Raw genomic sequence first — 57,671 nt, 5'->3', positions numbered from 1 at the left:
AAGCAGCGCGTGCACCGACCCCGGCGCGATCCGGAGCGACGCACCGTCCAGCGCGCGCACGCCAGGGAACACCTTCACCAGGTTCTCCGCGATCAACATCAGGCAGCCCCGTGGCGGCGGTGGGTCAGCACGACCGTGCCCAGCACGACCGCCCCGACCACGAAGTTGACCCAGCTGGGGTTCAGCGAGAACTGGGCGCGGGCGACGTCCACCAGCCGGACGATGAACGCGGCCAGCACTGTCCCGGATACTGAGACAGCCCCGCCGGCCAGCGCCACGCCACCGATGATCGGCGCCGCGAAGCTGGCCAGCAGCCAGTCGCCGCCAATGCTTTGGTTCACACCCGGCGCGGACATCAGCGTCACCACCGCGGCGACGCCGATCAGCAACCCGGACAGGCAGTGCGCGAGCACGATCGACCGGTCGTTGGAGATGCCGGACAGCCTGGCCGCCAAGGGATTCCCGCCACTGGCCAGCAACTGCCTGCCCCAGATCGCGCGCCGCATGAACACCGCCAGCGCGCCCGCGACCACCAAAGCGATGATGAACACCACTGGGATGTGCAGGATGCCGGCCTGACCGACCTCACGCAGGCCCGGCGAGTAGTTCGAGATCGTTGATGTACCAACGAGCTGATACTGGAGTCCGGTAAGGATGGTCATCGTCGCCAGGGTCACGATGAACCCGTTGATCCTGGTCAGCACGACCAGGAACCCATTGACCGCCCCAACGGCCGCACCCAGCACGAGCGCACCCACCACGGCCAGCCAGGCGGGAACACCGTTGTCCGCCATGACGATCGCACCCGCCACGGCCACGAACCCGCCCAGCGCGCCGACCGACAGGTTCATCTGCCCCACGGACAACGCGACCAGCTGAGCGAGTCCAATGAGGACAGGGACGGCCACATAAGCGAACAGCGTCTCGATCGCCGATCCACTGAGCAGCGACCCCTTCGAGGCGATCGCCAGCGCGATGAACCCGGCGAGCGAGAGGGCCAGCAGGGTGACCTCGGTGGTCTTGAGCGTCTTCATCGGCTCATTGCCCTCCGCTCGGTGAAGACCTGCCGGACCCGGTCCACGGACAACGCGGCGAGCAGGATCGCGCCCAGCCAGATCGACAGGCTCTGCACGCTCGCGCCGAGCATCGTCAAACCCTGCCGGACAACCTGAGTCAGCGACGTGCCAAGCAACGTTCCCAGAACCGAAACAAACCCGCCGGTCAGCAAAGTTCCGCCCAGCACGGGTCCCAGGAACGACGGCAGCATGAGCTCCCCGCCGATCCCCGCGGTGAACGACCCACCGGTGACCGCGAGCATGAACCCGGCCAGAGCCGCCAGCGCACCGGAAAGCGCATGCGCGCCAACGATCCGGCGGTTCACCGCGATCCCGGACAGTTCGGCGGCGACCGGGTTCGAGCCCACCATCAGCATTTCCCGGCCGGTCCGGGCCCGCGAGAACAGGTACCCGACCAGGATCATCGCCAGCACAGCGAAAATCGCCAGCTGCGGGATCGCCGAAGACCCGCACACCGGCCCCACACAGAGGTCCGCCAACGAGTACTGCCGGAGTTCCTGCATCCCAGGCGGTTTCGTCGTGAACGCCGCGGCCTCGGTCAGCTCCGAGTACACAAGGGACACCAACCCCAGCAACGCGAAGTCCATCGCCAGGGTCACCACGAACGAGTTCACGCCCGATGCCGTGATGATCAACCCGGTCAAGGCCCCGATCGCCGCACCCGCGACGACTCCCACGACAAGCCCGGCATACAACGGGAAATGCCAGAGGTCATAGGACATCCCGGTGAACATCGCGCCGAACGCGGCCATCCGCCCGACGGCGATGTTGAGGTGCCCGATCGACAACACCGCCAGCTGCGCGAGCCCGACCACTGTCAGCGTCGCGATATCCCGCAGCAACGGGAAGACCACGAACTGCTCGTCGAAGAACGTCGGCCGCAAAGACCCGAACACGATCACCAGAGCGACGATCAGCAGCACCAGTCCGGTCCGCTGATCGGCCAGGATGGTCGTGACCCGGCTGACGGAGCGCCGGACCGGAGCCGGCGCGGCCTCGACCTCGGGAGTCTCGGTCTTCACGCGATTCTCCGGTTGTCCAGGGCGTCCCGGTCCCAGGCGATGCCGAGGCCCGGCGTTTCCGGGGCGATGGCGCGGCCGCCGGCGATGTCCATCTCCGCGGTGGTGATCGCGCGCAGCTGCGGGATGTGTTCGACGTAGCGGCCGTTGGGAATGGCCGCGACCAGGCTGACGTGCAGCTCCATCAGGAAGTGCGGGCAAACGTCCACATTGAACGCTTCGGCCAGGTGCGCGACCTTGAGCCACGGCGTGATCCCGCCGACCCGGGCGACATCCACCTGCACCACTGAAGCCGCGCCCTGTTCCAGGTAGTTGCGGAACTGGGCGACCGAGTACATCGACTCGCCCACCGCGATCGGGATGGACGTGGCGCGGGCCAGCCGGGCGTGGCCGCGCACATCGTCCGCCGGCATCGGTTCCTCCAGCCAGAACAGCCCGATCGGAGCGTATGCCTCGACCCGGCGCAGCGCCTCGGCGAACGTCATCGACTGGTTGGCGTCCACCATCAGGTCGAAGTGCGGCCCCACCACCGAACGCACCGCGGACAACCGCTCGTAGTCCTCGTACGCCGAAGATTTCCCGACCTTGACCTTGATCCCGCCCCAGCCCGCGTCCTGGGCCGCACGCGCGCCCTTGACCAGGTCCGCTATGGACAGATGCAGCCAGCCGCCCTCGGTGTCGTACAACGGGACCGAGGGCTGGAACCCGCCGGCGACCCGCCAGAGCGGCTCACCAGCGCGCACACAACGCAGATCCCACAAGGCGGTGTCCACGGCGGCCAGCGCGAGGGACGTGATCGCGCCGACCGTGGTGGCCCGCGTCGAGGCCATCAGGTCCAGCCAGATCCCCTCGATCCGCCGCGCGTCCTGCCCGACCAGCCGGGGCAGCAGGTGATCGCGCAGCAGCGCCAGGACGGCCGAGCCGCCGGTCCCGATGGTGTACGAGTACCCGAGCCCGGTGGCCCCGTCGTCCGTGGTCACCTCCACGAACACCGTTTCCTGCGACAGGAACGCCTGGACCGCGTCCGTGCGAACCTGTTCGACGGCCAGGTTGACGACGAACGCCTCGGCCTTGCTGACCTTTACCACCCCGTGGACCCCTTCACGCGCACTGCAGGACGTTGCCGGAGAACTGCGACTTGAGCTGGTCGGTCTTGGCCTTGCGCTCGGCATCGTATGTGTCCACATTGGACTTGGTGACCGCGAACGAGCCGGAGTCGACGACCACGCCCGGGGTCCTGACCGTGCACGCGCCGGAAGCCAGCTGTGCCAAGGCCCACGATCCGATGTAGGCCTGGCCGGTCGGGTTCTGGGCGATGGTCGCGGACACCGAGCCGTCCTTGATGCCGGCCAGGATCTGCGGGTCGTCGTCGATGGCCACCACCTTGATCGGCAGCCCGGCCGACTTCACCCCGGCCGCCGCCGCGACCGCGGGGTTGTACGCGGTGGTGACGATGCCGTTGATCTCCTTGCCGTGCGAGGAAAGCAGGTCGGAGGTGGCCTTCTGCGCGGTCTGCAGGTCCTTGTCCACGTCGGTGACCGTGGTCATCAGCGTGACCTTGCCGCCGGACTCGTCGACGGCCTTCTTAACGCCTGCGATCCGCCGCTGGGTGTTGGAGTCGACGTTGTTGCCGGTCATGTGGACCAGCACGCCTTGGCCGCCCATCGCGTCAATCGTCGCCTTGGCGGCCTTGTACGCGGCCTCGTTGACGTCGGTGGACAGGCAGAAGTCGGCTTTGTCCACGTCACCGGCCGGGCAGGAGCCCAGCGAGGCCACCGCGAGCCCCTTGGACTTCAGGTCGCCGAAGGTGGTGTTGATGTCGGTCGGCGAGACCCCGAACACGCCGAACGCGGTGTACCCCTGCGAGGCCAGCGAGTTGATCACGCTGTTCTGCTTGGACTGGTCCCACTGGGCGGTCTCGTCGAACGTGGTGCCGCCCAGCCCGAAGTCCGCCTTCGCCTTGTCCAGCGCGGGTTTCCACGGCTGGAAGTACTGGTGCGGGCCGCCCGGTACGAGCGCCACCTTCACCTGGGCGGCGGTCTTCTTCTCTCCCGCGGCGCTGTTGGCGGGCGTGTTCGACCCACGGGTGCTACAGGCCGCCAGCGCGACCAGGGCCAGGGCGGCGGCACCCGCCCGAGACCACTTCAGAGCGGACTTCATCGGCCATCCTCGGATCCTATAGGATATTGGATAGCTGATTTTGTACGACACTCCAACGACTGTGTCAACAGCGCTGACACAGTCGTTATGAGCGGCCGGTGCCCCTAGCTGAGCTGCGGAAACGTCATGCCCGGCGGATCGCGCGGGTGCCAACGAGCAGGCCGACCGCGGCCACTGCGCCCGCCGAGATCAGGCCATACCCGACCACCGGCTCGACGATCTGCCCGTTGAACAGGGCTCGTTCGGCGTCCACGACGTAGGTCAGCGGGTTGAACCGCGACATGGTCAGCAGCCACGCCGGGCCGCCCTCCAGCGGCAGCATCATCCCGGCCAGCAGCAACAACGGGAAGATCAACGTCTGCTGCACACCCCAGAACATCCACTCGGAGTTCTTCGACGCCAACGCGAGCGTGTACGACAGCGACCCGAGCCCGACACAGAACACCGACAGGACCAGCAGTCCCAGCACCGCGCCGAGCGGGTTCAGGGTGAAGCCGAAGGGAATGGTCACCAGGACGAGCAGGATCGCCTGCGCCACCATGGGAACGATCTCCTTCAGCGCCCGCCCGACGATCAGCGCGGACCTGCGCAGCGGGCTGACGAGCATCCGTTCGTGCGAACCCGTCTGCATCTCGAACAACAGGTTCGAGCCGGTCGCGGACGTCCCGAACAGGCAGGACATCACCACGATCCCGGGTACGAACCACTGCAGCGACGAGTCGCCCGGCAGCAAGGGCGCGAACAGGGCGAGGAAGAACAGCGGCTGCACCATCGTGAAGATGACCGAGAACGGGTTGCGCAGCACCGGGCGCAGTTCACGGAGGAAGACCGTGATCGTGTCGCCGGCCAACGTGGTCGGCGCGGAAAGTGTTGTCATGACGGGGAAACTCCTTGGTCAGGCGGTGACGTCCTCGCGGAGGCTGCGGCCGGTGAGGGTGAGGAAGACGTCGTCGAGGGTGGGGCGGGAAACCTCCACACTGGACACGTCGATGTGCGACTCGTCCAACGCACGCAGGATCTTCGGGGCCAGGGCCGCCCCGCCGGACAGCGAGATCAGCACGCGGCCGCCGGAGACCTGGATGTCGGCGCCCGCGACGATGCCCAGGACATGGTGTGCCGCAACGGATGCGGCGAGCGAAGGGGTGTCGAAGGTGAGCACGATCCGGTCCTGGGCGTGCTCGGCCTTCAGCCGCGCCGGGGTGTCGTCGGCGATCAGCCTGCCGTGGTCGATCACGAGCACCCGCTCCGCCAGCTGGTCGGCCTCGTCGAGGTAGTGCGTGGTCAGCACGACGGTGGTGCCGTGCTGCGCGCGCAGCCTGACGATGTGCTCCCGCAGGTTCGCGCGGTTCTGCGGGTCCAGCCCGGTCGACGGCTCGTCCAGGAACAGCAGGGACGGCGCGTGGATCAGGCCCATCGCGATGTCCAGGCGCCGTCGCTGACCCCCGGACAGCGACGACACCAGCCGATCCGCGACGGCCCCGAGGTCGAGCGACTCGATCAGCTCGGCCGCGCGGGCCCGCGAGGCCGACGCGCTCAACCCGTACGCGCGGCCCTGGGCGATCAGTTCGTCCCGGCCGCGCTGGCTGTGCCCGGCGCCGTTGCCCTGGCCGATGTAACCGATCCGGCCGCGCACCTCTCGTTGCTGCGTGGTCACGTCGAAGCCCGCCACCCGCGCCGCCCCGGAGGTCGGCCGCAGCAACGTGGTGAGCATGCGCAGGGTGGTCGACTTGCCCGCGCCGTTCGGGCCGAGCAGGGCCACCATCTCGCCGTCCGAGACGTTCAGGGTCAGCCCACTGACGGCCGCTACGTCACCGAAATGCCTGGTCAGTTCGTCTGTCTGAATCATGGTGACCACGCTAGGGGCAATTCAGGACGGTTTCTGACCGCTAGGTATGCGAACCTTCTTCCATGGCGAACACGAGTGGACGGATGCTGCGGCTGCTGTCGTTGCTGCAGACTCACCGCTTCTGGCCGGGCAACGAGCTGGCCGAACGGCTCGAGGTCAGCCCGCGCACCCTGCGTCGGGACGTCGACCGCCTGCGTGACCTGGGTTATCCGGTCGACGCCAACCGTGGTGTCGCAGGCGGCTACCAGCTGCAGTCCGGGGCCGCCATGCCGCCGTTGCTGTTGGACGACGAGGAAGCTGTAGCCATAGCCGTCGGTCTGCGGACAGCCGCGGGTGGCGCCGTCGACGGCATCGAGGAAACGTCGATGCGCGCGTTGACCAAGGTGATCCAGGTGATGCCGCCCCGGCTACGGCGCCGCGTCGAGGCACTGCGGTCGTACACAGTGCCAGCACTCTGGAGTCAGCCCAACCAAACCGTCGACGCCATGGCACTCACTGTCATCGCACAGTCATGCCGTGACGACGAGCGCCTACGGTTCGAGTACACCGCCTACGACGGCGAGTCGACCAAGCGGCACGTCGAACCGCACCGCTTGGTGTCCCTTGGCAGGCGCTGGTACCTGGTCGCGTGGGATGTGGAGAAGCACGACTGGCGGACGTTCCGCGCGGACCGGATGGTCGAGCCGCGCGCCACCGGCGCCCGGTTCCGCCAACGCGACCTGCCCGGCGGCGACGCCGGCGCGTTCGTCCGGGACCGGCTGAACAACCGGCCCACCCAGCACGTCGTGGTCGTCGACATCCAGGCGCCCGCCGACCGGGTCAAGAACACGGTCGCGCACTGGGCCACGATCGAGCCGCTGACCGAGACGTCCTGCCGGATGAAGATGCCCACCGACGACTTCGACTGGCCGACGATGATCCTGTGCACGATCGGCGCGGACTTCGAGGTCGTGCAGCCGCCCCAGCTGCGGGATCACCTGCGGACCACCGGCGAACTGCTCGCCCGCAACGCATACTGATCCCGTGTCGGACTGGGTGCTGCACGTCGATCTCGACCAGTTCATCGCGGCGGTCGAGATCGCGCGGCACCCTGAGCTGAAAGGCAAGCCCGTCGTGGTCGGCGGACGCGGCGACCCGACCGAGCGCGCGGTGGTGGCCACCGCGTCCTATGAGGCCCGCGAATTCGGTGTGCACTCCGGGATGCCGTTGCGGCTGGCCGCGAAACGGTGCCCGGACGCGGTGTTCCTGCCGTCCGACCCACCGGCGTACGAGGAAGTGTCCGAACACGTGATGGCCACGCTCCGGGAGTTCCCCGTGGTGGTCGAGGTGATCGGCTGGGACGAGGCGTTCCTGGGCGCGACCACCGACGATCCCGAAGCCCTGGCCCGCGACATCCAGGACGGCGTGCTCGACAAGACCGGCCTGACCTGCGCGGTGGGCATCGGCGACAACAAGCTGCGGGCCAAGCTGGCCACCGGGTTCGGCAAGCCGGGCGGGATCTTCCGGCTGACCCGCGAGAACTGGGTGACCGTGATGGCGCACCGGCCGGTCAGCGCGCTGTGGGGAATCGGGCCGAAGACCACGAAGAAGCTCGTCGAGCTGGGCCTGGAGACCGTTGCCCAGCTCGCCCGGTCCAACCCGGACGAGCTCGCCGCGCGGTTCGGCCCGAACATGGGCCCCTGGTACCGAACCCTGGCGCTGGGCGCGGGCGACACCAACGTCGAAGCCACCCCGTATGTGGCGAAGTCCCGCAGCCGCGAGGTGACCTTCCAGGAGAACCTGACCGACCGCGCCCAGATCGATGCCGAGGTCGCCGCCCTGGCCAAACGCGTCGCCCAGGACGTCGCCGACGAGCAACGGCCCGCCGCACGAGTCGCGGTGAAGGTCCGGTTCGCCCCGTTCATCACGTTGACCCGCAGCATGACCCTGGCGGAGCCGACCAGTGACCCGGCCGAGATCGAACGAGCCGCCCTCGAAGTACTCGACAAGTTCGAGCACACCCGGCCGATCCGGCTGCTCGGCGTCCGCGCCGAGTTCTAGCCGGCGTTCGATCATCCCGGCGATCTCAGATCTTGGCCAGCACCGCGTCGATGAGCGCGCCCGCGGTGTCGCCGGCGTTGAGCACTGTCATGGTCTCCGGCATCACGACGTACCCGAACAGCACGCCGATATAGCAAACGCGCAGCAGGTGCACCTCTTCCTCAGTGGGTTCAACGCCTTCCGCGCGGTGCGCCTCCTGGACCAGCTCGAACGCGCCGCTGAAGATCCGGGTCAGCGCCTCGTGCAGTTCGGGCCGGCGGGTGCTCTCCAGCAACAACTCCAGCATCGCGCGGTAGCGATCCCGGTGTGTGGTCACGGCTTCCTGCAGCACGGAGGTGAGAATGCCCTGCAGGGTGGTGCGGTTGAGCTCGCCCTCGTGCTGGGCGCGCAGGCCGCCGATCCACGCGAAGTGCAGCTCGACGACGCGGGCGACGGTGGCTTCCAGCAGGGCGTCGCGGGAACGGAAGTAGTTCGAGGTGGTGCCGCGCGGGACTTCGGCGGTCTCGTCCACCGTGCGGTGGGACAGCCGGTGGGTGCCTTCCTGGGCGACGATCGCGATGGCCGCGTCCGCGAGCGCCGCACGGCGCTGCTGGTTCACCGGTGGCACGGACTTACCTCCCTGGATGAGAATCCGGGGGCGAGTCTACGGGTCAGTGCCCATCCGGCGTTCGCGCTTTCCGCGAGCCAGCTCGGTTCCCAGGGCATCCAGCCGCTGCGTCCAGAACTTCCGGTAGCGGTCCAGCCAGGTGTCGATCTCGCGCAGCGGGGCCGGGTCCACCGAGTACAACCTGCGCGTTCCCTCCGGTCGAACGGTGGTGAACCCGTTCTCCCGCAACACCCTCAGGTGCTGGGACACGCCTGGCTGGGAGATGCCGAACTCGCTCTGGACGACCTCGGTCAGCTCGCCCGCGGGCTTCTCGCCGTCGGCGAGCAGCTCCAGGATCCGCCGGCGGACCGGGTCACCGAGGACGTCGAAGGCATGCACGCCGCCCATTGAACAGTATTCGCTTATATAAGTCAATACTAAGCTTGACTGACCAGGGCCCGTTCGTCGGCACGCGGTTCGGGCAGGGCCAGCTCGATCGGGTCGCCCATCGAGTCGATCATCGCATGATCACCCGAACTGATCGGCACGCGCAACAGCTCCTCCGGGATCCCGAACGCGTCGACCAGCGCCGGCACGTGCGGAGTTATCCGGTCGCACAACGTGTTCAGCACGTCCGGAATGGACCGCACCTGCTCGGCGTCGACCAGCCCCTCGCACAGCAACCAGGCCGCGCTCCGCTCGATCTCCTCGACCGCGAACATCGCGCACAGCGGCGACAGCGCGGCGGCCGCGGGTTCGGGCAGGTCATGCAGGGCGTCGAGCATGCTCTCCAGGACCAGGCGGCCGCCGTACCCGGCGACGAAATCCCTGGCCTGGTGGATGTTGTCGTTCCAGGCGTCGGTCGGCGTGGCGTCCCAGTCGGTCGCGCGGCGGATCCGCATCGCCAGCTCGGTGTGCATGACCCGTTCCCGCGAGTGCAGCACGCCCAGCCACATCTTCTCGTCCAGCAGGTCCTTGCTGATCACCTCGCCGTCCGGCGGCTGGTAGGCGATCCCGCCGACCATGGCCTTGGCCGCGTCCAGGCACAGCAGCAGGTTGTCCCCGCCGGCCGCGTTCGACACGATGGCCAGTCCTTGGTACTCCAGCAACCTGTTGGCCACGAACAACCCCCGCGCCCCACAACGCTGGCGGCATTCGGCCATCATCCGTTCGGCCGTCCACACCGCGATCGCTTTGGTCAACGACAGGGTGCGGTACTGCGGGTCCAATGAGGACGGTGGCGGAGTCTGACCAGCCGCCTTGTGCTGCATGGTGGTGACGCGAGCCTGCTTGGCGCGGTTGGCGTGGCAGGTGAGCGCGTAGGCGGTGGCCAGGGCGCTGTGGAGCGCGCGTTGCTGGCTTCGGTGTCTGAGCACCATTCCCCAGGGTTCACGGCGGTCCATCGCCGCGCGCTTCTGGTTGTAGCGGATGGTGATCTGCACCGCCGCCCGGCTCACCGCCGCCAGCGCCGCGGCTTGTCCAGTTCGGACACTCTGGGCCACGGTCAACGACCGGACCAGCCGCTTCTCCGGATTGACCAGCGGGTCGTGGAAAACGCCGTCCTCGCCGAGAGCCGCGTTGTCACGCAGCAGGTTCCGCAACGGGATCCGGCAGTGGTCGAACTCGATCACCGCGTAGTCCATCGGCACCATCGACGCCTCGGGCAGCTGGTCGATCTTGACACCGTTCGTTCCCTGCAATGGCACCAGGAACAGGAACACACCCTGATCGTGGCCACCGATGTTGAGCTGTGCGGCAACGGTCGCGAGCTTGGGCACGTCCGGCAGGCCCACGTTCGGCATGAACTTGCGCGCGGCCGGATCGGGGGTGTGCAGCACGAACTCGCCGTCGTCCAAGGTCGCGCGGGTCCGAAGGTGCACATGACTGTTGCCGTAGCCGATCTCGGTGATCAGCAACACTCCCGTGGCCGTCATGGTCTGCAGATCTCGGACGAAGTCGCCCACGTCGTCCCGACCGGCGCCCAGTTCGCGGACCGCGGCGAGTGCGCCGCCGTAGTGCGTGACCATCGCGATGAACAGCGACGGGCTGATCACCGCACCCCATTCGAGCAGGGCGAACAACGTGTAAGGGTCCTCGGTCAGCTCCTCGGGACGGATCTGGCTGTTGGCCAGCTTCAGCTGGTCGTAGGTCAGCCGGACCTTCTCCTGGTAGGTCAGGCCTTCGTGGGGCGCGAACAACTCGTGCGCGAAGATCCGCTTGAGCTGGTCCCGGAATTCTCGCGGCACCGGGCCGTGCACCAGCTCCGACAGGGCTTCCACGGTCATGTCAACACCCCTTCCCTGGCCACTTCCACGCCGCTCACGTGCACCAGCACAGTGTCCGACACCATCGCGACCGCCCCGCCGCGTCCGGTGGACCACACCCGGATCCGGTCGCCGTGCTCGGCCAGCAACGCCACATCGTTGAGCCTGGTCCGCAGCTCGATCCGGCCGATCCGCACCGGAATCCCACCCGCGGCGACCTGAACCGCGGCATCCACCAGCAGCACCGGGATGCTGAACTGGCTGAACCGCGACACCCACTTCCCCAGCTCGGGCTCGAACCGCCCGTCCCGCACGGAAACGAACGGCCCGGACAGGTCGACCTCGTCCGCCATCGGCGGGACCGGTTGCTGCTCCACCACGGCGAGATCCAGGAAGGAGCCATTGTGGACGGTCATGGTCGCGTGCAGCCGGTCGCGTTTCAGGACAGTGCCGTCCGGTGCGACGACGTCGCTGAGGATCCGGATCGCGTCCTGGTCGACCGCCAGCCGATAGGGCACCGGCGAGTCCGCAAGATAGGCGACGGGCGCGTGGAACTCGATGTCCGACACGACGTTCCCGCCCAGCTGCCGGACACCCAGCTCGGCCAGCATCGCCGCGGGAACCGTTGGCAGGCCGTGGATCCGGTGTCCGGCCAGATAACCGTCCCGCTCGGGATCGGCCTGCCAGGTCACCTCCGCCCGCCGCTCGGCCGGCCCGAGATAGGTCACCTCTGGTTCGGTGCCTTCGGCGGCCAGCTCGGCGAGGAACATCGCCACGCCGTCCTCGGTGGACACACTGGTGAGAGTGCCGTTCTGCTGCAGGAGGTCGCGGACGAGGGGTTCGGCGGCGAACCCGGCCTCGGACCAGAGCGGCAGCGCGAGGGTCGTCTCGGCCACGCCCCGGGCTCGTTGCCAGCTCGCCGCGGCGAGGAGGAGGTCGTTGGCGGCACAGTAGTCGGCCTCACCGGGCCAGCCCAGCACCGAGAGCAGGGATCCGATGTTGTACCAGCGATCCGGGCGACGGCCGTCGAAAGCCTTGCAGAGGTTGAGATAGCCCAGGAGTTTGGTGTCCCGGACCTGCTGGGCGCGGTCGAGAGGCACGTTAGCGCCGCCGTTGTGCAGGCCCGCGGCATTGATCAGGAGGTCGACCCGGTCGTGCACCATGAGGATCTGGTCGACGACGTGGGTCACGTCCTGCTCGTCCGTCACGTCACAGACCAGGTGGTGCGCCCGCTCCCCCAGCCGCTCCAACGTCTTGCGAGTCCCGGCTCGGGCGAGATGCTTCTCGTACTCGGCGCTAGCCTGTGCAACTGTCCACTCAGGATGATCGCGGATGAAGTCCGGCTTGCTGGGCGGTTGATCTCCGGGTGCGTGCCTGCTCAGGATGTAGATGGTCGCCTCAGGCAGCGCGGCCAGCAGCTCCGCGGTCAGCCCGCGCGCTCCCCCAGCGGCCACGACGACCGAACCCCGGTCCGGCAGCGGCCGTGATCCGGACACCGCAGCAGGTCTGAGCGCGTAAGCCAAGCGACGGCCCGCGACATGCACGGATACCGCGAGGTCCTGGGCGCGGCCGGCCTCGGCTTCCAGGAGCTGAATGCCTCGATCCAGGTCGGGGTCGTCGGTGATCACGGCATAAGCGGCGCCATCCCGGGCGAGGCTCTTGACCAGACCGGTGAACGGGCCGGTCGCCGGGTGGACGACGCCATCCCGCACGGCATCCAGAAGCAACACCCCGAACGAGCCGGCCGTGCGGTTCCAGCGCTGAGCGGCGAGATAAGCCTTGTCGTGCAGCACTCGAAGGCGGCTCATCGGGGTCAGATCGTCCGTGCCGACCCTCGCGACGATCCGCACGTGCCGCAGTTCACCTTCGGGCAGTTCGGTGTCCGCGTCGATGACCACCATATGTCCATGCGGCATCAGGCGAGCGGGTCGGGCGGGCGCCGGGACCAGTTCGCGCACAACACGTTCCGGCAGCGCAGCGGACACGACGACCTGCGGTCCCCACTCCTCGACGCTGCCGATCCGGCCCGCGGCGCCGCTGGCGATCATGGCGACCAGCCGGACCAGCGGGTCCGCGCCGACGTAGGTCCTGTTCAGCCCGGCCAGCGGTGGCTTCTCCCGCGGCCGGTCGCCGGACGGCCCCAGCTCGGTCCGGATCCTGGCCAGGATCGGCAAACGTGCGGCCTCGGCGGTGTCCTTCCGAGTGAGCACAACGAGGAACGCGCCCTCGGCCACGGTGTCTCGTTCGCCGAGGACCTCGACGAACTCGGGCATGGTGTTGCCGCTGATCCCGGCGACCACGGCCGCGTCGAGATCTCCGTGCCGGAGATACCTGTCCGCGCACCTCAACGCGTCCAGGCTCGCGTCGAACCCGGTGTCCACTGTGGCATTGAGGCCGCGCCAGCCGGCGAGAGCGGTCAGCCGGGCCGGGATCAGGCTCGGCATGATCCCGGGAAAGGCGTCCTCGTTGCTCGGCGGGACCATCGCCTTGATCTCGTCGGCGAGCCCATCGAGCTTGACATCACTCAGGTAACAGCGCAGGGCGTACTGGATCGCGCGCCGGGTCGGACCGGTGTGGCCGACGATCACGCCGGTGGTGTCGGCCATTGTGGACAGTGCGTCCCGCAGCCGTGGGTCGAGCCTGGCTGCCACCCGCAGGATCATGATCTGGCTGCGGTCCATCGTGCGCAGGGTGGCCGGGGGCAACCGAACCTCAGGAAATCCGGGCAGCGGGTAGTCCTCGCCGAAGCCCGGGTCCGGCGCCGGTCCCGCGCCGCGCAGCCACGCCAGGGCCTGCTCGTCGTCCATGCCCGGCAGGTGCACCGCCCAGCCGGTGACCACGATCTCCGACTCATCGATCCCCCGTTCCGTCGCCCGCGGCCGGTCCCCGATCACCAGGTGCGCATTGGTCCCGCCGAACCCGAACGACGAGATACCCACCCGGCCGCGCACCGGACTCTCCACGGTCGGCGCACGGAACCTGCTGCCCTGCAACGCTTCGATGGGGGTATGGAGAAATCGTTGCGCCGGAACGGTTCCCCGCCGCAGCGCGGACAGCGCCTGCACGAGCGACACCAGTCCGGCCGCCCAGCCGGTGTGCCCGACAATGGACTTGTTGGAAGACACCAGGATCGGCGGACCATCACCAAGAGCCTGACACAGAGCGCCCACCTCGGTGCTGTCACCGGCCTGGGTCCCGGTCGCGTGGCAAACCATCCAGTCCGGCTGGTCAGTGTCCCGGTAGGCACGGCGCAGCGCGATCTCCTGACCGGTGTGGTTCGGCGCGCAGATGGCCTTTCCCGCCCCATCACAGGAAAGCCCGACACTCTCGATGATCCCCAGAACCTTGTCGCCATCCGCTCGGGCGCGATCGAGGCGCTTGAGCACCACGGCACCCGCGCCATCGGAGAACAACACCCCGTCGGCGTCCTTGTCGAACGCCCGCACCTCCCCCGACCTCGACAGCCCGGAAAACTTCGAGAACAACACAAGATTCCGCGCGCTGTACGCGAACACCCCACCGCACAACGCCATGTCCGCGCTGCCTTCACGCAACGCCTTGACTCCCAGGTCAACCGCGTACAGCGCGGACGAGCACGCGGTGTCGATCATGACGAGCTCGGTCCGGTCGGGCAGTAGGCCTTTCAACGCGTTGCGGCCGATCCGGTGCGGCAGGTACTCCACAGGTGCCGCGCGCCCGCGTCGGTAGCGCGCGGCCAGCCCTGCCTCCTCCCCAGGCACCCGGTTGCGGTATCCGGCATAGACCAGGTACTCCTCCAGTTCCTGGCTGCCGTCCGCGGTGCACCCGATCGCCGCGAACCACCGATCCTGCCGGCTACGGCCGACTCCGTCGAGCGCGGTCTGCACGCTGTGCCGCAACCATTGCGTGCCGCGTTCCCCCTCCAGACCGCCTTTGATGAAGCCCGATTTCAGGGTGTATGAACGATCCTCGGCGCCATCAGCGGAGTAGAACGAGCCGATGTCGAACCGGTCCGGTTCGGTGAACACGTTGTGCTCACCGGAAAGAACCCGCCACAGTTCGTCCGGGTCGGTCGCTCCGGGGGTCACCACACCCATGCCGACGATCGCGATCGCGTCACCCGGCTCGTCCACCGGGACCTGCTGGGGTGACAACAACATCGCGCCCAGCGACAGCCCGCCGTCGGCGACGACGGTCTGGCCGGTGATCCACGAAGCGTTGGGGCTGGCCAGGAACACGACCAGCTCGGCGAGCTCGGCCTCGGTGCCCAAGCGGTGGCCGAGCGGGGTGGCCTCCTTCACCCGCCCGGCCAACCGGTCCGCGTCCGGGAACATCCCGGCGACCGGGTTGTCCAGCAACCCGCCGGAGGCGGTGTTCACCCGGATCCCGCGCGGCGCGAACTCCACCGCGAGATACCGGGTCAGCGACTCGACCGCGGCCTTGGTCGTGCCGACGCTCGCATAGTCGCTGATCACCAGATCGCTGCCGATCGAGGACACGTTCACGATGGCGCTGCCCGGGCCCATCAGCCCGGCGGCTCGTTGCGCACACCAGAGGCTGCCGCGAACGTTGGTGTCAAAGGCCCGCTGCCAGTGCGAGTCGTCCACTTCGGACAACGGCAGCAGCGCGCCCGAGGCCGCGTTGTTCACCAGCACATCGAGCCGGCCGTGCCGCTGGGCGATCTCGTCGAACATCGCGCCGACCTGGTCGCGGTCGGCCACCGAGGCCCGGACCAGCTCGCAGTCGAGGTCGCGGGCCTCGTCGCGGGAGTGGAAGTAGTTGGCGACGACGTGGGCACCCCGAGCGGCGAACGCCTGGCAGATCGCCCGCCCCAGCCCACGAACGCCGCCGGTGACCAGCACCACCCGGCCCGCGAAACCGGTCATGGCCGGCTCGCCGCCGGTGCCCGCAGGATGTGGTCGGCCACCCGGCCCAGCGACGGGAAGTCCCATGCCCGCAACGAACTCACCTCGTCGGCCAACCCGAACTCGGCCACCACCACCTTGGCCAGCAGGGCGGTCTGCTTGAGCGAGTCGATACCCAGCTGCGCTTCCAGCAACGCGTCCTCGGCAAGTACCTCTTCCGGGTATTCCAGCGCGGTCGCGTGGAGCCCGCGCAGCCGGGCCAGGATGGACGTGCGGTCCGGTTGTTCGACCGGCGCCCGGGCCGCGGGCACCACGGCCCGGTTCAGGCCAGCTTTGATGTCATCCGTGTCGGCATATCGATGGCCTTGGACCGGCGAGAACACCGGGATGCTCAAGGGATGCTGGGCGGTCCCGGCGATCAGGTCCCGGAAGTCGAGCATTGCCCGGCGCGCTGCGGGATGGTGGGACGCGTAAGGCAGCTGCAGCTTGGCGAAGAACGAGTCCAGCGCGGCCGTGGCGTTCCCGGCGCGGTCGATCGCCTCGTGAGGGCCGGAGATCACCGTCTGCCGGGGCGCGTTCAGGCAGGCGACGAGCAGGTCCGGATCGTCCAGAGCGCCGATCAGACGGCGGGTGACGGTCTCATTCGCGCCGATCGCCGCCATCGCGCCCTTCCCATCACTTTCCTTGAGTGCCTTTGCCTTGGCGCAGACCAGGTGCACGCCGTCGTCGAGGGCTTCGACGACCACTTGGGACACCGGCGGGATGCCATGCCGTGCTGCCGCCGAGTCGATCTCCCGGAAGGTCGCGGCCACCTGGGGATGCTCCGAGGCCAGTCCCCGGAGCATCCCCGCGGAGTAAGCGCCCAGGCCGGGGAACAGCAGCGCGGTGCGCGGCGTCACGCCGGTATCCGGCCTAGCGCCAGCAGGTTGACGGTTGCCGGGCCGGTACTGCCGGCCAGGTAGATCGCCGCGCCGACCACGTCGTCGAGGTCGCCGGGCACGATGGTGTTCACCCGAACCCCGGTCGACGCCCATTCCGCGGCGAGTGACCTGGTCAGCGAGGCGCACGCAGCCTTCGCCGCCGCATACGGCGCTGGCATGCCGCCCGCGCCTAGGGTGATCACCGAACCGCGGCCCTGGCGCACCATGATCCGGCCCACGGCCTGACACAGGTAGATCGTCGAGTCGAGGTGGGTCCTGAGTGTCTCCTTCCAGTCGTCGTCGCGCAGTTCCAGGAACGGCCCGGTGTGGCCAGGTCCGCCCGCCGCGTGCACCAGCACGTCCAGCCGTCCCAGCTGGGCGACAGTGTCCGAGACCGCGGCCTTGACCCGGTCCGGGTCGCCGACGTCGCACGTGATCACCGCGGCACGGCGGCCCTTGCGCCGGACCAGGTCGGCCACCTGCTCCAGCGCCTGCGTGCCACGGGCCAGAACCGCGACGTCGGCACCCGCTTCGGCGTAGCCAAGGGCGATCGCCCTGCCGATCCCCCGGGACGCGCCGGTCACCAGAGCGCACCTGCCTTCGAGCCCCGCCATCAGATCCGGCCGAACAACTGGTTCCCCGGCGCGTCCGGATCGGTGCTGATGTAGAACTCGCACAGCGCCTCGAGGATCTCCTCCAGCGACAGGTAGCCGTCGCCGCTGGTGTCCAGCCGGACGAAGATCCGGGACGCCTCGTCCATGGTGGTGGCGTTGAACATCCGCAGCAGGCTGCCGAACTCGAGCTCGTTGAGGTTGCCGTCGCCGTCGGCGTCGCACAGTGACAGGTTCAGCCGGGCCAGCGGCTCGATGATCCGCTTGAACCCGGCGCGGTCACCGGCCATCCGGGTCATCGCGGTGATGAACTCGGTCCGGTCGATCTCGCCGTTGCCGTCGCCGTCGGCGATCCGCATCAGCTGGTCGCACAGCTCCAGGTAGCCGTTGCGGACCCGCTCGGCCTTCGGCGAGCCGGGCGTCACGCCCAGGCCGTCGATCAGGCGCTCGGCGAGCATCTCGAAGTCGGTCCGGTCGACGACTCCGCTGCCGTCCGCGTCGAGCATCTCGAATCTTTTCGCGTACTTGCGTTCGAGCAGGCTCATGGTCTCGGTCGTCATCCCGAACTCCCGGTGAGGTGTTTGTGCCGGCGAAACCCGACCGGGATCGACAGTAATCACAGGGCCGGACAAACCGGAAGTCACCCATCGGGGCACCACCACCGGGTGATTTCTCGCCATTCACCCCCTCGGGTTTCGGCTACCCCCACACTCGTGAAGTTCTCGCTACTATGTGCTGCTCCGCGGGCTACGGGACGGCGGTGAACAGCTCGTAGCTGTGCCCATCCGGGTCTTGGACATACACAGTGCGTCCCTGGCCGACGGCACCCACCTGGCGGTCCCAGCCGCCGGACAACCCCGAGCCGTAGTCGATGCCCGGATTGTCACCGAGATAGTCCAGCATCGCGTCGAACGTGTCATCGTCGACGAGAAATGCGTAATGACCGGGCCGGACGCCATTCCGGTCGTCGAAATCCATAGTCAGATCCTTATTGATTTTGACGGGAATGAACGGCCCGGCTTGTTCACCCGCGGTAAGACCGAGCAATCCGGCGAGGAATTCCGCGGAAACGGTCTTGTCGGCCGCCGGAACGATCATGTGGTTGAGCACGATGCCCATGACACCTCCAAAGCATGCGATACGCACACATACTATGTGCACATCGCACACGATGTACAGGATCGATTACAGTGACCCAGTGCTCTCCGACGGCGGCCCCGCCCTGTTCCGGCTGGTCAGGTTCTTCGCCCGGCGCTGGATAACCCAGGCGTCGGAGGCGTCCGAGGCCAACGTCCAGCATGTCCTCGTCCTGGAGGCGGTGAACGCCTCGCGCGAGGGCGAACCGACCGTCAACGCGGTCGCCCACCAGCTGGGGCTGGACCACTCGGGCGCGAGCCGCATGGTGAAACAGACCGTGGCGGCGGGCTACCTGACCCGCGCGGAGTCCGAACAGGACAGACGCCGGACCGTCATCCGCATCACGGCATCCGGCCACGACCTCCTCGACGCCGCCCACCAGTGGCAGCGCCAGAAGTTCTCCGAGCTGACCCGAACCTGGCCCGACCACGACCGCCAGCAGTTCGCGGTCTACCTCCACCGCCTCGCCAACGAAACCGCCGGCTGGTGCCCGTGAGTGGTTTCGGCCGTGAGCACGACCGAAACCACTCACGAGGTCTTCAGCTGGGGTGGACGGTGATCGACTCGCCTTGGCGGAGGCGGATGTTCTTGCGCCAGGCGCCCGCCTTCACAACGGTGCCGGTGCCGGTCTTGCTGTGGATGGTCGCGGAGGTGACCTTGCCGTTGCGCCATTCCACGTCGACGGTGAACCCGCCACGAGCGCCGACGCCAGTGATCTTGCCGGACTTCGCCCAAGCAGTGGGCAGTGCGGGCAGCAGGTCGATCACGCCGGGCCGCGAGTAGACGAGCATCTCCAACATCGCTGTGGGCGCGCCGAAGTTGGCGTCGATCTGGAAGATCGAGCGGTCGCCGAGGTCGTACATGTCGAACAGGTTCGGCGCGCTGCCGTTGGAGTGGCCGACGGACGGACGCATGACGGTCAGCACCAGTTCGTAGGCGCGCTCGGCGTCCTTGAGCCGGGCCCAGCACATCGCGCGCCACGAACACGCCCAGCCGAAGCTCTCCATGCCGCGCGCTATCAGCAGGTTGCGCACCCCGTCGACGATCTCCTTGGGGCTGCTGTCGTTCCTGATCCGGTCGCCCGGGAAGAACCCGATCAGCGGCGACAGGTGCCGGTGCGTGGTCTCGCCCAGGTTGTCCGGGCTCATCCATTCCTCGTACCAGCCCGACTTCGGGCTCACGCCGGCCATGTACAGCCGGTCCTGCAGGCCCGCGAGGGTCTGCGCGAACGGACGGTCCTTGTCCAGCACCGAACTCGCCGCGCGGAAGTGCTCGAACAGGTCCCAGACAAGCTCTTGCGCGTATGTGATGCCCAGCGCGTCCTGCGGGCCGTGTTCGGGCGACCAGTCGTGGTCTGCGACCAGCTTGCCGGTGTGCGGGTCCTCGATCAGCCGCGCCTGCCAGAACTCGCAGGCGCCCTTGAGGATCGGGTAGATCCGGGCCAGGTAGGCGCGGTCCTGGGTGTGTTCGTAGTGCTCCCACAAGGAGTTGCACAGCCAGGCGTTGCCGCCGGAGTGCCACCACCAGCCGGACCCGCCGTAGATGTTCGTGGAGAACGCGACCGCCCAGCCGGCGACCTTGCCGGAGCTGTTGCGGAAACGGTTGCGGGAGTCAAGGAACAGCCGCTGGGTCGCGTCGGTCCAGGACCCGACCTGCGCCTCGATGTACCGGGCGAGCGGCTCGAAGCACTCGCCCAGGCCCGCGCGGTCGGCGAACCAGTAGTTCATCTGGACGTTGACGTCGGTGTGGTAGTCCGCCATCCAGTCCGGCGTGTTGTTGTGCAGCCACAAGCCTTGCAGGTTCAGCGGCAGGCTGTCGCGCGAACCGGTGATCATCAGGTACCGGCCGAACTGGAGGTAGCTCGCCTCCAGCTCCGGGTCGGCCGCGGCACCCGGCGTTCCGCGGACCACCAGGCGCGACCAGGTGTCCATCTCCCGCTGACGGCGAGTCGATTGTCCTAAGTCGACAGTCATCCGGTCGTAGAGCGACCGGTAGTCGCGGACATGCGTGGCCAGCAGCGCGTCGCCGCCGACCTTCAGCGCCGCGTTCGCCTTGCTCCGCGCCAAAGCGAGCGGATCGGCACCGGCGTCCATGAAGCCGGCCTTGGCGTCCGGCACGTAGTTGGTGCCGCCGCTGATCACGATCAGCACCTCGGCGCAGTCGGTGAACGTGACCTTGTTGTCCTTGACGCCGATCCGGCCACCCTTGCCCACCGCGCCGGCGACCGCGCCGTATTTCAGGCCGTTGTCGAGTTTTCCACTGAACGAACCGTCCACAGTGGTCTCGTTGTGCGTCCCGGCGATCTCGATCGTGCCGGTGTGGTTGCCGCCGCCGCTGCGGGTCAGGCGCATGACGATCACATCGTCGGGGTGGCTGGAGTAGACCTCGCGGCGGTACTTGGTGCCCTTGTACTCGTAGGTCGAGGTGACGATGCCGTTGCTGAGGTCCAGCGTGCGGCGGTACTTGCTGATCGCGGCCTTGGTGTGCTCGGGGATCGACACGGCCGCCTGCGCCAGCACGTTGAACGTGCCGAAGTGCACGCGCTCGTAAGGGAACTGGCCGTCGTTGTCGAGGACGTCGTTCTTGTCCCCGGCCCACAGCGAGATGTCCGTGACGTAGCAGGAGTCGTGCGCGGGGTCGCCGCCGACCAGCGCGCCCAGCCTGCCGTTGCCGATCGGTAAGCCCTGCTCGATGATCTTGGCCTCGACCGCGGGCGCGAGGTGCCAGAAGGTGGTCGCCTGATCACCCGGCACCAGCTGCGCCTGCGCCGGGCGGTCGGCCGGCTCGGCATGCGCGGTGAAGACCGGCAGGCCGCCGCCGAGTGCCGCTCCGGCCCCGATCGCGCTGCCGACTTTGAGGATGTCCCGGCGGGTGTGCGACATCGAACGCCCCTTATCAGATATCAGATACGATCATCTGCCTGGCGATCATGTCAGCGTGGTAATCACGCGTCAACGGTCCGTGCCGGACATAAACCGGACAAGACCCGATCAATACCCGCTGGAAGCCCGCCTGTAGGCCCACTGACCCCTAGTGTGCCGCACATTCCTCCGATGTGTGTAGGGCGAGCCGGAGGAACGGGGACACACCCTGGAGCAAAGGGGGACATGGCACGGAGGAACGGGGGACACGCGGGTCAGTTCGGGGACCAGACGTATGGGGTTGTGGTGGTGACGGGGGTGAAGCCGAGGCGTTCGAGGATGGGGCGGCTGTCGTCCGAGGCGTCCACCTGCAGGTAACGAATGCCCAGGTCAACGGCCAGCAGGGCGCGATGGGCGACGAGCGCGCGGTAGATCCCGCGGCCCCGCCAGGCGGCCAGCGTCGACCCGCCCCACAGCCCGGCGAACTCGGTGCCGAACTTGGCCGCGAGCCACGCGGCTGACACAACCTCGCCATCGGCCTCGGCCACGAAAACGGTCGTGTAGGACCGCCGGGAGGCCAGATCGGCGGCCATCCACGACAGGTCCAGCCCCCACACCGCCGACTCCATCGCGGCGATCCGCTCGTAGTCGGCGTCCGTGTTCACCTGCCGGATGGTCACGCCGTCGATCGGCGGCGGCTCGACCGCGAGCGCCGCGGCCGTGCCGATGACGATCGTCTCCTGGTCCTCGGGCACGAACCCGGCCGCGCGCAGCCGATCCGTCAGGCCCAGCGGCCGGTCGTGGCCGCAGGTCTTCCACTCGACCGCCTCACCCCGCGCGGCGAAGAAGTCCCGCTGCCGCGCGATCAACGCGTCCAGCTCGTCGCCGTCGATGCCCAGATCCCGGGGACTGCTGATGAACCCCCGATACCGCCCGCTCATCCGGACCACGGGACCATCGCGTTCGACGGTGATCCCGGCCTCCGGGGTGGCGTACTCGGCGGGGCGCATCTGGGTGTCATACGCGGCAAGCAGTTCAGCGGCATCAGGCACGCGGCGACCCTAGCGGCAAGCCGTCCCGGACGCATTCGAGTTCCGCGCGCGCCAACACGATCGCCGGATGCCCGCTGCCGCCGGACCGCGCCGACGAGTACAGCCGCCGATGCTGCCCGGGCAACGGATGTGTTGGCACGGTTGGTGGTTGGCCGCGCCAGACCAGGTCGGGCAGGAAGCCGACCGCGTGCCCGGTCTCGATGAACCTGATGTGCGACACGATGTCGCACGAGGACACCACGACCTCCGGCTCGAACCCGGCCTCCCGGCACAGCGCCCGCGCCCACCGCCCGCTCGGTGTGTCCTCGGGTTCGAGCACCCACGGCCGGTCGGCCAGGTCGATGATGTTTCCCTTGTCCCGCAAAGTCTCTGGCACGACGAGCCGCATCGGGTCGGTGGCCAGCGGCACCCGGTCGAGCCCGGGGACGCGTGAACGTGGATGCCCCGGGAACTCCTCGATGATCACAAGATCACAGTCCCCTGTGGCCAGTGCGGACAGCGCCGGTTCGGGTTCCATCTGGCGCACCCGCACCCGGAGTTCCGGCGCGGACTCGGCAAGCCGGTCCAGGAACGGCGGGATCAAAGCGAGCATCGCGGTCTGGAACGTGGCGATCCGCAGTTCCCCGCGGACGGTCGGCATCGATGAGGCCAGGTCGGCTTCGGCCTGTTCGAGCCGGTGCAGCACCGCCGAAGCGTGCTCGACCAGGATCAACGCCTGCGGAGTCAGCCGGACCCCGCGCCCGACCCGTTCCAGCAGCGGCACCCCGGCCTCCCGCTCCAGCTGTGCGAGCTGCTGGGACACCGCCGAACCGCTGTAGCCCAGCGCGGCCGCCACGGCGGCGATGGTCTTGCGGGTGTGCAGCTCCTGCAACAGGCGCAACCGGTGAACGTCCAGCATTGCTTAAGGATATCCGCAACAAAGTCGCGCTTTTCCTTCTCGATCGGGCTGGCGAGACTTACCGGCATGGACGACGTGATTGAACTGCTCCAGCAGCTGGTGGCGATCGACTCGGTGAACTCCTCGCTGGTCAAGGGCGCCGCGGGTGAGGCCGGGATCGCTCGGTTCGTCGCCGGCTGGGCTCGTGGTGAGGGCCTGGGCGTCGAGGTTCTGGACGACAACGTGATCGTCCGGTCCGGCGGCAGTTCCAGTGACGGGCGGAAGTTGCTGCTGTGCGGGCATCTCGACACGGTCGGCACCGGCGGAATGGCCGACCCGCTCGTCCCCAGGATCGACGGCGACCGGCTCTACGGCCGGGGCGCGTACGACATGAAAGGCGGTCTCGCCGCTGCCCTGATCGCGTGCCGGGATGCGGCCCGGCGAGGCGTGAAAGGCGAGGTCATCGTGGCCGCGGTGGCCGACGAGGAGTACGGGAGCGAAGGCGTGCAGCGGATCCTGCCGCACGTCGAGGCGGATGCCGCGATCGTCAACGAACCCACCGAGCTGACCGTGGCCACCGCGCACAAGGGGTTCATCTGGACCGAGATCACGATCACCGGCAAGGCCGCGCACGGCTCCCGCCCGCACCTCGGCGTGGACGCGATCCTCAAGGCCGGCCCGGTCCTGCTCGCCCTGGACGAGCTGGACCAGCAGATGCGCACCCGCACGCACCCGCTGCTGGGGTCCGGCAACCTGCACGGCTCGTTGATCAGCGGCGGCCGCGAGGAGTCGACCATCCCGGACCGGTGCGTGATCACTGTCGAACGCCGCTACCTGCCCGGCGACACCCTGCTCGCGCTGGAACGGGCCATCGAGGACCTGCTCGCCGAGTGCCGTGACGCCGACTCGGAGCTGGAGGTCAGCGCGAAGACGACGTTCGTCCGCCGGCCGCTGGAGACCCCGCACGACACCGAGGTCCTCCCGGTGCTGATGGCGGCCGCGAAGGACGTCACCGGGGCGCGGCCGAAGATCGCGGGCGCGAGCTACTGGGCCGACTCCGCGTTCATCTCCGCGGCCGGGATCCCGACTGTTCTGTACGGGCCGGGTGGCGAGGGCGCGCATGCCGACGTGGAATGGGTCAGCATCGCCGAGACCGTCGCGTGTGCACGGACGCTGACCGAAACGGCGGTCAATTTCTGCGGATAACCCTGGTATTCCAGGGATAAGACGAGGTCAGCTGTCGTGTTAGGCTTGCTGCAATCGTTTTCCGCCCCGGAGTGCCGCCATGACCAACTCGCCCACCCTCAAAGAGGTCGCGCAGCGCGCCGGGGTTCACGTGACGACCGCGTCCCGTGCGCTCAACCCGGCGACCAGCTCGCTGGTCAACCCGGCCACCATGCGCCGGGTCCAGGCCGCCGCCCGCGAGCTGCGCTACCAGCCGAACGCCATGGCCCGCGGACTGAAGACCGCGCGGTCGATGTCGGTGGGCGTGCTCATCCCGGACCTGACCAACCCGTTGTTCCCGCCGATCGTGCGCGGCATCGAGGACGTGCTCGCCTCGGCGGGGTACACGACGCTGATCGCGAACACCGACAACGACGGCGAACGCCAGACCACGCTGTTCGACACCCTCCGGGCCCGTCAGGTCGACGGCATCATCGTGGCAACGGCGCACCGCGAGGACAGGATCTTCACCGACGCGTACGCCGAGGGCACCAAGCTCGTGCTGGTCAACCGCCGGATCGACCAGTCGGACATCCCCGCTGTGACCGGTGACGACCACGACGGCATCGCGATGGCCGTCCGGCACCTGATCGACCTGGGGCACACCAAGATCGCGCACATCGCCGGCCCGCAGAACACCACCACCGGACGGGCCCGGCTGCGGGCCTACCGCCAGTCCCTCGAGGACGCCGGGGTGCCGGCCGAGCCGTCGCTGGTGATGATGACCAACGGGTTCACCGAGGTCGAAGGCGCCCGCGCGACCCGGACCCTGCTCGACGCGGGCCGCCGTCCCACCGCCATCGTGGCCGCCAACGACATGATCGCCCTGGGCTGCCTGGACGTGTTCAGCGAGCGCCGGCTGTCCTGCCCGCAGGACATCAGCCTGGTGGGGTTCAACGACATGCCGTTCATCGACCGCCTCACCCCACCGCTGAGCACCGTGCGCGTGCCGCACTACCAGATCGGCGCCGAGGCCGCCCGCATGCTCCTCGACCGCCTCGGCAACCCCGACCTGCCGGCCAAGTCGATCACCCTCCCCGCGACCCTCGTCCTGCGCGAGTCCACCGCGCCGCCGTCCTGAGCGGGGTTCAGCGTCCGGTGAGGGCGCCGAGGTACAGCGACCCGATCCCGGGGTGGTCGAGGATCTGCTGGGCGGTGCCTTGGAGGCGGACTTTGCCGGTCTCCATGACGACGCCGTGGGTGGACAGGGACAGGCCGAGGCGGACGTTCTGTTCGACGAGCAGGATGGTCTTGCCCTGGTCGCGCATGGAGGTGATGAGCGCGGCGACGGCGGCCATGCTTCTGGGGTCCAGGCCCAGGGAGGGCTCGTCGAGGAGGATCACGGTGGGGTCGAGCATCAGGGACCGGCCGATCTCGACCATCCGCCGCTGCCCGCCGGAGAGGTTCCCGGCGGGGACGGACCCCCGTTCGGCGACGAGAGGGACCAGCTCCGCGACGGTGTCATAGCGTTGGGCGAGGAGTTTCTTCTGGCGGCGGATGAGATACCCACCCAGCAGTATGTTCTCGCGCACGCTCATGCGCGGGAACAACGCGCCGCTCTGGGGGACCTGGGCGATGCCGAGGCCGAGGATCGCGGGCGCGCTGAGCTTCTCGATTCGCTGCTCCCCCAACGAGATCACGCCCTCGCGGGGGCGCAGCAGGCCGCTGACCACGCGCAGCACGGTCGACTTTCCGGCGCCGTTGGGGCCGAGGATGCAGGTCACCGACTCGGGTTCGACGGTGAGATTCAGGCCCTGCAACACATCGCCGCCGCCGTAGCCCGCGTGAACACCTTGGAGGGTCAACATCAGGCGGTCACCTCGCCGAGGTAGGCATCGAGCACGGCCGGGTCGGCACGCACCACATCGGGGGGACCGGAAGCGATCACCGAACCAGCCGCCAGCACGATGATCGGGTCACACAGGTCGAGCACCATCGGGATGTTGTGCTCCACCACGAGGAACGTGACGCCCTGGCGGTTGGCCGCGCGGATGATCTCGGCCATCCGGCCGACCAGGCCCGGGTTGATCCCGCCCGCGGGCTCGTCGAGCAGCACCATCCGCGGCTCCAGCATCAGAACCTGGGCCAGCTCGACCAGTTTCTGTTGCCCGTACGACAAAGCGCCCGCCTGTTGAGCCGCGAACCGCTCCAGGCCAACGAACGACAACAGGTCCCGCGCCCGGTCGGCCTCATGCCCGCCGACCGCACCCGAGGCCAGCACGCCCGGCGCGAACCGTTCGAGCGGCGCGACGACGTTCTCCAGCACGGTCATGCTCTTGAACAACCGCGTCACCTGGAACGTCCGCCCCAGCCCGAGATGCGCCCGCTGCCACGGTTGCATGCCGTCGATCCTGGTGCCACCGAACGAGATGGACCCGGTGTGCGGGCCGCCGGTGCCGGTGATCAGGTTGAACAACGTCGTCTTGCCGGACCCGTTCGGCCCGATCAACGCCGTGATGGACCCCTGCGGCACAACGAGATCGACGCCGTTGACCGCCTTGAGGCCACCGAAAGCCTTGTGCACATCGTGAAGTTCCAGCATCGGCCCCTCGACCGCCTCCGCCGAGCGACTGCGCACCTCGATCTTCCGCTCCGCCATCGCCCCCACGTGATCGGTGTACTCGACCGGCGAACGTCGAGCGAAAAGCCGTTGCAACGCGGGCAAAATCCCCTGCGGCAGGAACAACACGACGATCACCAGCGCCAGCCCGAACATCAGCAACCGGCTCTGCGACTCACTGCCGAGGTTCGTCGCGGCCTCACTGGCGAACGACACGATGAACGCGCCCACGACCGGACCCCACAGCGTCCCCCGCCCGCCAACGAGAGCGCCGAGCACGACGGTCACGCTCGTGAGGATGTTGAACGCGCCCAACGGGTTCAGGAACGTCAGGAAGTACGCGTACACCGCGCCCGCGGCGCCGACGAAGAACGCGCTGGCCGCGTAGGCGAGGTTCTTGTACAGCGCTGTCGGAATGCCGATGGCCGCCGCCTTGCCCTCGTCCTCCCGGATCGCCACCAGCCCGGTGCCGAACTTGGTCCGCCGGATCCACGCGCTGAAGCCGAAAGCGAGCACCATCAGGCCCAGGAACGCGTAGTAGAACGGGATGTTCTGGATGTCCGCGTCCCAGAACGGCAGCTCCAAAGTGATCCCGTCGGATCCGTTGGTCAGGCCGTGCAGGTTGATCGCCAGCATCTGGAACACCAGCAGCAACGCGATCGTGATGATCACGAACGCCGGTCCCTTGGCCCGCAGCACAACGCTGCCGATCAGCAACGCCACGACGACCGCGACCACCCCGGCGACCGGCGCCAGCACCAAAGGATTGACGCCCCACCGCTCGGCCAGGATCGCGGCGGTGTACGCGCCGATCCCAAGGAAAACGCTGTGCCCCAACGAAACGTACCCGGCGAACCCGGAGATGATGTTCCAGCTGATGGACTGGATCGCCACCAGGAACGCGAGCAGCAACACGGTCTGCTCGTAGGTCGCGTCCGGCAGCACCAACGGAAACCCGATGAGTCCTAAGAGGATGATCAAAGCGCCAAGCTTCATACGGTGACATCCTCACGCAGCTTGGTGCCGAACAGCCCGTGCGGCCGAACCAGCAGAACCAGCAGGATCACGGCGTAGAACACCAACGTCGACCACCGGGGCGAGCCATAGGTCGCGGTCACCGTCTCGGCCAGGCCGAGAACCAGCGCACCGACCCAGGCGCCCCGCAGCGAACCCATCCCGCCGAGCACGATGATGCCGAGCAGCCGGGCGATCCAGTCGTAGTGCGAGGCCGGGAAGAACGGGTAGAGCACGGAGAGTATCGAGCCGCCCGCGCCCGCGGTGGCCGTACCCAGTGCAAACGATAGCGCCGCGATCGAGGACGCGCCGATGCCGACCAGGGCCGCGCCGGACGGGTTCTGCGCGCAGGCCCGGATCGCCCGCCCGGTCCAGGTCCGGTTCAGCACCAGGTAGAGCAGGCCCAGCACGACCAGCGCGGCCAGGCAGCCGAACACCTGGGCCTTGGGCAGGGCCACCCCGCCGAGCCGGAACGACTCGGCGAAGTAGGACGGGGTGGCCGACCGGAAGTAGTTGCCGGAGGTGATGTTGAGCAGGCCCTCGATGGTCAGCGCCAGCCCGAAGGTCAGCAGCATCGACATGGCCGGCGCGGACGAGCGCACCCGGACGATCACCAGCCGGTAGAGCACCCAGCCCAGCGCGAACATCGCCGGCGTGGTGGCCACCGCGAGCAGGATCGGGTCGATCCCGGTGAGCTGCCAGGTCTTCCAGGTCACCATGGCCACCAGCACCAGCAGCGCGCCCTGGGCCACGTTGACGATCCCCATGATCCCGAAGATCAGGGTCAGGCCGGAGGCCATCAGCGAGTACACGCCGCCGATCAGCAGCCCGAGCGCAATCGTCTGCAGGAGCTGGGTCATGGCCAGGCCGGCTTCGGGAAGACGACCTTGTCCGTGGTCGCGGCCTGTTTCGGCGAGACGACCTCGACCTTCCCGTTCTGCCACTGGGCGAGCATGAACGTGGTCTGCGGCTCGCCGTTGGCGGCCCACTTGAGCGGGCCGAGGATGGTCTCCACCTGGTTGCCGCGCAACCAGTCCGCCAGCGCGGTCTGGTCGATCTTGCCCACCGCGGCGACCGCGGCCTGCAGGACCTGGGCCGCGGCGAACCCGTCGGCGGCGTCCTCGGCGGGCGGTCCGTTGAAACGTTTGCGGTACTCGGCGGTGAACTCGGCGTTCAGCGGGGTCTTGGCGTTCTCGCTCCAGCTCGTGCAGTACATGACGCCCTCGGTCGCGCCCATGCCGATGCCGTCGCTGTACTGCTTCCCGTTGCCCGGCGCGTTGGTCTGGAACATCACCTTGGGCGAGAACCCGACCTGCTGCAGCGACCGCACCGCGCCGACGCCGTCCTCGAACTGCGCGCCCTGGGCGACCAGGTCCGGCTTGGCCCCGGCGATCGCACTGGCCAGCGGCTGGAAGTTGGTGGTGCTGGCCGGGTAGACCTGCGAGTACAGGGTCTTCACGCCCGCGCCTTCGAGCTGTTTCCGCAGCGACTCGATGGCCGGGCGGGTGAACGGGTCGTCCTGGGTGATGTACGCGGCGGTGGCCGGGCGCTGGTCCGCGGGCAGGCTCGAAATCCATTGCACCACGCCGTCGGCCTGGTGCGGGGCGGTCGCGGGCTGGGCGAAGAACAGCATCTTGAAGCCGCGGCTGAACATGTTCGGCGCGCCGCCGGCCGGCTCGACGTAGAGCATCCGGTTGCGCTCCGCCACCGCCGAGGCGGCGAAGTTGAGCAGCGAGGAGAAGCTGCCCAGCAGCAGGTCGGCCTTGTCCTCGGTGATCAGCTTGGTGTAGTCGGCGATGATCGTGTCCTGGTTGCTGGCATCGTCCATGATCTTCAGCTCGACCTGGCGGCCGAGCAGGCCGCCCTTGGCGTTGACCATGTCGCGCCAGATCTCGTAGCCGCGCTTGGCCTCGCCGCCGGGCTGCGAGAACTGGCCGGTGAGCGGCAGGGACGCGCCGATGACCAGCGGCCCGGTCGCCGAACCCGGGTTCTTGCCGCCCGAGCAGGCGCTCGCCGCTAAGGCGACGCACGCGACCAGGGCTGTTAACCACCTTCGGGTTGGTTGGCGTCCCATGCGCGTCTCCCTAGACGTCAGTGGCGGAAGGACAGCAAACGATTGCAGCCGGCACATCGTGCTGTGGGCCGCACCAGTCTGTCAACACTCGGTCATCGACGCACCTACTATGTTGATATTCGGTGAAATACGAACAAGCCGACAGTGGAATCCCCCGCCCACCAACGGGTTCAGCGAACCAACAGGACGCGAACAGGAATCCTTCAGATCAACTGCCTCGCGTTTCCGGATCAAAAGGTTCACGCTGGAGGGCATGACGATCCTGCCGAGCACGTCGCACTGGGGAGCGTTCCTGGCCGAGGTCGGGCCGGACGGGCAGCTCAAGGTCAGCCCGCACCCCGCCGACCCGGCGCCGTCCGCGTTGCTGGGCAACCTGCCCGCGACGCTCGGCCACCGCAGCCGCGTGTCCGCACCGGCGATCCGCCGCGGCTGGCTGGACAACGGCCCCGGCCCGGACTCCGGACGCGGACGCGACGAGTTCGTGGAAGTCAGCTGGGACAAGGCACTCGATCTGGTCGCGGCCGAGCTGGGCCGGGTGCGCGAGCGGCACGGCAACCAGGCGATCTACGGCGGTTCCTACGGATGGGCCAGCGCGGGCCGGTTCCACCACTCACAGAGCCAGCTGCACCGCTTCCTCAACACGATCGGCGGCTACACCTACCACAAGGGCACGTACAGCTTCGGCTGCTCGATGTTCGCGCTGCCGCACATCGTCGGCGACGCGAACGCGGTGCTGTTCGGCGGAACCGCCTGGCCGACGATTCTCCGGAACACCGAACTGCTGGTCGCCTTCGGTGGCATGCCGGTCAAGAACATGTCGGTCAGCCCGGGCGGCCTCACCGAACACACCTCGCCCGTCCACCTGGACCAGCTCGCCGAGTCCGAGGTCGAAGTGGCGCTGATCAGCCCGCTCCGCGCCGACCTTCCGTCCACAGTGGACGTGAAGTGGCACGCGCTCCGGCCCGGCACCGACACCGCGCTGATGCTCGGGCTTGCCCACACGTTGTGCACGGAAGGTTTGCACGACCGTGCTTTCCTCGACCGGTACACCACCGGGTACGACGAGTTCGAACGCTATCTCCTCGGTTCCGCCGACGGCGTGCCGAAGTCCGCCGAGTGGGCCGGCGCGATCACCGAGATCCCGGCCGCGGACCTCGTGGCACTGGCCCGCAAGATGGCCGCGTCCCGCACGATGATCACGATCACCTGGTCGCTGCAACGCATCCAGTACGGCGAACAGCCCATCTGGGCCGGGATCACGCTGGCCGCCATGCTCGGCCAGATCGGCCTGCCGGGCGGTGGCTTCGGGCACGGCTACGGATCCATGGGCGACATGGGATCGACCGGCCCCGAGGTGCGGACCCCGTTCCTGCCCCAGGGAACCAACCCGGTCGAGGAGTTCATCCCGGTCAACCGGATCGCCGACATGCTGCTCAACCCGGGGCAGCGCTACGAGTTCAACGGCGAGGTCCGGCACTACCCGGACATCCGGGTGGTGTACTGGGCCGGCGGCAACCCGTTCCACCACCACCAGGACCTGTTCCGGCTGCGCGAGGCGTTCACCAGGCCGGACACGGTGATCGTGCACGATCCATATTGGACAGCCTCGGCCCGGCACGCGGACATCGTCCTGCCGGCGACGACTTTCGTGGAACGAGAGGACTTCGGCTCCGGTCGCCGCGACTCGCGGCTGATCGCGATGCACCGGATCGCCGAACCGGCCGGTCAGGCGCGGGACGACTACGACATCTTCACCGGGATCGCCGAGCGGATGGGCGCGGCCAAGGAGTTCACCGAAGGCCGCACCTCCCGGGAATGGCTGGAGCACCTGTACTCCGAGTGGCGCACCGAACCGTCCTTCGCGGACTTCTGGGCGGCCGGCGAGCTGGAGCTGACCGGCGAGAACCCGGACTACACGCTGTTCAGCGACTTCCGCGCGGATCCGGACGCGCATCCGTTGCCCACGCCCAGCAAACGCATCGAGATCACCTCGGCGACCGTGGCCGGGTTCGGCTACGACGACTGCCCCGGGTACCCGGTGTGGCTGGAGCCGGAGGACTGGCTCGGCGGGCCGCGGGCGCAGCGGTTCCCGTTGCACCTCATCGCCAACCAGCCCAGCACCCGCCTGCACAGCCAGCTCGACGTGGGCCCGACCAGCCAGGCGGCCAAGGTGGCGGGCCGGGAGGCGATCCGGATCCACCCCGCCGACGCCGCCGCGCGCGGGATCTCCGACGGGGACATCGTGCGGGTGTTCAACGACAAGGGCGCGTGCCTCGCGGGCGCGGTGGTGTCCGAGGACGTCCGGCCGTCGGTGGTGCAACTGCCGACGGGCGCGTGGTTCGACCCGGTTGAGGATCACCCGACGGGCCCGCTTTGCGCGCACGGCAACCCGAACGTGCTCACCACCGACCGGCCCACCTCAAGGTTGACTCAGGGCTGCACCGGTCAGCACACGCTCGTGCAGATCGAGCGGTTCGACGGGGAGGCCCCGCCGGTCACTGTTGGCTAGAGCGTGTCCTGCGGATCTCGGTCGATAAGAGGCGAGATCGAGGTGGTTCCTGACGGTGCCGCAGGGCCGTCGGAATACTGGTTGTCTTTTGGCGGTCCTGCGGTGCCGTCAGGGGCCGCCTCGGCTCGGCTGTCGCGATCGAGATCCGCAGGACACGCTCTCGCCAGGAACTCCTGGGCGAGACGCTTGGGCGCGCGGAGGAGCCACGCCTCGGTGGCGAGCTCCTCCAGCTCGGGCACGCTGATCTCGTCCAGCAGCACCAGAACCGCCGGATACCCGTCGAAATGCGGGATCGTGAAGTAGACCGCCGGGTCGTCGGCGATCAGCGCCGCCTTGACGCCCTCGTCCGCGACCCGGACGCCGAGGATCGGGCGGTCCGGAGCCCGCTCGCCCAGGTCGGCCCGGTCCTTCCTGCCCAGCGGCCGTTCCCAGACGAACAGCTTGTCCTTGACACACCACTGGGCCGAGCCGCGGCTCACGCGTTCCGAGGTCTCCGGCAGGCTCAGCGCGATCCGGCGGACGTCGTCCCAGGTGCTCACGACTTGCCCAGGTGTTCGGCGAAGAACGAGTCGATCCGCTGCCAGGCATCCTTGGCCGACTCGGGTTCCGGGCCGATCCGCATGACCTTCATCAACGGCTGCAGCAGCTTCGGGCCGGCCGGGCCGTCGTTGAGGAACGAGTGGCCCGCGTTCGGATAGGTCTTCACGTCGTGTGGGATTCCCTTGCGGGTCAACGCTTCCTCCAGCTTGACCGGCATCTTGCGGAACGGGATGTCCTTGTACCCGTAGCTGGCCACGATCGGGCACGCGCCTTCCAGGGCCTTGTCCAGCTCGCGCGGCAGCACCCCGTAGTTCGGCGCGGAGGCGTCGAACCCGGCGTTCGCGGTGGCCAGCGCGAACCCGCCGCCCATGCAGAACCCGATGACGCCGATCTTCCCGGTGCAGTCCGCGGAGCCGGCCAGCCACTGCCGGGCCACGCCGATGTCCACGAACGCCCGCCCCTCCCCCTTGGCCAGCGCCCGGAACGTCGAGATCAGGCACTTGCGCACGCCGCCCGCGCTGAACAGGTCCGGCGCGAGCGCCAGGAACCCGGCCCTGGCGAGCCGGTCGGCCTGCCGTTTCATCACGTCGTCCAGCCCGAACGCCTCGTGCACGACGACCACACCGGGCCAGGGCCCATCGCCTTCCGGCTTCGCCAGATACCCCCGCAGCGGCTGCGAGCCGCCCTTCTGCCGGGCCAGGCCGGTCAGGTCGATGTCCGCCATGTCGTGCCCTTCCGTTCGGTTGATCACGACCGTAGTCCCCCGGGCAATTCCCGTCAGGGTGAATCCGGTCTACGATCGGGCCCCTGGCTGGGGGAGGTCTGTGATGGCCGTAGCTGCCGAAACGAAGTTGTTGCCGACGGTCGCGTGGCGCCAGGTCGGCGTCGTCGTCCTGGTTCTCCTCGCCGTGGCCACCGCGTTGTCCGGGCGGTACGGGTTCCACCGGGACGAGCTGTACTTCCTGGCCGCGGGCAAGCACCTGGACTGGGGATACGTCGACCAGCCGCCGTTGACACCGGTCCTGGGCTGGCTGTCGACGTCCGTCTTCGGTGACACACCTATGGGACTGCGAGTCGTGTCGACCTTGGCGGGCGCGGCGACAGTCGTGTTGATCGCTTTGGTGGCACGGGAAGTGGGCGGCGGGCGGACCGTTCAGTGGGTGTCCGCGGCGGCCACCGCGTTGTCGACGTTCGTCGTCGTGGTGACGCACATGTTGTCCACGACCACGATCGACATGCTGATCTGGGTCGCCTTGGGGCTCGCGGTGATGCGGTTGCTGCGGACCGGCGACGGGCGGTACTGGGTCGCGGTCGGGGCACTGATCGGGCTGGGCATGGCCAACAAGTGGCTCATCCTCTTGCTGGCCTCGGGTCTGGCGGTCGGCGTGCTGGTTTTCGGACCGCGCAAGGTGTTGCTGAGCGCCTGGTTGTGGGCCGGGGTCGCCGTGGCCGTGTTGGTCACGTTGCCGATCTTCCTGTGGCAGGCGGCGCACGACTTCCCGCTGCTCACCGTGGCCGGTGGGATCAGCGAGGATGACGGCCCGGACAACCGGATCCAGTTCATTCCCATGCAACTCGTGCTGCTGTCACCGATCCTGGTCCCGGTCTGGATCACCGGGATCATCCGGCTGTGGAAGGACCGTGCACTGCGGGCGTTCCCGGTCGCTTACGGTGTTGTGTGCGTGGAGCTCCTTGTGCTGGGCGGGAAGCCGTACTACTCGGTGCCATTGCTGATGTTGCTGGTTCCGGCGGGTGTTGAGCCCACGTTGAACTGGCTGCGCACGCGGGCTCGTCGTGTCCTCAGTGGGATCGCCGCCGCTGTCTGCGTTGTGGTCTCGGTTGTCGTCGGAATGCCCGTGCTGCCGCCGGCTTGGCTCGGTCCGGTGCTGGCGGTCAACAAGGAACCTGGCGAACAGGTCGGCTGGCCGGACTTCGCGGCCACGGTGAATCGCGGCTGGCAGCAGATCCCGGCGGACCAACGGGACAAGGCCGTGATCTTCACCGGTGACTACGGTCAGGCCGGCGCGGTCGAGCGGTACGGTCCCGCGCAGCCCTACTCCGGGCATATGTCCTATGAGGACTGGGGACCGCCCGCCGACAGCATGACCGGGCCGGTGCTGCTGGTCGGGCACTTCGGCGAACAGGCAGCGATCCGGCACTATGTGACCGGGTGCGAGGTCGTCGCCGTGCACGACAACGGGTACGGCATCGACAACGACGAGCAGGGCACGCCGGTGATGTTGTGCTCGCCGGTCAGTCAACCTTGGTCGCGGATATGGCCTTCTCTTCGGCAGTACTACTGACCTTCGAGGTCGCCAGGATCGACCCGCCGAGGATCAGCACGAACGCGATGACCGTGGTGATGGTCAGCGGTTCGTTGAGCACGAGCACACCCGCGGCGACGGCGATGACCGGGTTGACGTAGGTGATCACCACCGCGCGGGACGGCCCGGCCTCGCGGATCAGCTGGAAGAACAACATGAACGCCAACGCCGTGCAGATGATCGCCAGGCCGCCCAACGCGAACAGCACGTCCGTCGCCGGAACCCGTTGCGGCCAGGTGGCGATCGCGAACGGCAGGTAGACCAGCGAGCAGAACACCAGGGTGACCACGATGGTCACGATCGTCGGTACCTCCTGGAGCTTGCGGGCGGCGATGATCGGCGCGATCGCGTAGCCGACCGCCGTCAGCATGACCTCCACAATGGACCAGGCGTCGCCGCCGCGGAGGTTCGGCGCGGCCAGCAGGGCGACCCCGCCGAACCCGATCACCAGGCCGAGCCACTGCTTCGCGCCCGACCGCTCCCCCATCACGGCCAGCGCCACGGCCCCGACGATGGGAACGGCCGCGATCAGCAGTCCCGTCAACGAACTGGACAACGTGCGCTCGGCGTCCGACAGCAGCGCCCACGGGCCGACCACCTCGAGCAACGCGAACGCCAGCAGCGGCAGCCAGTGGCGGCGCAGGACCGTCCACTGGACGCGGCGCAGCGCCATCGGCAGCAGGATCACGGCGCCGACCGCGGTGCGGCTGAGCAGCAGAACGGGCACGGAGACCCCGCCGACCGCCACCTTGATCATCAGGTAGGGCAGTCCCCAGATCACGCTCATCAGCGCGAACAGGATCCATCCGGTACGTGTCACGGTCCCAGCGTCACGGACGGACGGCTCTGGTGTCTTGAACGCTGTTGCGGAAGACCCCAGGTGTGACGCCCACCACCCGGCGGAACCAGCGGGTCAGGTGGGCCTGGTCGGCGAACCCGGTGAGCGCGGCGGCCTGCGCGGGCCGGTGGCCGTCGATGAGCAGAGTGCGGGCCCGGCCGACCCGGTACTGCGACAGCCACGCATACGGCGGGATGCCCACGGTGTCACGGAACGCACGCACCACCTGGAACCGGGACACCCCCAGGTCGGTCGCGATCTGGTGCAGCGACGGCGGGTTCACCAGGTGTCCGGCCAGCACGTCCATGGTGACGCGGACAATTCGGTCATCCGGCACGGTTTTCCGCGACAGCCCGGCCACCGAATGCCGGGCGACGAGCTTGGCCAGCACCCACGACAGCTTCGACTCGGCTTCGATCGGATCCACCGAACGACTGAGGTCGGCATGTAATCGCCGGATCTGCCCGGCCAGCTCGGGATCCTCGATCACCGGCCGCGGAAAGCGCGCGGCCACCAGATTCCACTGTGGATACAGCACCCGGTACGCGAACCCATCCGCCACCGCCGCGGCCCCGGTGTGCACCTCCCCGGGCTCGATCACCACCACACTGCCCGGCCCCGAGTAGTGCGCCTCCCCGCGCATCTCGATCACCTCGACACCGTCCGTGCACACCCCGATCGCGAACTCCTCGTGCGCGTGCGGCGCGAACCGGTGCCGCACGAACCGCGCCCTGAGCAGGTCCAGCGGCGTGTCGTGCCCGGCATCCACCCGGGTCCAGACTGCCTGTTCCATCCCCCGAATGTAACCGTTCGCCCGCCTCAGGACTACGCCACGGGAGTTGTCCGGAATCTTGATTCCCAGTTCTGGCGCCACCTTCGGTGTGTCCACCGCGGAGGAAAGAGACACGGTCGGTGGATTCTCGGCCAGTCGATCACGGCGTAGCGTCGATCACCTTCCCATCGGGAGGGGGCTGATCATCATGAACACGACACTGATTGTCCTCAGTGGACTCATTGCGGGGGTGCTCAACGTCGCCGCGGCCGGCGGCAGCCTGATCTCGTTCCTGGCGCTCAGTATTACCGGCGTTCCGCCGCTGGCGGCCAACGCCACCAACCTGGCCGCCACCCCGGCGAGCTTCCTCAGCGGGATCCCAGCGGCGTGGCGCCATCGCCAAACGCTCCACAGTGGACTGGCGAGTGCGGCGCTCGGCACCGTGGCGGGGGTGTGGCTGGTCACGAGTCTCAGCGCCGGGACGTTCCGGCGCGCCGCACCCGTCCTGCTGGTCATGGCCGCGCTGGTGCTCGTGCTGCAACCGTGGCTGCACCCGAGAATCCAGCGCCACCAAGGAACCCAGCACCCGATCAGCAGAACGGTGTGGCTGTTCTGCACGGGGATCTACGCCGGCGGGTTCGGCGCCGGCGTAGGCATCCTCGTGCTGGTGGTCCTGGCGTACACGACCACCTGGCCGTGGCTGACCGTGACGGCGTCCAAGAACACCATCTGCCTGATCACCTCCATGGCCGGTCTTGGCACGCTCGCCCTGACCGGCGCGGTGATCTGGCCGCTCGCCGCCCTGCTCGCCGCGGCCATGGCGATCGGTGGCCTCATCGGCCAGTGGCTGCTCCGCCGCCTGCCCGAAGACCTGCTGCGCGGCGCCATCGCGGTGCTCGCCGCGTTCGGCGCGGGCCACATGGCGGCTACTTGAGGGTGGCCACCGCGTCGCGGTGCTTGAGCTTGGCCATCCTGCCGTCCGGGTGGTGCCACACAATGCCTTCGTACTGCGGGTGATCGAGCAGCCACGCCATCAGGCCGTCGAAGTCCCGGGGAACATCCGCGAAGGTGTCCGCGGTCTCGTGCCGGACCAGGACATGGCCCGGGTAGTTCTCCGGGTTGCCGTTCAGCTTCGGTCCACAAAGCTCGTACGTGCCCGCGACCTCGTCGCCGGTCCGCGCCTCGGTGAAGAACCTCACGAACGACGACTGCTCGACCGGCTCCCAGCCGACCGTTTTGCCGGTCGCCGGATCCTGTTGCACGGCAACGAACCCTGCCGGTTCCGCCTTGCCGGGCCGGACCTCGCGGCGCGCCCACCAGACCCCGTCGGCGTCCAGCCGCACGCAGGTCCCGTCGTACTTCCTGGTCGGCTCGCCCTCCCCGGCGATCACCCACCCGCAGGCGGGATGCACCTCCCGGATGACCTTCGTGAGGTCGGCCGGGTCACGGACGAAGAGTGTCGGGATCTTCTGCACGCGCCCATGGTCTCACCGGCCGCCACCGAAATTTCGCGCGGCGGCCGGTGATCCCGGGGGCTACTTGACGGCGACCGGGAGCTTGGCCGGGCCGCGGAGGTTGACGCGGCCGTTCCACTCGACGTCACCGGCCAGGGTCAGGCCGGGGAACCGCTGAACGAGCCGCTCGAACGCGATCCGGCCCTCCAGCCGGGCCAGCGCGGCGCCCAGGCAGTGGTGCGGGCCGGCGCCGAAGGACGCCTGGTGACGCGCCTCGGGGCGGTCGATCCGCAGCTGGTCGGCGTCCGGCCCGAAGAACCGCTCGTCCCGGTTGGCCGAGCCAAGGCAGGCAAGCACGAACGCGCCGGGCGGGATCTCCTTGTCCCCCACCACATGCGGCGCGAGGGTGATCCGGCGGGTCTGCTGCACCGGGGAGTCGTAGCGCATGAACTCCTCGACCGCGTTCGGCGCGAGATCCGGCTGCGCGTGCAACAGCTCGTACTGCGACGGGTTGCGCAGCAGGGCGACCACGCCGTTGGCGATCAGGTTGACCGTGGTCTCGTGCCCGGCCACGTAGAGCAGAACCACCTGGGAGACAAGCTCATCGTCGCTGAGCACGCCGCCTTCGTGCTCGGCGGCGATCAACGCGGTCATCAGGTCGTCGCCCGGGTTGGACCGCTTCCAGTCGATCAGCTCCCGGGTGATCCCGGACAGCTCGATGCTCGCGTTGATGATCGCGGTCATCGTCTCCTCGTCCGGCACCAGCTCCAGCGACCGGACCAGCGTCCCGCTCAGTTCGCGGACCCGCGCCGAGTCGGTCCGCGGCAGGCCGAGCATCTGCGAGATCACCGCGAACGGCAACGGGAACGCCAGTGCCTCCACGAGATCGACCGTGCCGGCCTCGGCCATCGCGTCCAGGCTGCTGTCCACAAGGGACACGATCTCCGGCTCGAGCGCGGCGATCGCCCGGCGGGTGAACACCTTCTGCACCAGGCCGCGCAGCCGGGTGTGGTCGGGCGGGTCGCGGTCGAGCATGGACTGGTTGAGGATCATCCCCTCGGCCGCCTCGAACACCTGGCTCTGCTCCTGGACCGCCCCGCCGGCCAGGTGGCGGTCCTCGACCGACAACCCGGCGCGCAGCAGCGCCGACACGTCCTCGTATCTGGACAGGAACCAGAAACCCATCGGGTGCTCGTGGATCGGGTCCCGGTCGCGCAGCAGCTTGTACTGGGGGTACGGGTCGTCGAAGAAGCCCGGCTCGTACGGGTTGAACAACGGCGTAATCGTATCGGTCATGAACATCTCCCCAGGTGAAGGACCTACACGACGTCTGTGACATACCCAGCGTATGTCCTAAACTCTGCGTATGTCCACCGTGCGGAGCCGGCGCGAGCAGTATTCGCAGGCCACCAAGACCGCGTTGCTCGAAGCGGCCACCCGGCGGTTCGCCGAACACGGCTTCGCGGGCACGTCGCTGGAGGACGTCGCGGCGGACATCCAAGCCACGAGAGGCGCCGTCTACCACCACTTCGCGGGCAAGAAGGCCTTGTTCGAGGCCGTTTTCGAGCAGTTGGAGGCGGCCGCGATCGACGAGTGCGTGGACGTGGTCGAGGCCGCGACCGACCCGTGGCAGGCCGCGTTCGACGCGCTGGACACGTTCCTCGGCCACTGCTGCGACCCGGTCTACGGCAAGATCGTCTGGCACGAGGCGCCGCTCGCGCTGGGCTGGCTGCGCTGGCGCGAATGGGAGGAGCAGTTCGCCTACGGGCTGATCCACGAGCTGATCGGCGCGTTGATGGACCACGGCGGGCTGGAGCGCAGGCCGCTGGAGACCGTCAGCCGGATCGCGTTCTCGATGCTCAGCGCCGCCGGGCTGGCGCTGTCCGAGGCGGCCGAAGCCGACAAGCCGCGGCTGCGCGAGGAGTACGGCACCACGATCCGCCGGATCATGACCGGGCTGCGGGTGTCCTGACTCGCTGGCAAATGGGGAAGCTTGCCCCGCGTGCCGCCGTGGGCTAGACGGGATACAAGGGACATTCCCGGCGAACCCACGGAGACGGTGTTATGGACCTACGGCCAGGAATCGCCGCGTTAGCACTCACTTTCGCGGCCGTGACCCCAGCACACGCCGAAACAACCGCGAGCTACATCGTGGTGCTCAACCAGTCGAGCGGTCTCGCGAACCGTTACGGCACAAGGGTCGAGCACACGTACGCGGCGCTGAACGGGTTTTCCGCACGGCTGAGCCAGTCCGAGGTGCGCGCGCTGAAGGCGGACAAGTCGGTGGCCGAAGTCGTGCCGGACGGCCAGGTTCACGCGTTCGGTGAGCAGACCAACCCGCCCTCCTGGGGCCTTGACCGGATCGACCAGCGGAAACTGCCGCTGGACAAGCGATACCGGTACGTCACCGAGGCCGCCAACGTCACCGCGTACGTGATCGACACCGGCGTTCGCAAGACCCACCAGGACTTCGGCGGCCGGGTGACCGGCGGCGTGGACATCGTCGACGGCGACGGCAACCCAGACGACGGCAACGGGCACGGCACGTTCATCGCGGGCATCATCGGCGGCACGTCGTTCGGGGTGGCCAAGAAGATCCGCATCGAACCGGTGCGGGTGCTGGACAACAGCGGCGCCGGGTCGATGTCGGACGTGATCGCCGGGATCGACTGGGTGACCCAGAACGCGCGCAAACCCGCTGTGGTCAACATGAGTCTCGGCGGTCCGGCGAACGCGGCGCTGGACGCGGCCGTCCGCCGGTCGATCGCGTCCGGGGTGACCTACGTTGTGGCGGCGGGAAGTTCGGCCGGCGACGCCTCGAACTTCTCCCCCGCCCGGGTCACCGAGGCGATCACCACCTCGGCCACCGGCCCGAACGACTGCGTGCACCCGCCGTCGAACTTCGGGCCGGTGATCGACATCTACGCGCCCGGCGTGAACATCACCGGTCCCTGGGGCACTTCGGACACCGCGACGCTGACCGCGAGCGGCACATCCTTCTCGTCGCCGCATGTCGCTGGTGGAGCGGGACTTTACCTCGCCACCCACCCGGCGGCGACGCCCGCTCAGGTCGCGAGCGCCCTGATCCGCAACGCCACCCGCAGCACGGTTTGCAACGTCCCACCGAACACGGTGAACCTGCTGCTATACACGCTCCCAGCGTAGCCGCAACGCCTGAGGCTTTCGGAAAACCAGACCCGTGGGTGAAGCGGGCGCGGCCAAGGTCAGGCCGGGCAGGGAACGCAGTTCGGTGAGCACCGTCCGCGTTTCCAGCCTGGCCAGATCCGCCGCCAGACACGCGTGCGGGCCTTGCGCGAACGCAAGGTGTTGGCGCGCATTGGATCGACGGACGTCGAACGTGTCCGGATCCGGGAAGACCGCCGGATCCCGGTTGGCGCCCGCGATCGACACCGTGACGAGATCACCCTGCTTGATCTCAGCGCCAGCGAGTGAAACATCTTGGGTGGCGTAGCGATCCACGACCGCGGCGGCCGGTTCGAGCCGGAGCGACTCCTCGACGGCGTTGGCCACCAACGAATCGTCCAGCGCCGCCCACTGATCCGGGTGGGACAACAGGTGCCAGGCGGCGTTGGTGATCATCCCCTCGGTGGTCTCGATGCCGCCGAACATCATCACGGCCGCGTTCGAGACCACTTCGGACACGCCGAGCCCACTCGCGGCGTCCCGCAGCAACGACTCCCGCTCCGCCGCGATCGACGCCCGCACACTCGCCGACAACAGCTCGAAGGCGTTGTGCCCGGCCGGACTCACGTCCTTGCCGGCCGTGACCCCTTGCACCGCGTCGACGATCGCCGAGTACCAGTCGAGCACGGTCGCCGTGTCCACCTCGGCCAGGCCGATGATCTCGGCGACCACGGTGACCGCGAGCGGGCCCGCCACCGTCCGCCGCAACTCGGCCTCGCCATCGCCGCGGACGGCGTCGACCAACCGCTTGGCGGCGGCGGAAACGGGTCCGGCGAACCGGGAACGCACCGCGGCGGGCCGGAACGACGCGGCGAACGGGATCCGGTGGCGGGCGTGTTCCTTGCCGTCCAGGGAAAGCATGCTCGGCCCGACCACCCGCGCGGTGGAGAACCGGGGATCGTCCACAGTGAACACAGCGGGATCCCGCATCACCTGGGTGGCCGGTTCGTACGCGGTCACCAGCCACCCGTTGAGCGCGGGCACCCACGCGACCGGGGTGTCCGAACGCAACCGCGCGAGCACCGGGTGCGGGTCCTCGGTGAGCCGGCCGATCGTCGCTTCTGCTTTCACACCAACCTCAATGGCTCATCAGTGATCCATGACTGACACAGACAATGACAGGGAGACAAAGACATACAAACACCTGACAAAATCGTTTCAACTGGTGTACCAAGTAACCGGCGACCATGCGACCGTTACCCTGGTCACAGCGCACGATCTACAACGGTGGCATGATTACCTGATCACACAGGTCCACCTTCTGGGGAGCAAGGAGGGCATTGGTGAGGCAAGGGGGTGTACCCCTGTCAGCCACTGCTGTCGAAGCCGACACCGTGCGTTTCGCACTGTTAGGCCCGGTGCGGGCCTGGCGGGCCGGGGCTGAGCTGGAACTGGGACCGCCGCAGCAGCGACTTCTGCTCGCCGTGCTGCTGGCCGGTGCCGGTGGACCGATCAGCCTCGACGAACTGGTCGACATGTTGTGGGAGGACAACCCGCCCGCGAGCGCGGTCAACGTCATCCACCGGTACGTGGGTGCGCTGCGCCGTGTCTTCGAGCCGGAGCTGGCCGCCCGCGCGACCGGCTCGTGGCTGATCCGCGACGGCGCGACCTACCGGCTCGCGGTCACGCCGGACTCGGCCGACCTGCTGGAGTTCCGCGAGCTCGCGGCCAGGGCCCGGCAGCACGACGCCGCCGGCCAGTCGGTGGACGCGGTCGCGTTGTTCACGCAGGCGCTGCGGTTGTGGCGGGGGCCGTGCGCGCACGGGATCATGGCGTCCGGCCGGGCGCGGACGATCTTCACCAAGATCGACCAGGAGTGCCTCACGCTGGTCTGCGAGGCCGCCGATGTCGCACTGGAGAACGGTCTGGGCGCGGACGTTCTGCAGTTCCTCCGGCAGGCCTCGAGCATGGACCCGTTCAACGAGGCCATCCAGTCGCGGCTGGTCCTGACGCTCGCGGCGACGGGAAACCAGGCCGCCGCGCTGAAGACCTATGAAACAGTGCGTGAACGGCTGGCCGAGGAGCTGGGCATCGACCCGGGTCCCGAGCTGGCCGCCGCGTTCCAGCGGGTGCTCACCCCGCACGAGCCGGCCGAGAGCCGCCCGCAGGTGGTCGAGCCGCTGGTCCGGCCCGCGCAGCTGCCGCCCGACCTGCCCGCGTTCGCCGGCCGCCGCACCGAGCTGAAGTACCTGCAGTCCCTGCTGCCGTCGGCCGACGAGCCCCCGCGCGGGCTGACCACGATCGCGCTGGACGGCATGCCCGGCGCGGGCAAGACGACCCTGGCCGTGCACTGGGCGCACACCGTCGCCGACCGGTTCCCGGACGGCCAGCTGTACGTGAACATGCGGGGGTTCGACCCGAACGGTGTCGCGCTGAGCGCGGCCGAGGCGCTGCGCGGGTTCCTGGACGCGCTCGGCATGCCGCCGGAGCGCATCCCCGCTGGCCTGGACGCCCAGACCGGGCTGTACCGCAGTTTGTTGTCACAACGGCGGGTGCTGGTGCTGATCGACAACGTCCGCGACCTGGAGCACGTCCGGCCGCTGCTGCCCGGTGCCGCGGGCTGCCACGTCATCGTGACCAGCCGCAACCGGCTGACCGGACTGGTCGCGTCCGAGGGCGCGTTCCTGTTGACGCTGGACACGTTGTCGATCGAGGACGCGCGCGAAACCGTGCTGCGCCGGCTCGGCCCGGAGCGGGTGTCGGTCGAGGCCGAGGCGGTCGAGGAGCTGATCGAGCTGTGCGGGCGGCTGCCGCTCGCGCTGGCGATCGTGTCCGCGCGGGCCGCGGCGAACCCGCACTTCCCGTTGAGCGCGATCATCCAGAAGCTCAAACGCGGCGGCGGCACACTCGCCGGGTTCCGCGACGGCGACGCGCCGGACGTGCGCACGGTGTTCTCGTGGAGCTACCGGATCCTGAGCCCGGACGCGGCCCGGCTGTTCCGGTTGCTGTCGTTGCACAGCGGCCCGGCGACCTCGCTCGGCGGCGCGGCCAGCCTGATCGGGCTGTCCCAGTGCGAGACGTCGGACCTGCTCGACGAGCTGACCCGCACCCGGTTCCTCACCGAGGTGTCGCCCGGCCGGTTCGTCGCGCACGACCTGATCCGCACGTACGCCATCGAGCTGCGCAACCAGTACGACTCCGAGGCCGACCAGCACGAGGCGCTCGGCCGGCTGCTCGACTACTACCTGCACACCTCACACGCGGCGACGGTGATCCTGCGGCCGACCCAAATGCCGGAGCCACCCATGGAGGCACGGCCGGGGGTGGTGCCGGAGACGATCACCAGCCGCGAGGACGCGATGGAGTGGTTCGCCGAGGAGCGGCACGTGATCGGCGACCTGGTGAAGAACTCGTTCCCGCCGTACTGCTGGACGCTGGCGATCACGATGCAGCAGTTCTACCAGCGAAGAGGCCTGCTGCACGACTGGGCGGCGACCATGTCGGTCGGCCTCGCCGCGGCCACCAACGCGCGCGACGACGCGGGCCGCGCGATCATGCACCGCAGCCTCGCCGGCGCCATGCACTACCTCGGCCGCTCCGAGGACGCACTGGAACACCTGCGCCGCGCCGAGATGCTGTTCAACCAGCTGGGGTGGACCACCGAGCACGCTTTCCTGGACAGCAACTTCGGCACCGTCCTGGCCCGCCAGGGCAAGCACATCGAAGCAATCGAACGCCACCGCCACGCCCTGACGACCTACCAAGAAGTCGGCGACCGCAAAGGCCAGGCAATCGCGTTGCAGAGCATCGGATCGAGCCTGGCCCAACTGGGCAACCACGACGAGGCGCTGCCCATCATCCGCGACGCCATGGCCATCTACCAGGCGGAGAACGACCGCGGCGGCGAAGGCGACTGCTGGTCCACCCTCGGCGAGATCCACCACCGCCTCGGCGACGTGGAACAGGCAACCAACTGCTACAAGCTCGCGGGCGAGATCTACCGCGAACTCGGCAACCGCTCGGATGAGGTGGAGGCACTGATCCTGCTGGGCGACATCCTGCACGAAACGGGTTCTGCGGCGGCCGCGGACACCGCGTGGCGGCAGGCGCTGGTGATCATCGAGGAGCTGCGGCTGCCTGGCGCGGACGAGGTCCGCGCCAAGATCGCCGGGTAGCAGCTTCGTGCAGGTGATCGCCGCCAGCGGCGATGGGTCGGCCTGGTGGTCGGCGCTGCGGCCCGCAGTTGTCCACAGGGGCAGGGCTGGCCCCGAATTGTCCACAGGCGGGGGTCGGGGCGCCCGTCACGATGCTTCGAAGAAGGCCTCGTCGTCGGCCAGGATGCGTTCTTGGATGCGCAGGAGTTGGGGGCCGGGTTTGCGTGCGCTGTCGCGCAGGACCAGGAGGGCTTCGGCTCGGCGGCCGCTGCGGACCAGCGCGACCATCAGCAGCTCGCGCAGGGAGTCCCGGTGCGGATTGCTTTCCACGAGGTGGGCCAGTTCCGGGACGAGCTCGGCCGGTTCGGTCAGCCGCATCCGCGCGCGGATCAGGTTCTCGGTCGCGGTCAGCCGGCGTTCGGTCAGCCGGTCACGCTCCCAGGCGGCGAACGTCCCCGGCACCCCGGTCAGCGCTTCCCCACGCCACAGCGCCAACGCGGAGGCCAGCACGTCCGCCGCCGCCGAGTGATCGCCCACTGCCAGCGTCGCCACCCCGCGACGGTGCAGCTTGTCGAACTGCCAGCTGTCGGTCTGGTCCGGTTCCACCCGCAGGACATAGCCGTCGCCGGTCGAGGCGAGGATGGACTTGGCGTCCAGCCCCGCCTGCCGCAGGACTCGGCGTAAACCGGCTATGTGCGTGCGGACCCGGCTCACCGGTGCGCCCGCCGCGAGCTCCTCGACCTTCACCACCTGCCCGGCCTTGCTGGCCAGCATGGCGAAGGCGGCCTGCTGAGGACCTGGACCGGGGTTGGCGCCGAACGCCCGCACCGGTCCGAGCAGCTCGACAGCCGTCACGCGTCGGCCAGCCAGCCCCGCCGCTGGGCCGCGGCACCGGCCTGGAACCTGTTGTCGGCCTGCAGCTCGCGGTAGAGCGTGGAGATGCGGCGGGCCAGCGTGCGCGGGGCCAGCCGCATCCGGCGCGCGATCGCGGTGTCGGGCATGCCGGTGGCGAGGAGCCGGAGCAGCTCGAGCTGCTCGTTGTTCGGCCTCGTGAGGGTCTGGGTCTGCGAGATGTTGTCCACGATGACGAAGGTAGGCGGCCGTAGTGGATAAGTTGTGAGTGTTCAGTTACTGCCGCAGTCATATGGGTTCGAGTTGGATCGCGTTGGTTTCCCGGACCGAGGGGCGCGAGGCAGACGCTCATCGTGGCGACCAGGAACGCGCAGGTCAAGGACAGGATTTCCGACCCGCGACAGCCGAGCGTGGCGTGCGCCGCGGCTGATCGAGGCGGTGGTGACCGTTGGGAGCGCCGAGTCGGGCGACGAGACGGCCGCGCTGCACGTCCGCAGCCGGGTTGTCCTCGGTGTGCAGAGCGTCCCGACGATCGGCGAGGCGACGCCGCTGGTCCGGGGGTCGGCCGGATCGGCGATCGTGGTCAGTCTGCCGGACTCGACGGCTCGGCCGATCAGCACGCACGCCGACGCTACGCGAAATCCTGGCTGACATTCGTCGAATTGGGGTACGCGATGTTGTTCGGCGCGACTGTTCCAGCAGCCGGGCGGGCGCTCTGGTGAGCCGTTGCCCGCCAAGGCTTACGCGGCGGTGGTGTGCTGATCCTTGACGCGGTGCAGCAGCCAGTCGCTCTTGGTCTGGATCAACGCGTACCGGACGCTGTCCTCGCGGCCGTGCAGGGTGAACACGATCCGCTTGGGTGTCCGCGAGTGTTCTTCCCACCAGCCGGTGTCCGCAATGGACTTGTTCTCGTCCTCGTAGTCCAGATGGTCCATGTCGTGGTCGGGAACCGCTACGGCCAGCCGGTTCTCCGCAGGGTCGGGCGGCAGCCCCTTGGGCACTGCCCAGGACCGCAGCACCCCGTCCTCCTCCAGCCGGAGGTCGAAGTGATGGCGGGGCTTCCAGTGCTCGTGCAGGACGAAAGCGGGCCGGTCCACCTCATCGACTATAGGAACGTTTCCGCACGGCCGCCCGTTGCCTGGCCGGTGGGAGGAGACAGGGTGCGGACGAAGCAGAAGGACCGGGACGTGCCCGGGCCGGGCGACGCGTGGAACGAGATCCTGCCCCAGCTGTGGATGGGAGGGCACTACTACAACGACGGCAGTGAAATGCAGGCCGCCGAGATCGGGGACGAGTTCGACCTGGTCGTGAGCCTGTATGTGGTCCCGACGCTGATGCCGCCACCGCAAGTCGAACACCGCATCCTCGAGATCCCCGACCGGCCACTGAACGCCCCGCAGATCGCCCAGGTCCGCGAACTCGCTGTGTTCACCGCGAACGCCGTGCGGGCCGGACGGACCACTCTCGTGCGCTGCCACGCGGGCTACAACCGGTCCGGCTTGGTGGTCGCGCAGGCGATGGTGGAAATGGGCCACGACGTCGACTCGGCGATCGCGTTGATCCGCCAACGCCGGTCGCCCTGGGCCTTGCACAACGCGACCTTCGAGGAGTACCTGCGTACCGGGCTGGAGGTCGCCGAGCTGCTCAGCGGGTTGACCGAACCGGCCTGAGCTAGTGTGCAACGGTGATCACCAAGGAATGGCGTGAGTTCCTGCTCACCGGCACCAGGACCGGCAAGCTCGCGGTCGTGCGCAAGAACGGCCTGCCGCACGTGACCCCGATCTGGTTCCTGCTCGACGACAACGACGAACTGGTGTTCACCACCTACGGCAAGTCGGTGAAGGCCCGCGCCTTGTTGCGTACCAAGGCATTCACGTTGTGTGTGGACGACCAGACGCCGCCGTTCTCCTACGCGATGCTGGAGTGCACGATCCGGTCGATGGAGACGGGGGATCCGGGGAAACTGGCGTGGGCCACCAGGATCGGCGCCCGCTACATGGGTGCCGACCAGGCCGAGGCGTACGGCAAGCGCAACTCCGTCCCAGAGGAGTACCTGGTCCGCGCCGAAGTCACCAAGATCGTCGCCCAGGCCAACATCGCCGGCTAGCGATACAACACCTTGTGTGCGGCGCTGATGGCCGTCCGGTAGGCGCCCCCGGCCCAGCCGTCGCGGGCCAGTGCGGCACGGGCGGCGTTCGAACCACCGGCGCCGTGCACGGCTCCGCCCGGGTGCGCGGAGGATCCGGCCAGGTAGAGGCGGTCGATCGGGGTGTCGGCGCGGCCGGTTCCGACCGTCGGACGGAAGATCAACTGCTGGTGGATCGCCGCTGTGCCACCGTTGACCGCGCCCTCGACCAGGCTGGCGTTGGCCGCTTCCAACTCGGCAGGGCCGGTGATGACGCGGGCCTTGATGCGGGAGCCGAAGCCGGGCGCGTGCTGTTCGAGGATCTGCTCGATCCGGTCGGCGCGCCGCTTCAACCGGTCGGCCGTCCACTGGGTGCCTCGCGGAACCCTTGTGTACGCCCACATCGCCTCGGTGCCCTTGGGCGAGCGGGTGGGGTCGGTGGTGGTCATCTGGCCGACGATCAGGAACGGGTTGCGCGGCAAGCGACTGCAGTGCAGGTCGTTCGCGATCCCGGCGAGACCGTCGATGTCGGGTCCAATGTGGATGGTCCCGGCCAGGCGGGCGTCCGGCGCGGTCCACGGCGCGGGCTTGGACAATGCCCAGTCGACCTTGACTGTCGCGTAGTCCCAGTGAAAGCCGTCCAGATCGGCGATGAGCTTGGCGGGCAAGTGTTCCGCGCCAACGAGATCACGATACAGCGTGGTCGCGGGCACGTCGGCGAGCACCGCCCGGCGCGCCATGACAACCTCACCCTCGGCGTCCCGCACCCCCGTCGCCCGCCCGTTGGCCATCAGAACCTCAGTGACGCGACGGCCGCAGACGACCTCGCCGCCCTTTTCGGCAAGCCGCGCGACAAGCGCATCGGTGAGCCGGCCGGCGCCACCCTCGGGCACCGGGAACCCGACATCCTGGCCGAGCATGGCCATGAACCAGCCGAACACCGCGCCCGCGGACTGATCCGGCCCCAGATCGGTGTGCATGGTGTTGCCCGCGAACAGAAGCCGCCCGCCGAGGCCGCGGAACTTCTCGTCCCCCAACCGCCGCGCGGTCAGCAGCATCGACCTGGTGAACCGCAACGCGTCGCCGGTGCCCAACGTCCGCAGCAGCCCCGCACCGGCGCGGACCGGCGGGAACGACCCGAGCATCGCGTTGAGCAGACGTTCGCGAATCCGCTGCCACAGCGCGAACTCCGCGCGCCACGCGTCCCCGTCGCCCGCGGCGAAGTTCTCCAGCGACTTGGCGGTCGTGTCCAGGTCACGCGATAAGAGCACGGTCTGGTCGTCGGGCAGGACATGCGCGAGCACCTCGGGCGCGTGCACCCACTTCAACCCATAGTGCTCCAGCTCCAGCCCGGCGATCGCGGGCGAGGCCGCGCCGGCCGGGTAGAACGAGCTGTACAGGTCGTGGTGGTAGCCCTTGCGCGTGATGTCCGCGGTGCGCACGGCGCCGCCCGGTGCGTCCGCGGCCTCCAGGACCAGCACCGACCACCCCGCGTCCGCCAGGATGTTCGCGGCCACGAGGCCGTTCTGTCCGGAACCGATGACCACCGCGTCGACAACCATGACCATCATTCTGCTGCCGCGGGCCGCACCGTGCGTTGCAGGACGCGCGCGACGGGTTCGACGAGTCGCGCCGCGAGTGGGCCGATGATGGCCATGAGCAGCACGTATGCCGTCGCGAGGGCGGCCAGCTGGGAATCGACGGCATTAGCGGCCACGGCGAGCCCGGCGATCACGATGGAGAACTCGCCACGCGCCACCAACGCCGCGCCTGCGCGGGCCTGGCCCATCCGCGCGATGCCCTGGCGCCGCGCCGCCCACCACCCGGTGGCGAGCTTGGTGATGGTCGTGACCAGGGCCAACGCGACCGCGTAACCGAGCACCGGCGGGATCGTCGACGGGTCGGTGTTCAGCCCGAACACCACGAAGAACATGGCCGCGAACAGGTCCCGCAGCGGCTCCAGCAGCTTGGTCGCGTTCTCCGCGGTCGACCCGGAGATGGCGATGCCCAGCAGGAACGCGCCCACCGCGGCGGACACCTGCAGCTGAGCGGCGAGCCCCGCCACCAGCAGCGCGGCGCCGAGCACCCGCAGCAGGAACACCTCCGGCTCGGGGCTGTCCACCACCATCGACACGTATTTGCCGAACTTCAACGCGATCAGCAGCACGATGGTGATCACCACCAACGAGACGCCGACCGCCGTGAGCCCGCCGACGAACGACGCCCCGGCCAGCAACGCCGTGAGAATCGGCAGGTACACGGCCATCGCCAGGTCCTCGAACACCAGGATCGACAGGATCACCGGGGTTTCGCGGTTTCCCAGCCGGCCCAGATCGCCGAGCACTTTCGCGATGATCCCGGACGACGAGATGTAGGTGACCCCGGCCATGGTGAGCGCGCCGATCGGGCCCCAGCCCAGGATCAGCGCGACCGCGACCCCCGGCGCCGCGTTGAGCACGATGTCGACCAGGCCCGCGGTCCATGACCTGCGCAGACCCGTGAACAGCTCCTCGGCCGAGTACTCCAGGCCGAGCAGCAGCAACAGCAGCACCACGCCGATCTCACTGGCCAGGTGCGCGAACTCGTCGATGCCTTGCAGCGGCAGCAGCCCGCCGGAGCCGAACGCCAGGCCGCCCAGCAGGTACAGCGGGATCGGCGAGATCCCGATCCGCCAGGCCAGCCGGCCGAGCACACCCAGGCCGAAGAAGACCGCTCCCAGTTCGATGAGCGATATCGCGGTCGTGTGCACGCCTCAGCCGCTCTCGAGCACGGTCGCGGCCCGGTTGAGGCCCTCGGTCGTGCCGACGGTGACGAGCATGTCGCCGGCCACGAACTCGAAGTCCGGCCGCGGCGAGGGATGCACGGTCCCGCCTCGAACAACGGCGACGACCGAGACGGCCGTGCGCGTGCGCAACGCCGTATCGCCCAAGGTCCGGCCGTCGTACGGCGAGCCCGGGGCGAGCGGCAGCTGGCGGGTGGTGATGCCGGTCTGCTCCTCCAGCCGCGAAACCAGCTGCGGCGCACCGAGAAGCGTGGCGAGCGTGGCGGATTCCTCGATGGTGAGCGGGATCGAGGCGACACACGAGTCGGGGTCGTCCTGCTTGGAGACGATCAGCTCGACCTTGCCGTCCCGCGTGGTCACCACGCCGATCCGGCGGCCGCCACGGGACACGAAGTCCTGGCGCGTACCTATCCCCGGCAGGGGCGTCACCTCAACGTCCACGCCCCAACCATAACAAGGATTGACGGAGGGTGCGGCCGGGCGCCGCACCCTCCCTTTTGGAATCAAACACAGTGGGGCTACGGGAGCGCGTTCAGGAACGGCTCCATGTTGTTCATGAACTCCCAGTTGTAGAAGCGGTCCCAGTTGACCGACCACGTCATCAGGCCGCGGAAGTCCGGGGAAGCCCCGCCCCGCAACGTGTATCCGCCGCAGTTGGTCCCGCGCGCCAGGCAGGTCACGGCCTGCTGGTTCTGCGCCGGGGAGATGTAGCCGTTGCCCGCGCTGACCGCCGCCGGGACACCGAAGGCGATCTGGTCCGGCCGCAGGCCAGGGAACTTGATCCCGGTGCCGGCGACCGTGAACCCGGCCTTGATCATGTCGGTCATCGCGATGTGGAAGCTCGCGTCACCCATGTTGTGGTACTGGTTGTCCAGCCCCATCACCGGTCCGGAGTTGTAGTCCTGCACGTGCAACACGGTCAGGGCATCGCGCATCGCGTAGATCACCGGGAGGTACGAGCCGGTGCGGTTGTCGCCGCCGCCCGCGCCACCGTAGAACTGGTAACCGACCTGGACGAAGAACGTCTCCGGCGCCATGGTCAGCACGAACCCGTTGCCGTAGCGCGACTTCAGGCTCTTCAGCGCGGAGATCAGGTTGACGATCACCGGGGTGGTCGGGTTGCGGAAGTCGGTGTCACCGGCGTTGAGGAACAGCGAGTGACCCTCGAAGTCGACGTCCAGCCCGTTGAGGCCGTAGCGGTCGATGATCGCCGACACCGAGCTGACGAACTTGTCCCGCGCGGCCGTGGTGGTCAGCTGGACCTGGCCGTTCTGGCCGCCGATGGACAGCAGCACCTTCTTGCCCTGGGCCTGCTTCGCGCGGATCGCGGCGATGAAGTCGGCCTCGCTCTCCACGCCCGGGCACTCACTGACCGGGCACTGGGTGAACCGGATGTCGCCGGACGTGACCGAGGTGGGTTCGCCGAACGCGAGGTTGATGATGTCCCAGGCCTGCGGCACATCGGCCATCCGCAGGTACCCGGACCCGTTGGCGAAGCTCGCGTGCAGGTACCCGATCAGCGCGTGCTTGGGCAGCCCCGTGCTCGTGCAGCCGGACGTCGTCGCCGAGGCCTCACTCGTCTTGGCCGACTCGCCGTTGGCGTTGTAGGCCGCGACCGAGTAGCTGTGGCTGGTGCAGGCCGTGAGACCGGAGATCGTCGTGCTCGTCCCGGTCACCGTCGCGCGGACGGTTGAGCCTTCGTAGACGCGGTATCCGGTGACGGTCCCGGCGGAGGCGCCCCACGACAGGGCGATCGAGTTGCTCGTCACCGTGCCGACCGTCGGATTGCCTGGCACGCCAGGCGTTCCGGGGTTGCTGCCGCCCGGGCCGTCCAGGCTGACGTCGTCGGCGTTGTAGGTTCCGGCGGCGTACCAGCCGTGCAGGTACAGCTCGGCGCTCGTCTGGCCGGCGCCGGAGGTGAAGGTGAGGGAGAGCTGGGTGTAGCTCGTCGCCGCGGTCCACGTCGACGGGCCGCCGGTGATGCCCAGGTAGACCGGGTTGCCCCGGACCCAGGCGGACACCGAGTAGGTCGTGTTCGGCACGACCGACACCGTCTGTGAGCACTTGGCGATGTCCGACCCGGTCGCCGTCGCGGCGAGCGCGTTGCCGCCGGAGTGCACGGGGCTGGTCACGACCGCTCCGCCCGCGCAGGTCCAGCCGGACAGTGACCCGGCCTCGAAACCGGGGTTGATCAGCAGGTTGGCCGCGGTCGCGGGACTGCCGCCGGTGAGCACACCGGCGATGGCTAACGCGAGAACGGCGAAGAACGAGGACAGTCTGGATCGCTTCATGGCGGTCCTCCAGGCAGGGTTTGGCGGCACACCGTTCCACATTGTCTAGACCAATTAACGGCTGTTGTCCAGACCACAGCGGAGTGCAGTCCGGTCTTGTCAGGCTGTTGGCCTAGCGGTGGTCTCACAGCCGAGAGCTGGAGCGATGCCGAGTGCGGGCTGTCCCGGCGGGGCCGGGACAGCCCGCCAGGGCGTGGGCCGGTGCTGCTCAGTCCTCAGTGGACCAGTCGGCGACCCCGGCGAGCTCGTCGGCCAGGCCGGTCAGCCAGCGGCCGAGGCGGGCGACCAGGCGGTCGCAGTGGTCCTCGACGGTGTCCGGGTCCTGCTGGACGACCTCCCACGGCACGCCCATCCGCACGGCGACGGACATGCCCAGCTCGACGAGGGTCCACACCCAGGTCTGCCGTTCGGCCGCGGTGCTGATGGTGACGCGGGCGCGTTCCCGGTCGAGGGTGGCCAGGACGGTGTCGACGTTGTCGCGGGTGCGGAAGGCGGCGACGGCGTGGTCCTCACCCCTCGCGAGCAGCGGCAGCAGACCGGAGCCGTCCGCCACCATGTCGCGCAGCACCAGGAGGTGCTCACGCAGCCAGGTGGCGGTGAGCCAGGACAGCTCCCCCACGATGTCCTCGCCCGCCCTGCTCCACGTGCTTACGCCAATCCGATCGTTCGCCACACTCACTCCGCCGTCCGGGACCGTCACACATAGTGGACAACGCAAACCACCACCAGGCGGTTCACACTTCGCCGGTCACAGCTCAGCAAACGGGGGCGGCACACTAGCCCGAAAGGCCGGAAAAACGCAATTGACTCGCCGTCACACGATAGGGTGACGCGAGTCTTTCGACGAATCCGTGGGGGATTTTTTCGTGAACCAGGCTTTCCAGGTCGACCTGCGCGGCGTGGTCGACCTGCTCAGCAGGCATCTCTATGCCAGCCCGAGGGTGTATCTGCGCGAGCTGCTGCAGAACGCGGTGGACGCGATCACGGCGCGCCGGGCCGGCGAACCCGCCGCACCGGCGCGGATCGAGATCACCATCGACCGCACCGCCCTGCGGATCACCGACACCGGCATCGGGCTGACCGAGGCGCAGGTCCACGAGCTGCTGGCGACCATCGGCCGCAGCTCCAAGCGCGACGACCTCGGCTTCGCGCGGCACGAGTTCCTCGGCCAGTTCGGCATCGGCCTGCTGTCCGCGTTCCTGGTCGCCGACGAGGTACAGGTGCGGACACGTTCCGCTTCCGGCGCGCCGGCGGTGGAATGGGTCGGCCGCGCCGATGGGACCTACAGCATTTCCCCGTGCGCTCAGCAAACAACCGGTACGACCGTGTACCTGAGAGCGCGCAACGGTTCCGCGGAATGGTTCGAACCCGCGACGGTCACCGAGCTGGCCCGGTTGTTCGGTTCGATGCTGCCGTTCGACATCACCGTTCAAGGCCAATTGGTCACCTCCGCGGTGCCGTGGGCGGACGACAACCGTCACGCTGGGCAGCGCCAGGCCGACCTGGTCGGGTACGCGCAGGACACGTTCGGGTTCACGCCGTTCGACGTGATCGAGCTCGACGTTCCCGAGGCCGGGCTGACCGGCGCGGCCTACGTGCTGCCGTTCCCGGCGAACCCGGCCGAGCACTCCGGGCATCGCGTCTACCTCAAGCACATGCTGCTCACCGAGAGCGCGACCGGGCTGTTGCCGGACTGGGCGTTCTTCGCGCGCTGCGTGGTGAACTCGACCGAGCTGCGGCCGACCGCGAGCCGCGAGGCCCTGTACGACGACAGCCTGCTGGAGGCGACGAGCGCGGCGCTCGGCGACCAGCTGCGCGGCTGGCTGGTCGGCCTGGCGCGCACCGACCCCGACCGGCTGAGCCGGTTCCTCGGCGTGCATCACCTTGGTGTGAAAGCACTCGCGCTGCACGACGACGAGATGCTGCGGCTGGTCGACCAGTGGTGGCCGATGGAGACCAACGTCGGCCGGATGACGCTGGCGGAGTTCCGCAGCCAGTACGGCGCGATCCGGTACACCACGACCACCGACGAGTTCCGTCAGCTCGCCGCGGTCGCCGCCGCCCAGGACATCGCGTTGGTCAACGGCGGCTACACCTATGACAGCGAGATCATCGAGCGGCTCGCGGTCGTCGAACCCGGCCAGGCCGTCGACCGGCTCGACCCGGCGCGGCTCGCCACCCGGTTCGGCGCCGTGGAACCGGCGGACGAGTTGCGCAGCCGGTCGTTCCTGCTCGCGGCCCAGCGCACGATGGACCGGCTCGGCTGTGAGGTCGTGCTGCGGTCGTTCGAGCCCGCTTCGCTTTCGGTGCTGTACTTGGTGGATCGGGCGGCCGCGTTCCAGTCCCAGGTGCGGGCGACCCGGGACCGGGTCGACTCGTTGTGGGCGGGCGTGTTGTCGGCGTTCGAGAAACCCGCCGACGACCGGCCGCAGCTGGTGCTCAACTACCGCAACCCGTTGGTGCGCAGGCTGTCCAGCCTGTCCAATCCGGACCTGGTCGCGTTGGCGGTGGAAGCCTTGTACGGCCAGGCTTTGCTGCTCGGCTACCACCCGATCCGGCCCGCCGACGCGGCCCTGCTGAACCGTTCGTTCATCGGCCTGCTCGACCAGGCCGTCCCCGCGGAGGAGAGCCGGTGAGCCGCACCGAGCAGGAGCTGTGGGACATGCTGTCCCAGGCCGGGCAGCTGCCGGAGGGGCGCGCCAAGATGGCCGCGCTGGAGACGGTGATCCAGCACGCGGACGCGGAGAACCTGCCCGAGCTGCAGTACCGGGCCCGGATGAGCGCGACGCGCGCGTACAACTACGGCGGCGAGCCGGCCAAGTCGATCGTCACGTTCTCCTGGTGCCTGGCCGCGCGCGACCGGGGTGAGGCCGATCCCAGCCTGGACCACTCGTTGTACTGGTACTTCAAGTGGATCGTCACCACCATCGTGTCGTTCCCGCAGATCCCGTTGGAGCAGGCGCAAGCCGTGCTCGACGACATGGAACAGCGGTACCGGCTGGCCGGGCACACCATGGGTCCGGTGCACCAGCATCGCGAACTGCTCGCCCGGCATGTCGGTGACCGGGCGGAGGCTTCGGAGCAGTACCGGTTGTGGGGTATGGCTCCTCGCGGTGAGATGTCCGACTGTGCTGCCTGTGAACCGACTTCGCGCGTGGATCATCTTGCTTGGCTGGGCCGGGACGCTGAGGCGGTTCCGCTGGCCGAGAGCGTGTTGAGTGGGCGGATTACGTGTATTGAGCAGCCGCAGACGATTCTGACGTCGTTGTTGGTGCCGTATCTGCGAACTGGGCGGACTGCGGCGGCTGCTGACGCGCACCGGCGGGCTTATCGGGCGTTGCGCAGTTCGCGGTCGGAAATGGAGGGTGTGGCGGGGCACGTTCAGTTCTGTGCGCTCACCGGGAATCCTGCGCGGGGGCTGGAGCTGGTGCAGCGGCACCTTGGCTGGCTGGATGAGCCGCCGAGCCCTGAGGCGGATATGCTCTTGTCCGCTGCGGCGGCGCGGGTTTTGGCGTCGGTGGACGATGATTTGGGCGTGTTGCGGCCGGGGTTCGGGGATCGTGCCGCGAGTGAGGTTTCGGCGGCTTCTTTGCGGGATGAGCTTTCCGCGCGGGCTCGTGAGATCGCTCGGCAGTTTGACGCGCGCAACGGTTCTGCTGAGCAGAGTTCGGTTGTGGACGGTATGCTTTCCGCTGCTCCCCTCGTGGATCACGTTCCGTTG

53 protein-coding genes (2 of these 53 only partly in view) are annotated in these 57,671 nt (G+C 68.6%); 16 read left to right on the top strand and 37 right to left on the bottom strand.

Features of this window, described 5'->3' with window-relative positions:
* The 7 genes from AB0J95_RS07680 to AB0J95_RS07650 all read right to left on the bottom strand — a co-directional run.
* On the bottom strand, window positions 1-99 hold the beginning of the coding sequence (locus tag AB0J95_RS07680) for a sugar ABC transporter ATP-binding protein (protein ID WP_364753876.1). 1,398 nt of this gene lie to the left of the window's left edge; the window shows 99 of its 1,497 coding nt (coding positions 1-99); the start codon lies at window positions 97-99; the stop codon falls past the left edge of the window.
* Entirely contained in the window at window positions 99-1,034 is a 936-nt protein-coding gene (locus tag AB0J95_RS07675; RefSeq protein ID WP_364753874.1) for an ABC transporter permease, read from the bottom strand. Before AB0J95_RS07675 ends, AB0J95_RS07680 begins: the two co-directional genes overlap by 1 nt.
* On the bottom strand, window positions 1,031-2,098 hold the full coding sequence (locus AB0J95_RS07670) for an ABC transporter permease (RefSeq protein ID WP_364753872.1): 1,068 nt from the start codon (window positions 2,096-2,098) through the stop codon (window positions 1,031-1,033). Before AB0J95_RS07670 ends, AB0J95_RS07675 begins: the two co-directional genes overlap by 4 nt.
* Entirely contained in the window at window positions 2,095-3,183 is a 1,089-nt protein-coding gene (locus tag AB0J95_RS07665; RefSeq protein ID WP_364753870.1) for a mandelate racemase/muconate lactonizing enzyme family protein, read from the bottom strand. Before AB0J95_RS07665 ends, AB0J95_RS07670 begins: the two co-directional genes overlap by 4 nt.
* Window positions 3,184-3,196: 13 nt before the next feature.
* On the bottom strand, window positions 3,197-4,255 hold the full coding sequence (locus tag AB0J95_RS07660) for a sugar ABC transporter substrate-binding protein (protein ID WP_364753867.1): 1,059 nt from the start codon (window positions 4,253-4,255) through the stop codon (window positions 3,197-3,199).
* A gap of 124 nt (window positions 4,256-4,379) precedes the next feature.
* On the bottom strand, window positions 4,380-5,132 hold the full coding sequence (locus tag AB0J95_RS07655; RefSeq protein ID WP_364753864.1) for an ABC transporter permease: 753 nt from the start codon (window positions 5,130-5,132) through the stop codon (window positions 4,380-4,382).
* Between the two features lie 18 nt (window positions 5,133-5,150).
* Window positions 5,151-6,101, bottom strand: coding sequence for an ATP-binding cassette domain-containing protein (locus AB0J95_RS07650; protein WP_364753861.1), 951 nt, complete (start codon window positions 6,099-6,101; stop codon window positions 5,151-5,153).
* A 62-nt stretch (window positions 6,102-6,163) separates the two neighbouring features.
* Here AB0J95_RS07650 and AB0J95_RS07645 point away from each other — a divergent pair, with 62 nt between their 5' ends.
* On the top strand, window positions 6,164-7,120 hold the full coding sequence (locus tag AB0J95_RS07645; protein ID WP_364753858.1) for a YafY family protein: 957 nt from the start codon (window positions 6,164-6,166) through the stop codon (window positions 7,118-7,120).
* A gap of 4 nt (window positions 7,121-7,124) precedes the next feature.
* On the top strand, window positions 7,125-8,141 hold the full coding sequence (locus tag AB0J95_RS07640) for a DNA polymerase IV (RefSeq protein ID WP_364753856.1): 1,017 nt from the start codon (window positions 7,125-7,127) through the stop codon (window positions 8,139-8,141).
* Window positions 8,142-8,166: 25 nt separating this feature from the next.
* Here AB0J95_RS07640 and AB0J95_RS07635 read toward each other — a convergent pair whose 3' ends face one another.
* The 8 genes from AB0J95_RS07635 to AB0J95_RS07600 form a co-directional block, all read right to left on the bottom strand.
* Complete coding sequence (locus AB0J95_RS07635) at window positions 8,167-8,748, bottom strand: TetR family transcriptional regulator (protein WP_364753855.1); 582 nt, start codon at window positions 8,746-8,748, stop codon at window positions 8,167-8,169.
* Window positions 8,749-8,784: 36 nt separating this feature from the next.
* A complete protein-coding gene (locus AB0J95_RS07630) occupies window positions 8,785-9,126 on the bottom strand; it encodes a metalloregulator ArsR/SmtB family transcription factor (RefSeq protein ID WP_364753852.1) in 342 nt (113 codons plus the stop codon).
* 38 nt (window positions 9,127-9,164) lie between these two features.
* The gene (locus tag AB0J95_RS07625) at window positions 9,165-11,012 is read right to left on the bottom strand and encodes an acyl-CoA dehydrogenase (RefSeq protein ID WP_364753851.1); all 1,848 of its coding nucleotides are present in this window, start codon (window positions 11,010-11,012) and stop codon (window positions 9,165-9,167) included.
* On the bottom strand, window positions 11,009-15,856 hold the full coding sequence (locus AB0J95_RS07620; RefSeq protein ID WP_364753848.1) for an SDR family oxidoreductase: 4,848 nt from the start codon (window positions 15,854-15,856) through the stop codon (window positions 11,009-11,011). The genes AB0J95_RS07625 and AB0J95_RS07620 overlap by 4 nt, the downstream gene beginning before the upstream one ends.
* Window positions 15,853-16,734, bottom strand: a complete 882-nt coding sequence (locus tag AB0J95_RS07615) for an acyltransferase domain-containing protein (protein ID WP_364753845.1) — start codon at window positions 16,732-16,734, stop codon at window positions 15,853-15,855. The genes AB0J95_RS07620 and AB0J95_RS07615 overlap by 4 nt, the downstream gene beginning before the upstream one ends.
* Entirely contained in the window at window positions 16,731-17,339 is a 609-nt protein-coding gene (locus AB0J95_RS07610; RefSeq protein ID WP_364753843.1) for an SDR family NAD(P)-dependent oxidoreductase, read from the bottom strand. The genes AB0J95_RS07615 and AB0J95_RS07610 overlap by 4 nt, the downstream gene beginning before the upstream one ends.
* Window positions 17,340-17,368: 29 nt before the next feature.
* Window positions 17,369-17,926 (bottom strand): EF-hand domain-containing protein, encoded by a 558-nt coding sequence (locus AB0J95_RS07605; RefSeq protein WP_364753840.1) that lies wholly within the window; start codon window positions 17,924-17,926, stop codon window positions 17,369-17,371.
* Between the two features lie 187 nt (window positions 17,927-18,113).
* A complete protein-coding gene (locus AB0J95_RS07600) occupies window positions 18,114-18,485 on the bottom strand; it encodes a VOC family protein (RefSeq protein WP_364753837.1) in 372 nt (123 codons plus the stop codon).
* Between the two features lie 79 nt (window positions 18,486-18,564).
* Between AB0J95_RS07600 and AB0J95_RS07595 the strand changes: the two genes are divergently transcribed.
* Window positions 18,565-18,999, top strand: coding sequence for a MarR family winged helix-turn-helix transcriptional regulator (locus tag AB0J95_RS07595; protein ID WP_364753835.1), 435 nt, complete (start codon window positions 18,565-18,567; stop codon window positions 18,997-18,999).
* A 43-nt stretch (window positions 19,000-19,042) separates the two neighbouring features.
* Here the strand turns inward: AB0J95_RS07595 and AB0J95_RS07590 are convergent, their stop codons facing one another.
* From AB0J95_RS07590 to AB0J95_RS07580, 3 genes are all read right to left on the bottom strand, one after another.
* A complete protein-coding gene (locus AB0J95_RS07590) occupies window positions 19,043-21,385 on the bottom strand; it encodes a glycoside hydrolase N-terminal domain-containing protein (RefSeq protein WP_364753832.1) in 2,343 nt (780 codons plus the stop codon).
* A 254-nt stretch (window positions 21,386-21,639) separates the two neighbouring features.
* A complete protein-coding gene (locus AB0J95_RS07585; protein WP_364753830.1) occupies window positions 21,640-22,416 on the bottom strand; it encodes a GNAT family N-acetyltransferase in 777 nt (258 codons plus the stop codon).
* The gene (locus AB0J95_RS07580) at window positions 22,409-23,314 is read right to left on the bottom strand and encodes a LysR family transcriptional regulator (RefSeq protein WP_364753828.1); all 906 of its coding nucleotides are present in this window, start codon (window positions 23,312-23,314) and stop codon (window positions 22,409-22,411) included. Before AB0J95_RS07580 ends, AB0J95_RS07585 begins: the two co-directional genes overlap by 8 nt.
* A gap of 66 nt (window positions 23,315-23,380) precedes the next feature.
* On the opposite strand from AB0J95_RS07580, the gene AB0J95_RS07575 reads away from it, so the two are divergent.
* Together AB0J95_RS07575 and AB0J95_RS07570 are read left to right on the top strand one after the other, a co-directional pair.
* Window positions 23,381-24,499, top strand: a complete 1,119-nt coding sequence (locus tag AB0J95_RS07575) for a M20/M25/M40 family metallo-hydrolase (protein WP_364753825.1) — start codon at window positions 23,381-23,383, stop codon at window positions 24,497-24,499.
* A 79-nt stretch (window positions 24,500-24,578) separates the two neighbouring features.
* Window positions 24,579-25,598, top strand: coding sequence for a LacI family DNA-binding transcriptional regulator (locus AB0J95_RS07570; RefSeq protein ID WP_364753822.1), 1,020 nt, complete (start codon window positions 24,579-24,581; stop codon window positions 25,596-25,598).
* Between the two features lie 7 nt (window positions 25,599-25,605).
* Here the strand turns inward: AB0J95_RS07570 and AB0J95_RS07565 are convergent, their stop codons facing one another.
* From AB0J95_RS07565 to AB0J95_RS07550, 4 genes are read right to left on the bottom strand one after another with little or no spacing between them, the layout of a single operon-like run.
* Window positions 25,606-26,325 (bottom strand): ABC transporter ATP-binding protein, encoded by a 720-nt coding sequence (locus tag AB0J95_RS07565; RefSeq protein ID WP_364753819.1) that lies wholly within the window; start codon window positions 26,323-26,325, stop codon window positions 25,606-25,608.
* Window positions 26,325-28,073, bottom strand: a complete 1,749-nt coding sequence (locus AB0J95_RS07560) for a branched-chain amino acid ABC transporter ATP-binding protein/permease (protein ID WP_364753816.1) — start codon at window positions 28,071-28,073, stop codon at window positions 26,325-26,327. Before AB0J95_RS07560 ends, AB0J95_RS07565 begins: the two co-directional genes overlap by 1 nt.
* On the bottom strand, window positions 28,070-28,951 hold the full coding sequence (locus AB0J95_RS07555) for a branched-chain amino acid ABC transporter permease (RefSeq protein ID WP_364753813.1): 882 nt from the start codon (window positions 28,949-28,951) through the stop codon (window positions 28,070-28,072). The genes AB0J95_RS07560 and AB0J95_RS07555 overlap by 4 nt, the downstream gene beginning before the upstream one ends.
* On the bottom strand, window positions 28,948-30,165 hold the full coding sequence (locus tag AB0J95_RS07550; RefSeq protein ID WP_364753810.1) for an amino acid ABC transporter substrate-binding protein: 1,218 nt from the start codon (window positions 30,163-30,165) through the stop codon (window positions 28,948-28,950). Before AB0J95_RS07550 ends, AB0J95_RS07555 begins: the two co-directional genes overlap by 4 nt.
* A 253-nt stretch (window positions 30,166-30,418) precedes the next feature.
* On the opposite strand from AB0J95_RS07550, the gene AB0J95_RS07545 reads away from it, so the two are divergent.
* A complete protein-coding gene (locus AB0J95_RS07545; protein ID WP_364753808.1) occupies window positions 30,419-32,674 on the top strand; it encodes a molybdopterin-dependent oxidoreductase in 2,256 nt (751 codons plus the stop codon).
* On the opposite strand, the gene AB0J95_RS07540 is transcribed toward AB0J95_RS07545, so the two are convergent.
* Window positions 32,671-33,213: an MmcQ/YjbR family DNA-binding protein gene (locus AB0J95_RS07540; protein WP_364753806.1), complete on the bottom strand. Its 543-nt coding sequence runs from the start codon at window positions 33,211-33,213 to the stop codon at window positions 32,671-32,673. The two genes, AB0J95_RS07545 and AB0J95_RS07540, sit on opposite strands and share 4 nt — an antisense overlap.
* Window positions 33,210-33,965: a dienelactone hydrolase family protein gene (locus AB0J95_RS07535; protein ID WP_364753803.1), complete on the bottom strand. Its 756-nt coding sequence runs from the start codon at window positions 33,963-33,965 to the stop codon at window positions 33,210-33,212. The genes AB0J95_RS07540 and AB0J95_RS07535 overlap by 4 nt, the downstream gene beginning before the upstream one ends.
* Before the next feature lie 76 nt (window positions 33,966-34,041).
* On the opposite strand from AB0J95_RS07535, the gene AB0J95_RS07530 reads away from it, so the two are divergent.
* Window positions 34,042-35,517 (top strand): glycosyltransferase family 39 protein, encoded by a 1,476-nt coding sequence (locus AB0J95_RS07530; protein ID WP_364753800.1) that lies wholly within the window; start codon window positions 34,042-34,044, stop codon window positions 35,515-35,517.
* Here AB0J95_RS07530 and AB0J95_RS07525 read toward each other — a convergent pair.
* Both AB0J95_RS07525 and AB0J95_RS07520 read right to left on the bottom strand, forming a co-directional pair.
* Window positions 35,468-36,358: an EamA family transporter gene (locus AB0J95_RS07525; RefSeq protein ID WP_364753798.1), complete on the bottom strand. Its 891-nt coding sequence runs from the start codon at window positions 36,356-36,358 to the stop codon at window positions 35,468-35,470. The two genes, AB0J95_RS07530 and AB0J95_RS07525, sit on opposite strands and share 50 nt — an antisense overlap.
* A gap of 10 nt (window positions 36,359-36,368) precedes the next feature.
* A complete protein-coding gene (locus tag AB0J95_RS07520; protein ID WP_364753795.1) occupies window positions 36,369-37,169 on the bottom strand; it encodes an AraC family transcriptional regulator in 801 nt (266 codons plus the stop codon).
* A gap of 187 nt (window positions 37,170-37,356) precedes the next feature.
* Between AB0J95_RS07520 and AB0J95_RS07515 the strand changes: the two genes are divergently transcribed.
* Complete coding sequence (locus AB0J95_RS07515; RefSeq protein WP_364753793.1) at window positions 37,357-38,082, top strand: sulfite exporter TauE/SafE family protein; 726 nt, start codon at window positions 37,357-37,359, stop codon at window positions 38,080-38,082.
* Here the strand turns inward: AB0J95_RS07515 and AB0J95_RS07510 are convergent.
* Together AB0J95_RS07510 and AB0J95_RS07505 are read right to left on the bottom strand one after the other, a co-directional pair.
* Window positions 38,075-38,623 carry a DUF5565 family protein gene (locus AB0J95_RS07510; RefSeq protein ID WP_364753790.1) on the bottom strand — a complete coding sequence of 183 codons (549 nt, stop codon included), beginning with the start codon at window positions 38,621-38,623 and terminating at the stop codon, window positions 38,075-38,077. The genes AB0J95_RS07515 and AB0J95_RS07510 overlap by 8 nt on opposite strands.
* Window positions 38,624-38,683: 60 nt before the next feature.
* Window positions 38,684-39,898 carry a cytochrome P450 gene (locus AB0J95_RS07505; protein WP_364753788.1) on the bottom strand — a complete coding sequence of 405 codons (1,215 nt, stop codon included), beginning with the start codon at window positions 39,896-39,898 and terminating at the stop codon, window positions 38,684-38,686.
* Window positions 39,899-39,968: 70 nt separating this feature from the next.
* Here AB0J95_RS07505 and AB0J95_RS07500 point away from each other — a divergent pair, with 70 nt between their 5' ends.
* Window positions 39,969-40,574, top strand: a complete 606-nt coding sequence (locus tag AB0J95_RS07500) for a TetR family transcriptional regulator (RefSeq protein WP_364753786.1) — start codon at window positions 39,969-39,971, stop codon at window positions 40,572-40,574.
* Window positions 40,575-40,714: 140 nt separating this feature from the next.
* Window positions 40,715-41,767, top strand: coding sequence for a S8 family peptidase (locus tag AB0J95_RS07495; protein ID WP_364753784.1), 1,053 nt, complete (start codon window positions 40,715-40,717; stop codon window positions 41,765-41,767).
* Here AB0J95_RS07495 and AB0J95_RS07490 read toward each other — a convergent pair.
* Complete coding sequence (locus tag AB0J95_RS07490; protein WP_364753782.1) at window positions 41,747-42,877, bottom strand: cytochrome P450; 1,131 nt, start codon at window positions 42,875-42,877, stop codon at window positions 41,747-41,749. The two genes, AB0J95_RS07495 and AB0J95_RS07490, sit on opposite strands and share 21 nt — an antisense overlap.
* A gap of 263 nt (window positions 42,878-43,140) precedes the next feature.
* On the opposite strand from AB0J95_RS07490, the gene AB0J95_RS07485 reads away from it, so the two are divergent.
* Window positions 43,141-45,921: a BTAD domain-containing putative transcriptional regulator gene (locus tag AB0J95_RS07485; protein WP_364753780.1), complete on the top strand. Its 2,781-nt coding sequence runs from the start codon at window positions 43,141-43,143 to the stop codon at window positions 45,919-45,921.
* A 126-nt stretch (window positions 45,922-46,047) separates the two neighbouring features.
* Here AB0J95_RS07485 and AB0J95_RS07480 read toward each other — a convergent pair whose 3' ends face one another.
* On the bottom strand, window positions 46,048-46,755 hold the full coding sequence (locus AB0J95_RS07480) for an AfsR/SARP family transcriptional regulator (RefSeq protein WP_364753777.1): 708 nt from the start codon (window positions 46,753-46,755) through the stop codon (window positions 46,048-46,050).
* Window positions 46,752-46,982, bottom strand: a complete 231-nt coding sequence (locus tag AB0J95_RS07475; protein WP_364753776.1) for a LuxR C-terminal-related transcriptional regulator — start codon at window positions 46,980-46,982, stop codon at window positions 46,752-46,754. The genes AB0J95_RS07480 and AB0J95_RS07475 overlap by 4 nt, the downstream gene beginning before the upstream one ends.
* A gap of 211 nt (window positions 46,983-47,193) precedes the next feature.
* Here AB0J95_RS07475 and AB0J95_RS07470 point away from each other — a divergent pair, with 211 nt between their 5' ends.
* On the top strand, window positions 47,194-47,403 hold the full coding sequence (locus AB0J95_RS07470; RefSeq protein ID WP_364753774.1) for a hypothetical protein: 210 nt from the start codon (window positions 47,194-47,196) through the stop codon (window positions 47,401-47,403).
* Window positions 47,404-47,492: 89 nt separating this feature from the next.
* On the opposite strand, the gene AB0J95_RS07465 is transcribed toward AB0J95_RS07470, so the two are convergent.
* A complete protein-coding gene (locus tag AB0J95_RS07465) occupies window positions 47,493-47,849 on the bottom strand; it encodes a DNA polymerase ligase N-terminal domain-containing protein (RefSeq protein ID WP_364753771.1) in 357 nt (118 codons plus the stop codon).
* A gap of 63 nt (window positions 47,850-47,912) precedes the next feature.
* On the opposite strand from AB0J95_RS07465, the gene AB0J95_RS07460 reads away from it, so the two are divergent.
* Both AB0J95_RS07460 and AB0J95_RS07455 read left to right on the top strand, forming a co-directional pair.
* Window positions 47,913-48,422 (top strand): dual specificity protein phosphatase, encoded by a 510-nt coding sequence (locus AB0J95_RS07460; protein ID WP_364753768.1) that lies wholly within the window; start codon window positions 47,913-47,915, stop codon window positions 48,420-48,422.
* 14 nt (window positions 48,423-48,436) lie between these two features.
* Entirely contained in the window at window positions 48,437-48,859 is a 423-nt protein-coding gene (locus tag AB0J95_RS07455) for a PPOX class F420-dependent oxidoreductase (protein WP_364753765.1), read from the top strand.
* On the opposite strand, the gene AB0J95_RS07450 is transcribed toward AB0J95_RS07455, so the two are convergent.
* The 5 genes from AB0J95_RS07450 to AB0J95_RS07430 form a co-directional block, all read right to left on the bottom strand.
* Window positions 48,856-50,445 (bottom strand): NAD(P)/FAD-dependent oxidoreductase, encoded by a 1,590-nt coding sequence (locus tag AB0J95_RS07450; protein ID WP_364753763.1) that lies wholly within the window; start codon window positions 50,443-50,445, stop codon window positions 48,856-48,858. The genes AB0J95_RS07455 and AB0J95_RS07450 overlap by 4 nt on opposite strands.
* Entirely contained in the window at window positions 50,445-51,626 is a 1,182-nt protein-coding gene (locus AB0J95_RS07445; protein ID WP_364753762.1) for a cation:proton antiporter, read from the bottom strand. Before AB0J95_RS07445 ends, AB0J95_RS07450 begins: the two co-directional genes overlap by 1 nt.
* 3 nt (window positions 51,627-51,629) lie before the next feature.
* Window positions 51,630-52,100, bottom strand: coding sequence for a TrkA C-terminal domain-containing protein (locus AB0J95_RS07440; RefSeq protein ID WP_364753760.1), 471 nt, complete (start codon window positions 52,098-52,100; stop codon window positions 51,630-51,632).
* Between the two features lie 77 nt (window positions 52,101-52,177).
* Window positions 52,178-53,950 (bottom strand): glycoside hydrolase family 18 protein, encoded by a 1,773-nt coding sequence (locus AB0J95_RS07435; RefSeq protein WP_364753758.1) that lies wholly within the window; start codon window positions 53,948-53,950, stop codon window positions 52,178-52,180.
* A gap of 208 nt (window positions 53,951-54,158) precedes the next feature.
* Window positions 54,159-54,623 carry a hypothetical protein gene (locus AB0J95_RS07430; protein ID WP_364753755.1) on the bottom strand — a complete coding sequence of 155 codons (465 nt, stop codon included), beginning with the start codon at window positions 54,621-54,623 and terminating at the stop codon, window positions 54,159-54,161.
* 193 nt (window positions 54,624-54,816) lie between these two features.
* On the opposite strand from AB0J95_RS07430, the gene AB0J95_RS07425 reads away from it, so the two are divergent.
* Window positions 54,817-56,586 (top strand): HSP90 family protein, encoded by a 1,770-nt coding sequence (locus AB0J95_RS07425; RefSeq protein WP_364753752.1) that lies wholly within the window; start codon window positions 54,817-54,819, stop codon window positions 56,584-56,586.
* Window positions 56,583-57,671 carry the start of a hypothetical protein gene (locus AB0J95_RS07420; protein ID WP_364753750.1) on the top strand. The gene runs 1,626 nt beyond the window's last position, so only the first 1,089 of its 2,715 coding nucleotides appear in the window; its start codon is at window positions 56,583-56,585; its stop codon lies off the right edge, out of view. The genes AB0J95_RS07425 and AB0J95_RS07420 overlap by 4 nt, the downstream gene beginning before the upstream one ends.

It is taken from the genome of Actinocrispum sp. NPDC049592, from assembly GCF_040675465.1.
Lineage (GTDB): Bacteria > Actinomycetota > Actinomycetes > Mycobacteriales > Pseudonocardiaceae > Kibdelosporangium.
Note: the sequence above shows the minus strand (reverse complement) of the source record. Positions and strands in the feature narration are given on the sequence as shown.

Excerpts from the sequence above, each read along its gene's own strand:
- AB0J95_RS07435 (WP_364753758.1), bottom strand. The coding sequence starts at position 53,950 with ATGAAGCGATCCAGACTGTCCTCGTTCTTCGCCGTTCTCGCGTTAGCC.
- AB0J95_RS07545 (WP_364753808.1), top strand. The coding sequence starts at position 30,419 with ATGACGATCCTGCCGAGCACGTCGCACTGGGGAGCGTTCCTGGCCGAG.
- AB0J95_RS07530 (WP_364753800.1), top strand. The coding sequence starts at position 34,042 with ATGGCCGTAGCTGCCGAAACGAAGTTGTTGCCGACGGTCGCGTGGCGC.
- AB0J95_RS07505 (WP_364753788.1), bottom strand. The coding sequence starts at position 39,898 with ATGACCGATACGATTACGCCGTTGTTCAACCCGTACGAGCCGGGCTTC.
- AB0J95_RS07500 (WP_364753786.1), top strand. The coding sequence starts at position 39,969 with ATGTCCACCGTGCGGAGCCGGCGCGAGCAGTATTCGCAGGCCACCAAG.
- AB0J95_RS07620 (WP_364753848.1), bottom strand. The coding sequence starts at position 15,856 with ATGACCGGTTTCGCGGGCCGGGTGGTGCTGGTCACCGGCGGCGTTCGT.
- AB0J95_RS07575 (WP_364753825.1), top strand. The coding sequence starts at position 23,381 with ATGGACGACGTGATTGAACTGCTCCAGCAGCTGGTGGCGATCGACTCG.
- AB0J95_RS07650 (WP_364753861.1), bottom strand. The coding sequence starts at position 6,101 with ATGATTCAGACAGACGAACTGACCAGGCATTTCGGTGACGTAGCGGCC.
- AB0J95_RS07550 (WP_364753810.1), bottom strand. The coding sequence starts at position 30,165 with ATGGGACGCCAACCAACCCGAAGGTGGTTAACAGCCCTGGTCGCGTGC.
- AB0J95_RS07570 (WP_364753822.1), top strand. The coding sequence starts at position 24,579 with ATGACCAACTCGCCCACCCTCAAAGAGGTCGCGCAGCGCGCCGGGGTT.
- AB0J95_RS07655 (WP_364753864.1), bottom strand. The coding sequence starts at position 5,132 with ATGACAACACTTTCCGCGCCGACCACGTTGGCCGGCGACACGATCACG.
- AB0J95_RS07645 (WP_364753858.1), top strand. The coding sequence starts at position 6,164 with ATGGCGAACACGAGTGGACGGATGCTGCGGCTGCTGTCGTTGCTGCAG.
- AB0J95_RS07625 (WP_364753851.1), bottom strand. The coding sequence starts at position 11,012 with ATGACCGTGGAAGCCCTGTCGGAGCTGGTGCACGGCCCGGTGCCGCGA.
- AB0J95_RS07520 (WP_364753795.1), bottom strand. The coding sequence starts at position 37,169 with ATGGAACAGGCAGTCTGGACCCGGGTGGATGCCGGGCACGACACGCCG.
- AB0J95_RS07605 (WP_364753840.1), bottom strand. The coding sequence starts at position 17,926 with ATGACGACCGAGACCATGAGCCTGCTCGAACGCAAGTACGCGAAAAGA.
- AB0J95_RS07560 (WP_364753816.1), bottom strand. The coding sequence starts at position 28,073 with ATGAAGCTTGGCGCTTTGATCATCCTCTTAGGACTCATCGGGTTTCCG.
- AB0J95_RS07675 (WP_364753874.1), bottom strand. The coding sequence starts at position 1,034 with ATGAAGACGCTCAAGACCACCGAGGTCACCCTGCTGGCCCTCTCGCTC.
- AB0J95_RS07600 (WP_364753837.1), bottom strand. The coding sequence starts at position 18,485 with ATGGGCATCGTGCTCAACCACATGATCGTTCCGGCGGCCGACAAGACC.
- AB0J95_RS07660 (WP_364753867.1), bottom strand. The coding sequence starts at position 4,255 with ATGAAGTCCGCTCTGAAGTGGTCTCGGGCGGGTGCCGCCGCCCTGGCC.
- AB0J95_RS07565 (WP_364753819.1), bottom strand. The coding sequence starts at position 26,325 with ATGTTGACCCTCCAAGGTGTTCACGCGGGCTACGGCGGCGGCGATGTG.
- AB0J95_RS07580 (WP_364753828.1), bottom strand. The coding sequence starts at position 23,314 with ATGCTGGACGTTCACCGGTTGCGCCTGTTGCAGGAGCTGCACACCCGC.
- AB0J95_RS07450 (WP_364753763.1), bottom strand. The coding sequence starts at position 50,445 with ATGGTCATGGTTGTCGACGCGGTGGTCATCGGTTCCGGACAGAACGGC.
- AB0J95_RS07555 (WP_364753813.1), bottom strand. The coding sequence starts at position 28,951 with ATGACCCAGCTCCTGCAGACGATTGCGCTCGGGCTGCTGATCGGCGGC.
- AB0J95_RS07590 (WP_364753832.1), bottom strand. The coding sequence starts at position 21,385 with ATGTCGCACACCCGCCGGGACATCCTCAAAGTCGGCAGCGCGATCGGG.
- AB0J95_RS07515 (WP_364753793.1), top strand. The coding sequence starts at position 37,357 with ATGAACACGACACTGATTGTCCTCAGTGGACTCATTGCGGGGGTGCTC.